The organism is Variovorax defluvii (assembly GCF_039541515.1).
Taxonomy (GTDB): domain Bacteria; phylum Pseudomonadota; class Gammaproteobacteria; order Burkholderiales; family Burkholderiaceae_C; genus Variovorax; species Variovorax defluvii.
Genome location: NZ_BAABGJ010000028.1, coordinates 1 through 56810, shown reverse-complemented (window position 1 = coordinate 56810; position 56810 = coordinate 1). Strand labels below are relative to the sequence as shown.

Genomic DNA, 56810 nt, shown 5'->3' with positions numbered 1-56810 from the left:
GGCTCAACGCATCCAAGCCCAAACCGCCGGACCCAGCTTGAAAATCCAGCTCACCGAGAACGACGAGCCCGAGAACCGCTCGGCCCGCCTGAACTTCGATGCGCCGTTCGCCATCGCACGCATCACGTTCTGGAACAGTGGCGACTACGACGCCGAGGTCAGCGCCCGTGAAACGGGGCGAGTGACCTACTCGGGCTTCGGACTCATCGACGAAGGGCGAGATCTCTCGCATCTCTTTGCGCCAGTATTCAGGGCGCTCCGTGTCGATCCGCCATAACGGCCAGCCCGGTGCGAGGCCGCGTCAGCGCCTCAACCCATGACCCCCGAAGCCTCCTGATCCGCATCAGGCACCACGACTCAGGCCGACACCCCCGCCATATCCGGCATCCCCCGCTGCGACGCATGCCACACCAGGTACCGTGCCTCCGCCACCTCGATCGCCTTGAACAGCAGCACCCCCAGCAGGCAAAGCAGCGCCAGCGCCACGAACACCGTCGAGGTGTCGAAGCTGCCCTGCGCCACCAGGATCACGTGCCCGAGCCCGGCCTCGCCCGCGACGAACTCGCCCACGATGGTGCCGACCAATGCGAAGGAAATGCCGACCTTCATCCCCGCGAAGAGGCTGGGCAGCGCATTCGGAAAGCGGATCTTCCACAGCGTCTTGGCCCGTGAGGCGTGATTGACGCGCGCCATGTCGAGCATGTCCGGATCGGTCGAACGAAGCCCCAGCACGGTGTCGATCAGGATCGGGAAGATCGCGATCAGCATCGCGATGGCCACCTTCGGCATCACGCCCGTGCCCATCCAGATGACGAACAGTGGCGCCAGCGCCACCTTCGGCACCGCGTTCAGCGCCACCAGCAGCGAGTAGAGCGTGCGGTCCAGGAAGCGCGAATACACGATGCCGATGGCCGCCGCCACGCCCAGCACCAGCGCGAGCGCAAAGCCGTAGAGCGTGGTGCGCAGCGTGTCCAGGCTCTGCAGCAGCAGATAGCCGGGCTGCGACAGGAACTGCGCGAGGATCTTCGTCGGTGCCGGCAGCAGGAACTCGCGGATGCCGATCGCGCGCACGCAGGCTTCCCAGATCGCGAGGATCACCAGCAGGGTGAGCATGGCCTGGCGGCTGCGCTCGGTGCGGGTCCAGAGGGTCTTCATGAATTCAGCTTTCCGTCACGTCATTGCGTGACCAAGTGCGAATCAAAGTCTGCAGCTGGGTCGGGGAACACCGCGGAACCGGCTTTGCCGGGCCGCTGGTGTTGCCCCCGGAGAGGGGGGTGGCGGACCACACGAAGTGGGGGAGCCTGGGGGAGAGCTTCATGTGATTCCGATCTGACGGAAGGTGTCCCGGATGCGCGCGACGTACGCCGCGAACTCCGCCGTCTCGCGCACCTGCAAACCGCGCGGCCGCTCGATCTCGATCGGCACGATGTCCGCGACGCGCCCCGGCCCGCGCGCCATCATCACCACCCGGCTGCCGAGGAACACCGCCTCGGTGATCGAATGCGTGATGAAAACCACCGTCTTCTTCGTTGCGAGCCAGGTCCGCTGCAACTCGGCATTGAGCTCGTCGCGCGTGAAGGGGTCGAGCGCGCCGAAGGGCTCGTCCATCAGCAGCAGCTGCGGGTCGAGCAGCATCGCCCGGCAGATGGAGACGCGCTGGCGCATGCCGCCGGACAGCTCGCGCGGGTAACGGTCCAGAAAGGCCGACAGGCCGAACAGGCCCAGCAGCTCGCGCGCGCGGGCTTCGTGCTGGCGACGGTCCAGGTCGTGGAACTCGGCCGCGACCAGCACGTTGTCGAGGATGTTGCGCCATTCGAGCAGCAGGTCGCGCTGGAACACCACGCCCATGTCGTCGGGCGGCTCCGTGATCGCCTTGCCTTGCAGCGCCAGCCTGCCGCTGCTGATCGGCTCCAGCCCCGCGATGCAGCGCATCAGGGTGCTCTTGCCGCAGCCGCTGGGGCCGACGATGCAGACGAACTCGCCTTCGCGGATGTGCAGGTCGATGTCCTGCAGCGCGTGGATGGGCTTGCGCTCGGAGCGGTAGATCTTGTTGAGCTTGCCGATCTCGAGGAAAGCGGGCGGGACGGCGACGTCCCCGGTGGCGGCGGCCGGCACGTCAGACGGCAAGTAGCGCATTGGTGTAGTACTCCGAAGGCTTGTGGCCGGGCTTGATCTGGCCGGTCTGCTCCATCGACTGGATCGCCGCGGCCCAGTCGCTGTCGTACTGCATGCCGATCGGGCGGCCCTTGCCGGTGGGGCTTTCGAAGAAGCTGCGGTAGGCGGTGATCTGCCCGCGCATCACGTCGGGGTCGACCTTGGCGTTGGGCCGCTGGGCGACGATGGCGCTCACGGCTTCCTCGATGTGCCCGTCGTAGATGTAGCGCCAGGCCTGCACCTGAACCTGCACGAACTTCGCGAGCGCCTCGCGCTTGGCCTCCGCCAGCTTCGGCGTCACGGCCAGCCCGTAGCTCGGGAAGCTGATGCCGCTGTCGCCCAGCAGCAGGGCCGAGGCCTTGCGCGTCTTCATGACCATCGGCTGGCCGAAGGGCGCCTGCGACATGAAGCCGTCGGCGTTGCCCGAGGCGTAGGTGGAGATCATCGCGCTGGGCGCGACCATCACCAGGTTGATGCTGCTCTTGCTCATGCCGTTGGCCTTGAGGAAGGGCTCGATGAAGGGCGCCCACGGGCTGGTAGTGAAACAGACGATCTTCTTCCCGGCCAGGTCCTTGGGCGCCTTGATGCCCTGCGTCTCGTCCATCAACACGGCCAGGTCGCCGGTGCGCGCGAAGCCGGCGATGGAGACGAGGTCGAGGCCGTTCTCCTTGGCCACCGCCATGGTGCCGAGCGCGACCTGGCCGATGTCGGCCTGGCCCGCCGCGAGGAGTTGCAGCGTGTTGATGGTGCCGGTGCCGTCCTGGATCTCGACGTCCAGCCCCTGGGCCTTGAACAGCCCCTTCTGCTGGGCAAGGTGCATGGCGCCGTGCATGCCCCAGGGCGAGAAGTCCAGGCGCACGCGCAGTTTCTCCGCGCCTTGTGCATGGGCAGTCCGGCTGGCGAGGGAAAGGGCGGGCATCGCCAGCAGGGCGGCCAGGCCGGTGTTCAAGGTACGTCGCTTCATGGTGTTACTCCGTTGGGGTGGTTCGGGGTTTGTCGTCGATGCATCGTCAGTGCAGGGCGGCCCGGCGAAGGGCCTCGGTCGCGGCGACATCGGCGCGGCCGGTGTGCGCATCCACGACCACCCGGTAGTGCTCGCGAGCGTATGCGGCGCTGAGCTTGTGGTTCCAGACATCGCGCTCGATGTCTTCGATGGGCCGCGCGAGCGGGTCGCCGAAGCCACCGCCGCCGGGCTGGATGTGGGTCACCTGGTCATTCAATGCAATCTGCATGCCCACCTTGCTCGGCAACGATTCGACCGTGTCGCCGCGCGTGAGCAAGTTGACGGCCGGCTTGGCGGGCATGCCGCCTTCGAGGCCGTAGGGCTGGAACTTCATGCGGTCCGCGCGAAGCTGCAACAGCACGTTGTCGGCCAGCACGCGGTAGCTGCGGCGAATGCCGAGACCGCCGCGGAAGCGGCCGGCGCCGCAGGTGTCGGCCTCGAGCTCGTAGGCCTCGACGCGCACGGGGTGCTGGGCCTCCAGCGTTTCGACCGGCGTGTTCGACAGGTTCTGCGATGCGTTGGTGATGGCCTCGATGCCGTCGGCATGCGGCCGTGCGCCCCAGGCGCCGCAGATCATGTCCACGATGATGTAAGGCTTGCCATCGGGGTGCTGGCCGGAGAGGCACACGACCGTGTTACCGCCTTCGCCGGCCGCCGGGATGCGGTCGGGCACCACCTGCGCCAGCGCGCCCAGCATGGCGTCGAACACGCGGTAGCCGGTGAGGGCGCGCGCCGCCACGGCCGCCGGCTGGCGCGGGTTGAGCACCGTGCCCTCGGGCACCTCGATCTTCACGCAGCGGAACACGCCGGCATTGTTCGGCACGTCGCCCTTGAGCGCGCAGCGCACGCTGAGGTAGGTGCACGACTGCGTGTAGGAGCGCGTCGAGTTGATGGCCGCGCGCACCTGCGGCGAGGAGCCGGCGTAGTCGACGCTGACGTGGTCCTCGTGCACCGTGAGGGCCACGCGGATCGGGATCGCCTCGCCGGAGAGTCCGTCGTCGTCGATGAAGTCCTCGAAGGTGAAGGTGCCCTTGGGCCAGGTGCGGATCTCGGCGCGCGTGAGGCGCTCGGCGTAGTCGAGCAGTTCGGCCAGGTAGGCGCGTGCCGGTTCGCGCTGGTAGCGGTCGAACAGGCCGGTCAGTTCGCGCACGCCCACCTGGCAGGCGGCGTACTGCGCGCGCAGGTCGCCGAGCACGCGGTCGGGCACACGCACGTTCTGGGCGATCAGGCGCTCCAGGGTCTCGTTGACCTGGCCGGCTTCGTAGAGCTTCATCACCGGGATGCGCAGGCCTTCCTGGTAGATCTCGGTCGAGTCGCTCGCGTTCGAGCCCGGCACGCGGCCGCCCACGTCGGTGTGGTGGCAGATCACGACGCACCAGCCTTCGAGCTGCCCGCGGTAGAAGAAGGGCACGAACATGAAGATGTCGGGCAGGTGCATGCCGCCTTCGTAGGGGTCGTTGACGATCACCGCGTCGCCGGGCGCGAGGCGGTCGCCGTAGCGCGCCTGCACGGCCGCCATGGCTTCGGGAATGGCACCCAGGTGCAGGGCGATGGTTTTGGCCTGGGCGACCATCTGGCCATGGCGGTCGCAGATCGCGGCGGAGTAGTCCATCACGTCCTTGACGATCTCGGAGCGCGCCGTGCGCAGCACGGTGTAGGCGATCTCGTCGACGATGGCGTCCATCGCGTTCTTGATCACCGCGAAGGTGATCGGGTCGATCTGCTGCGTGCTCATTCGGGCTGCTCCTGGAGGTCGATGATGATGTTGCCCACGCGGTCGGCGCGCGCGCTGCAGCGCGGCGGGACCACGATGGTGGTGTCGTAGCTTTCGATGATCAGCGGCCCCTGCACCGGCTCCGCGGACAGCGCGGCGCGGGGCATGACGCGGGTCGGCACGGGCGCCTCGCCGGCGGCGAAGCTGACCGGCCGCGTGCCGGCCGTGCCCTGGAGCGCGGTGGCGTCGACGCGGCAGGCGCCGAAGTCCAGCCGCTGGCGGCTGCGGCCGCGGGCGGAGACGCGCAGGTTCACCAGCTCCAGTGGCTCGTCGCTGCTGTAGCCGAAGGTCTGGTGGTACAAGGCCTGGAAGTCGCGGGTCAGTTGCCCGATCGTCGCCGCATCGATCTGCGCGGAACGCAGCGGCACGGTGAGCTCGGAGCTCTGGCCCAGGTAGCGCAGGTCGGCGGCGAGCACTGCGCTCGCATCGTCGGGCCCGTAGCCTTCGGAGGCCAGCACGGTACAGCCCTTGTCGGTCAGCGCGTTGCCGATGGCGGCCAGCTCGGCGGGCGGGCAGTCGGCCAGCGGGCGCAGCACGGCCTTCACGAAGTTGTGCTCGGCGTCGGCCGAGAGCATGCCGGCCGAGCAGAACACGCCGGCCATGATGGGCGCGATGACGCGGCGGATGCCCAGAAGGCGTGCCACCGCCACGGCATGCAGCGGGCCGCCGCCGCCGAAGGCGATCATCGACATGTCGCGCGGATCTCGGCCGCGCTCCACCGTCACGGCGCGGATCGCGCGTGCCATGTTGACGTTCGCCACCTGTCGGATGCCGTGCGCGGCCGCCAGCAGGTCCAGGCCGAGCGGCTCGGCCACGTGGCGCAGGATGGCGGCTTTCGACAACCCGGGCTTCACCGCGAGGCTGCCGCCGGCGAGCGCCTCGGGGTTCAGGTAGCCGAGCACCATGTTCGCGTCGGTCACCGTCGGCCGCTCGTTGCCGTTGCCGTAGCAGGCCGGGCCGGGACTCGCGCCGGCGGATTCGGGGCCGACGCAGAGCAGGCCGCCGGCGTCGATCCATGCGATGGAGCCGCCGCCCGCGCCGACCTCGGCGATGTCGATCGCAGGCACCTTGAGCACGTAGCCGCCGCCCTTGACGAAGCGGCTGGGCGCGCTGATGCCGTCGCGGAACTCGTACTCGTTGGTGAGCGAAGGCTCGCCCTGGGTGATGATGGACGCCTTGGCGGTGGTGCCGCCCATGTCGAAGACGATCAGGTCGGCGTCTCCGCCGAGCGCGCCGATCCGCGCCGCCCCCGCCACGCCGCCGGCCGGGCCGGAGGCCACGGCGAAGACCGGCTTGTCGCTGGCCGAGCCGATGCCCATCATGCCGCCGTTGGAGGCCATCACCTGCAGCGAGGCATGCACGCCCATGCGCTCCAGGTCGGTCTTGAGGCGCGCGAGGTAGGTCCGCATGGCGGGCAGGATGTAGGCGTTGACCACCGTGGTGCTGGTGCGCTCGTACTCCTTGATCTCCGGCAGCACCTCGCACGAGACGCTGAGCAGCAGCTGCGGGAAGCGCTGCTCCAGCAGCGCCTTGGCGGCCAGCTCGTGCGCCGGATTGATGTAGCTGTTGAGAAAGCAGATGGCGATCGATTCGACGCCCTCGTCGACCAGCTGCTGCGCCTCGGCGAGCAGCTGCGCCTTGTCCAGCGGCGCGACCACGCGGCCCTGTGCGTCGATGCGCTCGCGCACGCCCCGCCGCCAGCGGCGCGTGGCCAGCGGCTCGGGCTTGGACCAGCCCAGGTCGAACATGGTGGGCGTGCGGATGCGGCCGATCTCCAGCACGTCGCGGAAGCCCTCGGTGGTCAGCACGCCGGTGCGCGCGCCTACCTTCTGCAGGATGGTGTTGGACGCCGTGGTGGTGCCGTGCACGATCTCGGTGATGTCGCCGGCGCGGATGCCGGCCTGCGCGATCAGCTTGCCCAGGCCGCTCGTGATGGCCTCGCCGAGGTCGTGCGGCGTGGTCGAGGTCTTGTTCACGAAGAGCCGCCCGTCGGGCATGGCCAACACGATGTCGGTGAAGGTGCCCCCGATGTCGCACCCCACCCGGACGCCCTGGGGCGCACTGTTTCCTGAGTTCATCACCACTCCGATTTCACGCAAGCCTTGCGGCTGGTTGATAATGCACCGAGCCATTCACTAACTAACTGGCTAGTACAACTTGAGGCGAAATATAGGAACCCTCGCGGCGCTTGTCAACGCCGCGTTTTTCCAGGGCGGCCGGCCCGGCCGGCCGGGACTGCGAGCAGACAGGAGATTCGAATGACGCTTGTAAACTCCGCCCGGCGGGCGACGCGCCCCCCAACGACTGGTGAACCCATGACAGAGAGTCCCCCGGCCGCGGCGGCCAGGCGCAGGCCGCGCAACGCGCAGGCCACGCGCGATCGCATCCTCCGCATCGCGAGCAAGGAGTTCGCGGCGCGTGGCTACGACGGCGCGCGCATCGATGCGATCGTGGCCCGCTGCAAGATCAGCAAGAACCTGGTCTACCACTACTTCGCGAGCAAGGAAGCCCTGTTCCTGGAGGTGATGGAGCGGGCCTACGGCGCCATGCGCGAGCGGCAGAACGAGCTGGCGCTCACGGGCGAGGACCCGGTGCACGACATGCGCGAGCTGGTGCTCAAGACCACGCAGCACTTCATCGACCAGCCCGACTTCCTGCTGCTGCTGTCGACCGAGAACCTGCACAAGGCGGTGCACATCCGCAAGTCGAAGCGCATCTCGGCGATGTTCAATCCGCTGCGCAACCTGCTGGCGGAGGTGCTGGAGAAGGGCAAGGAAAAGGGCGTGTTCCGGCAGGACGCGGACTGGGTCGATCTCTACGTCTCGATCTCGGGGCTCGGCTCGTACTTCGTCACCAACCGCTACACGCTCTCCTACGTGCTCGACGTCGACCTGGGCGCGCCGGAGCGCGTGGCGCGGCGGCCGGCCCTGGTGGCGGACATGGTGATCAGCTATCTCTGCGACACCGGCGGGGGCCGGGGCCAGCCGCACGACTGAAGCGCTGGCACCGCATGTACGTCGGCCACTTCGCCATCGGCCTGGCCCTCAAGGCGCGCCACCCGGAAGTCCCTGCCTTGCCGCTGGTGCTCGGTGCAGGCTTCCTGGACATCCTCAACGGCCTCTTCATCGTTCTGGGCTGGGACCGCGTGGCGCCGGATCTGCGCGCCGGGCCTTACCTGTTTTTCGATCTGCGCTTCATCGACTGGGACCACTCGCTGCTGGCCGCGCTCGTGTGGTCCGCGCTGTGGGGCGCGTTCTTCCTGCGCAGCAGGCGGGTCGCGGTGCTGGGCTTCGTCGCCGCCTTCTCTCACTTCATCGCGGACTGGCCTGTGCACAACGACGACCTGGCGCTGTACCCCTATGCCGAAGCCCACGTGGGCTACGGGCTGTGGGGCAAGCTGGGCACCGCGTCGTGGGTGCTGGAAGGCGTCCTGGCCGCGGCCCTGATGGCCTTCGCATGGACCGCCGCCGCCCGCCGCGGGGTCAGCCTGCTCTGGCCCGCGGTCGTGCTGGCCGTGCTGTTCGCGAGCCTGTCGCCCTGGCTCTCGCCGATGAAGTACGCCGCGGGGCTGGACGAACCGTGGGCGCATCGGCTGCACGGCACGCTGGTCTGCCTCGGCTTCCTCGTGCCCGGGGCCCTGCTCACCTGGCTCGTGGGCCGGCAGGAGCGCGGAGGGTGACCGGTCAGGGGCCGCGCAGCGGCGACCGAGCCTGTCCGGCTCGCAGCGGTGGCAGCGCTTGCACACGCCGATCGTCGACCGGCGCCGTCAGGATCAACTGGCGCATCTGGGCCGCGATGGTCGCGCCCAGCGCCTTCGCGCCCTCCGGCCCCGCGAACGACGCCTGGCCGAAGCTGATCCTCGCGACCACGTCGTGGTAGCGCGGCAGCGCCACCTGCAAGGCGGCGGCGAGCTTCTCCTTGTCGCGCGCGGTGCGGCGCAACAGTGTGAGCGGATGCCGCTGCGCATCGGCCGAAATGACATGGCTCACCAGCGCCGGCACGAAGCGCGTCTGCGGCGCCAGGCGCGCGAACAAGGTGTAGCTGCTCGACCAGTTCTGCAGCGACGCCACGGCCCGCTGCGGACCGAAGACCGCGGGATCGGGCTCGATGTCGCCCGCGGGAAAGGTGAGCAGCGCACCGCCTTCCTGCAGATGCCGTGCAGCGGCGCGCATCACGGCCATGCGCCCGCCCGGCTCGTCCGGCAGGAAGATGAGTTGCCGCGCGACGTGGGGCAGGGCGCGCAGGAAGGGGCGGTCCGAAGCGATCACCCGCAGGTCGGGACGGGCGGCGAGGCAGGAGAAGAGGGCGACCGTGTCGGTCATGCCCGGGTGGTTGGCCAGGATCATCACGGGGCCCTGGGTCGGCACCTGCTCCAGGCCCGCGCTGACGACGCCGGCCGTCATCCGGTCCACCAGCCACGCGCTGCCCTGCGCGAGGCCCTGCGCACCGACGCGGCTGTCGAACTCGTTCGCCGTCCGGGCGAAGCGGCGTGCGGCCGGCACGAACAGGCGGCGCAGCGGCGTGCGGCGCAGGCGCAGCAGGCCGATCGCGTCGAGCAGGTCGACCAGATTGACTTCGGTCAGTGTCTCGATCAGCGGTGACGGGGACGCTGTGGCGTTCATCTGCCGAATCCGCCGACGAAGGGGCGGGGCTGTTGCGACGGCATCCATTCTTCCAAAGAACGGCGCCCGACAGAAACCCGCCCCTTGATGTCGCGCGACCCGCGCATGACAAGGGGCTCGCCGCCAACTTTCGTTCGCGCGGAGAGCCCCCGCGGTCCCGGAGTGCCCGATGGGTGTTGCCGCGACCGTGAATTGATTGTGGGCCTGCGGCGCCGCCGTGCAAATCAGCCGAGTGTCATAGATCGAGTGGGAAGCGGCTGACCTCCGCTGCGGACCGGCGTCCTCATCGTTTCGGAATCGACAAGGGCGTGACCTCGACGGGGGCGAGCCCATCTTCCCGCGACAGGCCGATCTCCCGTGCCGTGGCGGGCGAGAGGTCGACGATGCGGCCCTTCACGAACGGGCCCCGATCCTGGATGGTGATCACCGCGCTGCGTCCGGTCTCCAGGTTGGTCACGCGGGCGGTGCTGCCCAGGGGCAGCGTCTTGTGGGCGGCGTTGTTGTCGCTGGGGTCCATGCGGGTGCCGTCCGCCATCTTGCGGCCGGCGAACTTGTCGGCATAGAAGGAGGCCGTGCCGACCTGTTTGCCGTGGGTCCGATCCTCATCGGTCTCGGCTTTGGCCGACGGCTTCGATTCCCGCTTCTCCGTCGGCGATGCTGACGGCTTTGCCGGCGCGGCGCTCGTCGGGCGCCCATCCGGTTGTGCGCCTCGCGCAGCCGGCTCATGCGCCGTGGGCGTGACGAGGGCGCAGCCCGAGAGCGCGCCTGCAATGCATAGCGAGAAGATCGTGAAGCGAGGGGAAGAGGGCAGCGCCAGCTTGCGGATCATGGTGGCTCCATGGAAAGGCAGGGGGGTGGGCTGCCGAGAAGCATCGCCTGAGCGGTGCATGCGGCATGTCGGACACCTGCGGCTCCGCGTGGCAGATCGCGCCGGCATCGCGTCGCCTGGGGCTTCGCACGCCCGGTCGGAGCCGCGCCGCCGCTCACTGCTGGGACAATGGTTCGATGCAAACTGCATCGCACTCGCTGTGGACCCCGTTGCGCCTGCCCGCGTTCCGGGGCCTGTGGACCGGCAGCGCCATCTACTTCACCGGCAATGCCATGCAGGTCATGGCGGCATCGTGGCTCATGGTGGAGCTCACCGGCTCGTCCTTCCTCGCGGCGCTGGTGCAGACCGCCGTGTTCCTGCCCATGTTCCTGCTGGCGCTGCCGGCCGGTGTGCTGGCCGACACCAACGACCGGCGACGGCTGATCCTGAAGTCGCTGGGCGTCCAGGCCGCGATCGTCCTCGTGCTGTCCCTGCTCGCGCTGGCGGGCTGGGCGGGGCCGGCCACCCTGCTGCTGTTCACCTTTGCCGCCGGCTGCTGCACCGCACTGCTGTCACCGGCGTGGAACACCAGCGTGGCGGATGCCGTGCCGCGCGAGGACATGCCCCAGGCCATCACGGCCATGTCGATCGCATGGAACAGTGCGCGTGCGCTGGGCCCGTCGATCGCCGGCTTCGTGTTCGCGTGGCTCGGCGCGGGCTGGGTCTTCGTGCTCGCGCTGGCGAGCGCGCTGGTGATGATGCAGACCGTGCGCCGCTGGCCACCCGCGCCGCATGCGCAGTCGCGGCTGCCCGCCGAGCGCCTCTGGAGCGGGACCATCGCAGGCCTTCGCTACGCCCGGCACTCGCCGGTGATCCTGGCCCAACTTCTGCGCACCGTGGCCTACAGCGGCACCGGCTCCGCGTTGTGGGCGCTGTTGCCGGCCATCGCGTCACAGCAGCTCCAGCTGGGCGCCACGGGTTTCGGCTTTCTCATGGGCTGCCTGGGCACCGGCGCGGTGGCGGCCGGCCTGGTGCTGGGCAGGCTGCGTGCGCGCCTGGGCCTGGAGCGCCTCGTCGCCCTGGGTTGCATGCTGTTCGCGGCCGTGATGCTCATCGCCGCCTTCGTGCGCGTGCCCACCGTGGTCTTCGCGGCGCTGGCCATCGGCGGCGCGGCGTGGATGGCGGTCATGGCCACCTTCAACACCGCGACGCAGTCCAGCGCGCCGCCGTGGGTGCGCTCGCGGGCCGTGGCACTCCACACGGTCAGCGCGCTGGGCTCCTTCGCGATCGGCTCGGCCTTCTGGGGTGCGGTGTCCGGCGTCACCGGGCTGGGCGTCGCGCTCAGCATCGCCGCACTCGCCATGGTGGGCGGCGTATTCCTCGCCCGCTGGCTGCCGCTGCGCATGGGCGCCGAGCCGGAGGTCACGCCGGTCGCACTGTGGGAGGATCTTTTCATCAAGGAGCAGCCGCTGCCGGACGACGGGCCGGTGTCGGTGGAGATCGGCTACCGCATCCGCCCCGGCGAAGCCGAGGCGTTCCTGAACGCGGTGATCCAGCTGCGTGCCTCGCGGCGCCGCGACGGTGCCACGCTGTGGCGCGTGTACCGCGATCTGGCGGACCCGTCGCGCTATGTGGAGCGGTTCATCGTGGCCTCCTGGGCCGACTACCTCCATCAGCGCGCCCGGGCCACGCTGGCGGACCAGGAGGTGGAGGCACGCGTACGGATGTTCCTGCGCGAAGGCGAGGGCGTGACGATGCAGCACTACATTGCCGAGCGATGAGGGCGGGCCTTCGAGCTGCCCCCGTTGCGCCTGGTCAGTGACCGCGACGACTTCGGGGTATTCATCGTTACCGCGGTCGCGCGCAGCGCCACAATCGCGCAATGGCTCTGCCCCGCAATCTGGAGACGTTGTCGGCTGTCCTGCGCGCCGACGGGCCGGTGGCGGCCCTTGCATACCTGAACGAAGGCGTGCCGCACCGCTACAGCGCGGTCTATCGCTTCGCAGGCCTGAAGCTTCAGAACGTCATTCTTCACGACAAGCTGGGTGACAGGCGGCCCCAGTACCTGGCGACGGTCCCGTTCGACCAGAGCTTCTGCCAGTACGTTCGCCGAGACAGCGCGTTCCGGACCGACGATTCGACGGCCGACCCGCGGCTGGAGGGCCACCCGTACCAGGGGGTGGTGGTCTCCTATCACAGTGTGCCGCTGGTGAGCGAGGCCGGTGTGCTGTGGGGCACGCTGAGCCATTTCGACATGGCACCGCTGCCGCTCGCCGACGACGAGTTCGAGCTTTTGCAGGGGGCGGCCAGGCTGCTGCCAGGCTATCTCGTGGAGCCCTGAACCCCCGGGGCGCTCAAGCCCCTTCGATGATCCGCAGATCCCTCTCGGCACCGTCGCCCAGCGCTGCCAGTGCGGCCTGGTAGGCGGGGCTGTCGTGCACGGCCAGGGCTTGCTCGACGCTGTCGAACTCGATCAGCACCGTGCGTTCGGCCAGGCCGTGCTCGTAAACCTTGGCGGGCAGGCCGCGCGCCAGGAAGCGGCCGCCGCCGCCGGTGATGGCCGGGCCGGCCAGTTGTGCGTAGGCCGCGAGTTTGTCGGCATCCTTGATGGCGCGGTACGCGCTGACCCAATAGGCTTTTGCCATGCGATTCTCCTTGTTGAGCGGGGCAATATAACTGCGGCTGCTCGTGGCCGCCTGCGCCCGACATGCGCGGCATCGCGCGACTGCAGCGGCCTTGCGCGCCTATCCCGTCGCATCCGACGCGACCGGCACCACCGACACGCCATGGCTCCCCAATGCCAGCCGCGTCTCGGCGCCGGGCGCCAGCGGCCGCGACAGATCGGGCGACACGGCGAACACCGGCCCCAGCGGCGTGTCGAAGGTGTACTCGAAGCAGTTGCCCAGATACGAGGCCTTGCGCACCACCGCCTCGATCCCGACGGCCGCGCCGATCTGCCAGGCCTCGGGTCGCACCGCGACCTTCACCACGCCGGAATACATCTCGTGCCGCGTGGACAAGGTCAAGGGGCCGAGCGACACCCGGCCGCCCGGTTCGACCATGGCCGGAAACACCATCGCCTCGCCCATGAAGCCCGCGACGAACTCGCTCTCGGGCGAACCGTACAGCGTCGCGGGGCTGCCGCGTTGCGCGATCACGCCATGGTCCATCACGATGATCTGGTCGCTGACGGCCAGCGCCTCGCTCTGGTCGTGCGTGACGTAGGCCACGGTCAGGCCCAGGCGCTGCTGCAGCGACCGGATCTCTTCGCGCATCTCGCGTCGCAGGCGCGCATCGAGGTTCGACAGCGGCTCATCGAAGAGCAGCACCGCCGGCTCGAGCACCAGCGCACGCGCGAGGGCCACGCGCTGCTGCTGCCCGCCGGACAGTTCGCTGGGCAGCCGCTCGTCGAAATCGACCAGGCCCACGCCGCGCAGTGCCTCCCGCGCCCGCGCCCGCGCGTCCGCCTTGTTCACGCCGCTCATGCGCAGCCCATAGGCGACGTTGGTGACGACGTCCATGTGCGGGAAGAGCGCGTAGCTCTGGAACATCATGCTCACGTTGCGCTCGCCGGGGCCCAGCGTGGTCACGTCGCGGCCGCCCATGAGGATGGTGCCGGAGGTGGGCGACTCCAGGCCCGCGATCATGCGCAGCGTGGTGGTCTTGCCGCAGCCGGAGGGGCCGAGGATCGTGGTCAGCGTCCCGGCCGGCACTTCGAAGCTGATGCCCTTGACCGCCAGCGGCGCGCTGGCGTCGCGGCCGTAGCGCTTGGTGACCGCGCGGAACTCGATGCCGTTGTTCATGTGCTCTCCGGGGATCAGGGTGCGGGCACGGCCACGGTCGGCGCAGCGGTCTTGCGCCGGCCGAGCCGCCGCTCGCCCACCAGCGCCTGGACCAGCGCGACCGCCATCGACATCAGCACCATCAGCACGGTGCAGTAGGCCAGCGCGATCCCGTAGTCGCCGTTGCCGACCCGGCCGATGATGTACGTGGTGGCCAGTTCGTTTTCCGCCGTGACCAGGAAGATCACCGCGCTCACCGTGGTCATCGCCCGCACGAAGCTGTAGACCAGTGCCGCCACCAGCGCCGGCTTGAGCAGCGGCAGCACCACGTGGCGCAGCGTCTGGAAGGTCGAGGCGCGCAGCATCAGGGAGGCCTCGTCGAGCGAGCGGTCGAGTTGCTTGAAAGCGGCGGTGCCCGCGCGCACGCCCACCGGCAGGTTGCGGAACATGAAGCACAGCACGATGATCAGCCCGGTCCCGGTCAGCTCCAGCGGCGGCACGTTGAAGGCGAGGATGTAGCTGACCCCGAGCACGGTGCCGGGAATGGCAAAGGCCAGCAGCGCGGCGAACTCGAAGGCCCCCTGGCCGCGGAACGCGTTGCGCGCCAGCAGCCACGCGATCAGCAGGCCCAGGGCGGCGGTGATCGGTGCCGAGATGCCCGCCAGCTTCAGCGTGGTGAAGAGCGAGTTCCAGGCCGTGCCCGCCCACACCAGGCCGAACTCGCTCCACTCCAGCGAGAAGGCCGTGCGGAAATGCGCAAGCGTCGGCGTGTAGTCGCGCCCCCAGGTCTGCACGAAGCCGCCGGCGAAGGCGAAGAGATACACCACCAGCGTGAACGCGATCCAGGGCAGCACCACCGCGTAGATGGTGCGCCGCACGCCATCCGGCAGCGCCATCGGGATGCCCGCGTCTCCCTTGCCGCTCACCGTGGTGAAGTTGCTGCGGCCCAGCACGCCGCGCTGGATGGCGAACACCGCGAGCGCGAAGAGCGTCAGCACCCAGGCCAGCGAGGCCGCGCGCCCCTGGTCGTACTGCGCGCCGACGATCGCGAAGAAGATGTCCGTGGACAGCACCGAGTACTGGCCGCCGACCACCACCGGGTTGCCGAAGTCCGCGATGCTTTCGATGAAGCCGACCAGGAAGGCGTTGGCCAGCCCCGGTTTGAGCAGCGGCAGCGTGACGGTGAAGAAGGCGCGCCGCCGGTCCGCGCGCAGCATCAGTGCGGCTTCTTCCAGGCTCGGCGCCACGCCCTGGACGACGCCGCGCATGATCATGAAGGCGATCGGCGTGAAGGCGAACAGCTGCGCCACCAGGATGCCGGGCAGGCCGTAGAACCACCGCGTCGGCTCGATCCCGAAGACGTTCTCGAGCAGCTGGTTGACCACGCCGGCGCGGCCGAACAGCAGGATCAGGCCGAGGCCGACGACGAAGGGCGGGGTGATGATCGGCAGCAGCGCCAGCACGCGCATCGGCGCCTGCCAGCGGCGTCCGCTGCGCTCCGCCATCAGCGCCATCGAGGTGCCGAGGAAGGTCGTGCCCGCGGCGGTGAGCAGTGCCAGCACCAGCGTGTTCCACGCGACCCCGCAACGCACGCCGCCGGCCAGGCAGCCGAGCCCCCAGACGCGCTCGGTCGCGATGCGCGCGACGAAGGCGGACAGCGAGGCGCGCCCGTCTTCGTCCAGGAAAGCCCCGCCCAGCGCCTTGCTGACGGGGTAGGCGATGAATACCGCCAGCAGCACAGCGCAGCCCAGCACTGCCGCCGACACGAACAGATCGCCCTTGAAGTAGCCCTGCCGCGCGATGCCGAAGGCGGCCAGCATCAGCAGCATCGTGAGCACCACAGAGGCACCGGCGCCCATGCCGAACTGATTGACCGGCAGCTCGCCGAACATCGTGTTGAAGCTGCCGACGCTCCAGCCGCGCGCGCCGATCAGCAGGCCCGCGCCCACGAGCAGCACCAGCCCCACGCCGCCGCCGAGTGCCAGCACGTGGCCTTGTGCCCGGCCGGGCGGCAACAGCGCGCCGAGGGCGCAGACGATCAGGCCGGCGGCACCGGCGAACAACCACGGCCGGCCCTGATAAGCCGCCTGCCATATGCCGTTGGCCGCCTCTGCCGGTCCGAACACCTGCGGGAGCACCTCGTACCAGGCGGTGTCCTGCACCGCGTACCAGGGAAGCAGCAGGTAGGCGAGGCACCCCGCCAGGATGCAGGCCCACACGGGGGCCGAGGCCGTTCGCGATCTCGCCGTGGCACGCACTCAGCGAGGCAGCGAGTTGACGTCCTTTTCCCAGCGCGCGATCAAGCGCCTGCGCTCGGCGCTGGCGCCGTACTTCGCGTAGTCGTAGTCGATGAACTTGATCTTCTTGAAATCGGGGATGCGTGGATCGAGCTTGGCGTTCACGTTGCTCGGCAACTGGAACTGCTTGTTGGCGGCGCCGAGTTCCTGCGCGGAAGGCGTCAACGCCCACTCGTAGAACTTCTTCGCGGCATCGAGGTTGCGCGCGCCCTTGATGATGCTCATCGAACCGATCTCGGCGCCGGTGCCGTCGGCGGGCGTGATGGTCTCGACCGGGAAGCCCTGCATCTTCTCGCCCGGCCCGTCGTGCACGAAGCTGATGGAGACGGCCGTCTCGCCGCGCGCGACGGCCTTGATCGGGCCGGTGCCGGAGCGCGTGTACTGGCCCACATTCCTGTGCAGCGCCTTGAGGTAGTCGAAGGCCTTGTCCTCGCCCATCAGCTGCACGAGCGTGGCGATCATCGTGTAGGCCGTGCCGCTGGAGGCCGGGTTGGCCACCTGGATGTCGCCCTTGTACTCGGGCTTGAGCAGATCGGCCCAGGTCTTGGGCACGGGCAGCTTCTTCTTGGCCAGCAGCTCGGGGTTGTAGCCGAAGCCGAGCGGACCCGAGTAGATGCCTACCGTCTTGTAGCCCGACTGTCTGGCCTGTTGCTGGGCCCAGGCGTGGAGCTGCGGCAGCGCCGCGGACTTGTACTCGAGCGTGAGGCCCTGCTCGGCGGCCTGCAGGTGCGGATCGCCGGTACCGCCGAACCAGACGTCGGTCTTGGGGTTGTCCTTCTCGGCGATGAGCTGCGCGAGCGCCTCGCCCGAGCCCTTGAGCGCCATGTTGATCTTCACGCCCGTCGTGCGGGCGTAGACCGTGGAGATGACGTTGCACCATTCCGCCTGGACGGAGCAGATCACGTTGACGGTCTGCGCGCAAGCGCCACCGGCGAAGGTGGCAAGGCAGAGTGCGGCGGCGGCCGAGCGCTGGAGTTGTTTCATCTTCTGGACATCCGGGTCACCCAGAGCGAGGCGGCGGCCTCGGCTGTGTCGATGCGGTGACGGTTTCGTGCAGCTTAGCGAGCGGGGCGGGAAGGAGGATCGGTGAAAACCATCGACGCCGGCGCCCCTCGGGTTCTGAGGGGTTGGGCAGCGCCGCCGGGCGTGCATCCGGCGGCGGTTGCGCTTTGTCAAGAGAACCCGAGGCGTCTAACGGTGTATTCGGCGCCGAAAAGGCTTCGACGGAGGCGTCCGACACGCCTGTAGGAGGGATTCCTACGTCTGTAGGACGTTGCCTACGTACACCTTTCGGGCTACCGTTAATGAAGTTTCATTAATTATGAAATGAAACCATGTCTGCGAAACGATTAATCCTATTTGCCTCGTCAACCCATTTCGACGATTGAGACGCTCCGCGCTGTGACTTTCTGCATGATTTGCGAGATTCATTGCAAAGCACGAATTTTTTGGCTCCGGGACAATGGCGACCATTCAAGAAACGATGGACGCAATAGACGACACATGAAAACTCTTGTCGCAGTGAGCAACGGCGACCCAGACCACTGAGAAGAGTACGCAAGTACTCAGCGGACCGATGAGACCCCGGTTCGACCTCTGCCGATCGGCAGGCCGTGCGGCCCCGCACGGTGCCTGCCCGCCAGCGCGGCGATAGCGCTTCCTTTTCGACGATTTCGTTCAAGTGATTTTTTGCGCCCGGCAGGGCGCGGGAATTTCTTTTTTTCTTTTTTTCGATCTGACTGGAGTTTGGTGTGAATTCACTCGACAAATGCGCACTTCTGCTGGCCGTCACGGCAGGCGCGCTCGCCGGTTGCGGCGGCGGCGGCAGCGGCGCCGGCGGTTTTCCGTTCTCTCAGGGCGCGGATGCGTCCTCCCCCGCGGCCGCTTCCGCCGCCAAGTCCGATGCGGTGACGACCGATGGCACGGTCGTGATGGTGGCCGATCAGGCCGTCGGCACCTCCTCGTCGATCGACACCGCCGCGACCCGCAAGACGGCGGCAGTAGCCAAGCCCGATGCGAGCTGGATCAAAGTGGCCGTGGAAGGCCAGAGCTTCAAGCTCTCGGCTCCGACGTCCGTGCAGTACGGCGCGAACGCCGGCTGGGTGACCAAGGAACTGTCCGGCACCGTGGTGTGCAACAACGCCACCTTCGGGCGCGATCCGGCCGAATACGTGGTCAAGGCCTGCTACACGCCGTCGGCGCCGCCGCCGCCGCCGCCCGCACCCGCTGCCGGCACCTTGCTCGCGCGGGAAGACGCCTCCTTCACCGTGCCCGCGCCGACCTTGGTGAAGTACGGTGCCGACTCGCGCTGGTTCACGCGCACCGTGACCGGGACCGCCACCTGCTCCAATGCCTTCTTCGGCGGCGACCCGGCATTCATGACCGTGAAGACCTGTGTCTCCGCCGGTGCCGCCCCGGCACCTGCTCCGGCGCCAGCGCCGGCACCGGCACCGGCACCGGCACCGGCCCCGGTAACCGCGCCCAGCGCCCCCGCTCCGGCCCCTGCCCCTGCACCTGCACCTGCACCTGCTCCGGCGCCATCCCCTGTCAGCGGCGACGTGGTCGACACCAGCGGCGCCGTCGTGCCCGGTGCCTACGAAAGCATCGCCTACAAATATGGGCAGGCCGAAGGCATCGCCTACCGCTTCGGCCCGGCGGCGACCAAGACCGGCGTGGAAACGCTGCCCCTGCGCAATGACGTGGGCGCGATCAACCACGGCCCGGGCAACGACCTGTACTACCAGCACGGCGCGGAAAACAACTCGGCGGCCAATCTCTACGTGAGCATCCACGGCGCGGCCATCGGGACGCCGGCCAGCGGCAGCTCGCTGTCGAGCGCCTTGGGCTGGTTCCAGTCGCAGGCCACCGATCGCGTGACCTTCATGCAGCGCCCGCAGCTGCTGTGGCAGGACAAGCGCCTGCTGCCCAGCGCCGTCGACGACTACTACCGCGCTGGCGTGCTGTCGCCCAACGACCCGGCCGACCTGCCGATCGTGGAAGACCGCGGCGAGAACGCGGCGGACAGCCCCTCGACCCGCCTGTCGCTGGTCGCCACGCAAGGCAGCCCGACCAAGCCGGCCACCCTCTTCACGGTGGGGACGTACACCGCGCAGAACCGCGCCAGCGTCAAGCTTGCCCTGGGCAAGGTGCCCACCGCGATCTCGGTGACCGGCGGCGGCGAGTTCGCCTTCGTGACGGTGTGGGACACCGTCAACCGCAAGGGCCAGGTCGCGGTCGTCTCGCTGGGCGGCAGCTGCGAGCGCTGCACGCTCGACGGCGCCAAGTACGACTGGTGGCACGACTGGATGGACATGGTCCACCCCGGCTTCTTCAACCAGGGCAACTACATCTTCATGAAAGTGCTGGGCTACGTCGACCTGCCGGCCAACATGAAGGCGCCGACCTCGATCAAGGTGACGACCGGCATGCATCCCTATGCGGCTGTCGTCTACGCCCCCAACGGCGCCCTGTCGGGCATGGCGAAAGAGGCCTCACCCATGGCCAACAACCGCGCCAGGCTGCTGCCGGGTGGCGAGTACTACGAGAAGTACGCCAAGGGCGGCATCGCGGTGATCGCGTCCAAGTCGGAGAAGACCGTGGCCTTCATGGACCTCGGCCCGCTCTTCAAGTACACGAACGACATGTACCTCGGCAGCGCCGCGAGCAACCTCGAGACGCAGAAGGTCGGCCTCGCGGCCAACCAGTGGCCCTACCTGCTGGCGGACCGCCCGCAGGCCGCGCCGACGATCATCAAGACCGTCACGCTCGCCGACAAGCCCACCAGCGTGCTGACGACCTCGACCTACAGCTACTGGAGCAAGGACGATCGCAAGCGCATGGCGCCGCCCAACGACATGTACTGGGAGTCGGACGCGCACTACGCCCGCGCCTGGGTGGCGACGGAGGGCGGCAAGCTGCACATCTTCTCGCTGGGTGGCTACGTGCAGGGCCCCAAGCCGGCCGCCGGCACGCCGGCGGAGATCGCCGAAGTGGGCGCCGTGACGGGCCTGGGCAACAACATCACGCACCTGGCGGCGGCCAAGGACTATGTGGACCAGGCCGATCCGATCAACACGATGCTGATCTTCACCGACCGCGCCAACCGCAAGTGGGGCTGGGTCAAGTTCGCCGCCAACGGCAACAGCGGCACCATCCTGCGCACGATGGAGGATTCGCGCGTCGACCCGATCATGGTGACCATGTCCGACAACTACTCGACCAAGGGCAACATCGTCAGCGTGGCCAACTACAGCGGCCAGAGCATCGACAACTACCGCTTCGGCGACCTGGTGTACCCGGACCGGAACTTCTGCTGGGCGCCCGGCGTGTGCCCCACGATGACCCTGCGCGGCGAGTACGCCGGCAAGCTGGCGCTGCCCTTCAAGCCCTTCGCGGTGCACTCGTCGAACGTGCCTTGAGCGGCTGAACGTTTGCGCGGATGAGTGTCGATGGCCCCAGCTTCGGCTGGGGCCATTCTTGTTTGGGCGATGCGAATTCGGCACGTCCACGATACGCAGGCACCTTGATGCAGATCGTGGAATTCGCGGCCCCGATGGCTAGACTGGAATCGCGTCTCACCCATTCCTGGAGGTTCCATGGACAACACGACGATGACCGCGCAATGGCATGCCGAGCATGTGGGCTTCTCTCGGCTTCTGGATCTGCTCGAGGACCAGCTCGCCCGCTTTCGCGAAGGGGAAAGCCCGGATCTGCCGCTGATGCTCGAGATCGTCTCGTACCTGCGGGAATACGGAGACAGCTTCCACCATCCGCGCGAGGATGCCGCGTTCGAATGCCTGGTGGCACGCGACCCGACGCTGCGCCTGCCGATCAACAGGTTGCTGCAGGAGCACCGGGTCATCGCTTTCGCCGGCGATGAACTGGCGGCACGATTGAATCAGGTCATCGGCGATGCCGTGGTCCTGCGCGCGACCGTGGAGGCAGCGGCAGCGCTCTACCTTGCCTACTACCGCAATCATCTGTCGACCGAGGAAAGGCTGATCCTGCCGCGCGCGGCGGTGCTGCTGACGGAACAGGACCGGGAGACCGTTGCCCGGGCCGCCCCGGCAGGCCCGGATCCCCTGTTCGGCGCCGCGCCGACTGCGACCTACCGCAGGCTGCGCGAACTGATGGCCGCACGGCCGGAGGATGGCGCCCACAGAGACTGATACATCGGCGGGGTTCCGGTGCTTGATCTGGATCAAGCGAACGCTCGATGCGGGGCGGACAATGCGGCGGCCGCAAGCCACATGTTTCGCAATGAACAGACCCCGGCAATGGACCCTTGGCGCCAAGCTGGCCTTGGTCGCCACGCCGTTCCTGCTCGCCACGCTGTGCGCCATCGCCACCCTGGTCTACATGTCCTGGCAGATCGAGGGCGGCGCCGCCGCCGTCAACGAAGCCGGGCGCATGCGCATGCAGGCCTATCGGATGGTCCTGTCGGCGCGCGCGGCCGATTCGCAGGCACTGTCGCGGCAGGTGGCGGAGTTCGAGCGCAGTCTGCAACTGCTGCGCGGCGGCGATGCCGAACGGCCGCTGTTCGTGCCCTGGGACGACACCGTGCGCGAACGCTTCGCCCGGGTCGAGCGCAGCTGGGTCGACTTCCACGCACAGCTGCTCGATTCGCCGTCACCTCGCAGCGCCGGCACGGACGGCCTGGGCACCGGTGCCGGCGCGTTCACGGCGGCGATCGACGCGCTGGTCTCCGGCATCGAGGCCCGGCTGTCGCGGTGGACGGCACTGATGCACCTGCTGCAGGTCGCGATGATCGGCGTGTCGCTGATCGGCGCGGCGGTGCTGGTGCACACCGGCTACCGCTTCGTGCTGGAACCGCTGGGCCTGCTGGAGCGCGCGATTCATCGCCTCCAGGGCGGCGATCTCGGCGCCCGCGTCGCGCACACCAGCACGGACGAGTTCGCCACCCTGGCGGGCGGCTTCAACGACATGGCCGGACAACTGCAGTCCATGTACCGCGACCTCGAGAGCCGGGTGCGGTGCAAGACGGCTCAGCTGGAGGAAGAGCGCGGCCGGCTGGAATGCCTGTACGAGGTCACGACGCTGGCGGCCCAGGCCTCGACGCTGGATGAACTGGCGCGCGGGTTCACTCGCAGCATCGCCGGCATCGCACATGCCGATGGCGTCGCCCTGCGCTGGTCGGACGAGGGGAACCGCCGGTACCTGATGCTGGCCTCGCAGGGCCTGCCGCAGGCGATGACCGACGCCGAACAGTGCATCGCGGCCGGCGACTGCCATTGCGGCGCGGTGCACAAGCCGGCGCGCGCGCGCGTGATACCGATCCGCGACATGCAGGCCATGCGCATGCAGCATTGCGCGCAGGCCGGTTTCGAAACCGTGGTCTCGGTGCCCATCCGGCTGCATGAGCGGCTGATGGGGGAGGTCGACCTGTTCTTCCATGCCCGGGTCACCATCTCCGAGGCCGAGCGCTCCCTGCTGGAGTCGCTCACCGTCCATCTCGCCGGCGCCATGGAGAACCTCCGGCTCAATTCACTCGGCCTGGAGGCCGCGATTTCCCAGGAGCGCGGCCTGCTCGCGCGCGAGCTGCACGACTCGATCGCGCAGTCGCTCGCGTTCCTGAAGATCCAGGTCCAGCTGATGCGGGATGCGCTCGCGGCCGGCGACGACACGCAGGTCCGGCACGTGCTCGGGGAGATCGACATCGGCGTGCGCGAGAGCTACGGCGACGTGCGCGAGCTGCTGATGCATTTCCGCACCCGCGCCAGCAGCGAGGACATCGAGCCGGCGCTGCTCACGACGCTGCGCAAGTTCGAGCACCACAGCGGCCTGAAGGCCAGCCTCCGAATGGCCGGCCAGGGACTGCCGCTGCTTCCGGACACCCAGATCCAGGTGCTGCACATCGTGCAGGAGGCGCTGTCGAACGTCCGCAAGCACGCCCGGGCCAGCCGGGTGTGGCTGGACGTGCAGCAGACGCCGCAGTGGAGACTCGAGGTACGCGACGACGGTCTCGGCCTTCCTGAAGGCGATGGCGCAGCCGATGAGACGCACGTGGGTTTGCGCATCATGGCCGAGCGTGCGGAACGTCTGGGCGCGCAGCTCGAAGTGCTGTCTTCGCCCGGGCGGGGCACCTCGGTCGTCCTGACCCTGCCGATGCCGCCCGGCACCGGCAGTCACGACCGCGAGGGTCTCGTGCAACCGCAGCTTCGCGCAGCCTGAGCGATCTGAGCGACCCTATGAACCCGCTTCCGGCGAAGATCCGCATCCTGGTGGTGGACGACCACACGCTGTTCCGCCGCGGACTGACGGCACTGCTGCACCGCGATCCGGCCTTCGAGGTCGTCGGTGACGCCGGCGACGCCGGTGAAGCCCAGCGCCGGGCCGAGGAACTTCAGCCCGACCTGATCCTGCTGGACAACCACCTGCCGGGCGTCACCGGCGTCGATGCCCTGCCGGCGTTGCGCGAGGCCGTGCCGGCGGCGCGGGTGCTCATGCTGACCGTCAGCGAAGACGAACACGACCTCGCGGGCGCGCTGCGCGCGGGCGCCAGCGGCTACCTGCTCAAGACGATCGAGGGCGACGCGCTGGCCGCGGCCATCCGCAGGGCCATGCGCGGCGAAAGCATCGTGGCCGAAGAGATGACCGGCAAGCTGGTGGCGGCCTACCGCGATGCCGCGTCGCCGCAGGTCGCGCCGGCGGCACCGGCATCGCCGCTGGCCGCGCTGTCGCCGCGCGAGCAGGACATCCTGCGCGGCATCGCCGGCGGCCAGGGCAACAAGGAGATCGCCCGCTCGCTGGGCATTGCCGAGACCACCGTCAAGATCCATGTCCAGCACATCCTGCGCAAGCTCGATGTGAGTTCCCGCGTGCAGGCCGCCGTGATCGCGGTCGAGCATGGACTGGCCTGATCTGCCGGTGCCCCGCGCCGCCGTCTCCTGCCGATAGTTCTTTTGGAGGATGCCGGCACCCGGCCGCATCGTCCTCTTGCGCGCCCGCTTCGCTACCACCGAAGGATGCCGGACAGCGCCGGCGCTCCCTAGAGTCGAAGCATGAGCAAGGAGCGGACATGGCCATGAGCAAGACAAGCCAGGCACTGGCGGTGCTGATGGTCAGCACGCTGGCATTCACCGTGTGCTTCATGGTCTGGATGATGTTCGGCGTGATCGGCATCCCGATCAAGAAGGCGCTGGACCTCAACGCCACCGAGTTCGGCCTGCTCACTGCCACGCCGGTGCTCACCGGGTCGCTGATCCGCGTGCCCCTGGGCATCTGGACCGACAAATACGGCGGCCGCATCGTGATGGCGCTGTTGATGGCGCTCACCGTGCCGGCCATCTGGCTGATGAGCTACGCGACCGCGTACTGGCATTTCCTGGTCATCGGTCTCTTCGTCGGACTGGCCGGCGGCTCGTTCTCGGTGGGCACGCCCTACGTGGCGCGCTGGTACCCGAAGAACCGCCAGGGCTTCGCGATGGGCGTCTACGGCGCGGGCAACTCGGGCGCGGCGGTCAACAAGTTCATCGCGCCGGCGCTGGTCGTCGCCTTCGGGTGGACCCTCGTGCCCAAGGTGTATGCCGCCGTCATGCTCGGCACCCTGCTGCTGTTCTGGGCCTTCAGTGCCAGCGACCCGGCGCACCGCGTGCCGAGCCACACGCGCTTCACGGACCAGTTGCGCGCACTGAAGGAGCCGAAGGTCGTCAAGTACTGCCAGTACTACAGCATCGTGTTCGGCGGCTACGTGGCGCTGAGCCTGTGGATGGTGCAGTACTACATCGGCGAGTACGGCCTGGACATCCGCACGGCGGCGCTGCTGGCCGCCTGCTTCTCCCTGCCCGGCGGCGTGCTGCGCGCCGTGGGCGGCTGGCTGAGCGACAGGTACGGCGCGCACGCGGTCACCTGGTGGGTGATGTGGGTGAGCTGGATCTGCCTGTTTCTCCTGAGCTACCCGCAGACCGACTTCACCATCCTCACCCTCGCCGGCCCGAAGACCTTCCACATCGGCCTGAACGTCTACGCCTTCACCGGGCTGATGTTCCTGCTCGGCATCGCGTTCGCCTTCGGCAAGGCCTCGGTCTTCAAGTACATCGCGGACGACTACCCGGACAACATCGGCACCATCAGCGGCATCGTCGGCCTGGCCGGCGGGCTGGGCGGCTTCGTGCTGCCGATCATGTTCGGCGCGCTGGTCGACCTCACCGGCATCCGCTCCAGCGCCTTCATGCTGATGTACGGCGTGGTCTGGGTCTCGCTCATCTGGATGTACTGGACCGAGGTGCGCGGCATCGAGGTGATGGGCCGGCGCGCCCATGCGTTCAGCCTCGGCGGAAGCACTGCTTCTCCCTCCCTGCAGGAGCCCTCATGAACCCCACCATCGACACCCCCTCGCCGATGCCGCCCGCGAGCGGGGCCGACATCGCCGACTGGCGCCCCGAAGACGAGGCCTTCTGGGCCGCCACCGGGCGCCGCATCGCCTACCGCAACCTTTGGATCTCGGTGCCCGCTCTGCTGTGCGGCTTCGCGATCTGGGGCATGTGGGGAATCATCACGGTCCAGATGCTGAACCTGGGCTTTCCGTTCAGCCAGGCCGAGCTGTTCTCGCTGACTGCGATCTCGGGGCTCGCCGGCGCGACCATGCGCATCCCGGCGTCCTTCCTGATCCGCCTGGCCGGCGGCCGCAACACCATCTTCCTGACCACCGCCATGCTGCTGGCGCCGGCCATCGGCACCGGCATCGTGCTGCAGCACAAGGACTGGCCGCTGTGGGCCTTCCAGTTGATGGCGCTGTGGTCCGGGGTCGGCGGCGGCAACTTCGCCAGCTCCATGTCCAACATCAGCACCTTCTTTCCCAAGCGGCTGCAGGGCACGGCCCTGGGGCTGAATGCGGGGCTCGGCAACTTCGGCGTGACCAGCATGCAGATCGTCGTCCCGCTGGTGATGACGGTCGGGCTGTTCGGCGCATTCGGCGGCGAGCCGATGACCCTGGTCAAGGACAGCGGCTGGATCTTCGGAAAGATCCCGGCCGGCACCCCCACCTGGGTCCAGAACGCGGGCTTCGCCTGGCTGCTGTCGCTGGTGCCGTTGTCGGCCTTGTGCTGGTTCGGCATGAACAACCTGAAGACCGTCTCGCCGGACACCGGCGGCGCGATCGTTGCCTTCCTGAAGATCATCTGGCTCTACACGCTGTCCTTCGTGCCGGCCGGCGTCGGCCTGTACCTGTACCTGCCGGCGCCCACCGGGCTGGGGGTGCTGAACATGTGGCTCGCGATGCCGTTGATCATCGTCAGCACGCTGTTCGTGCTCAAGCTCACCGCCTTCGGCCCGATGAAGGAGAGCATCGCCAGACAGTTCGGCATCTTCCGCAACCGCCACACCTGGGCGCTGACGCTGCTGTACATCGTCACCTTCGGCTCCTTCATCGGGTTCTCGATGGCGCTGCCGCTGGCCATCACCGTGATCTTCGGCGTGAGCCACGTGCCGGATGCGTCCGGCGTGATGCAGCACGCGCTGAAGAACCCCAACGCGCCATCGGCCTTGACCTACGCGTGGATCGGGCCCTTCATCGGCGCGGCGGTGCGGCCGGTGGGCGGCTGGATCTCGGACAAAATCGGCGGCTCCATCGTCACCCAGATCATCTCGGCCGTGATGGTGGTCGCTTCCACCGCGGTGGGCTACGTGATGCTGCTGGCCTACCGTTCGCCGACGCCCGAGCAGTACTTCCTGCTCTTCATGGCGCTGTTCGTGGTCCTCTTCACCGCCAGCGGCATCGGCAACGGCTCGACCTTCCGCACCATCGGCGTGATCTTCGACCGGCAGCAGGCCGGCCCCGTGCTCGGCTGGACCTCCGCCGTCGCGGCCTACGGCGCCTTCGTCGCGCCGGTGGTGATCGGCGCCCAGATCCGCGCCGCCACGCCCGAACTCGCCATGTACGGCTTCGCCGTGTTCTATGCGCTGTGCCTCGTCCTCAACTGGTGGTTCTACCTGCGTGCCGGCGCGTACGTGAAGAACCCCTGAGCCACGCAACTTCCGGAGCCGATTCCATGAGTCATTTTCTCGACCGCCTCAGCTACTTCAGCCAACCGCGCGAGACCTTCTCCGGCGGGCACGGCCTCGTCACGGGCGAAGACCGGACCTGGGAGGACGCCTACCGCAACCGCTGGGCGCACGACAAGGTGGTGCGCTCGACCCACGGCGTCAACTGCACCGGCTCGTGCTCGTGGAAGATCTACGTCAAGGGCGGCATCGTCACCTGGGAGACCCAGCAGACCGACTACCCGCGCACGCGCTGGGACATGCCCAACCACGAGCCGCGCGGCTGCGCGCGCGGTGCCAGCTACAGCTGGTACCTGTACAGCGCGAACCGCGTCAAATACCCGATGGTGCGCGGTCGCCTGCTCAGGCACTGGCGCGAGGCGCGCCTCGCGCACGACCCGGTGGACGCCTGGGCCTCGATCGTCGAGGACGAGGGCAGGCGCCGCGACTACCAGCAGGTGCGCGGCCTCGGCGGCTTCGTGCGCTCGAGCTGGGACGAGGTCAACGAGATCGTCGCCGCGGCCAACGTCTACACGATCCGCAAGCACGGTCCGGACCGGATCATCGGCTTCTCGCCCATCCCGGCCATGTCGATGATCAGCTACGCCGCCGGCAGCCGCTACCTCAGCCTGATCGGCGGCGTGTGCATGAGCTTCTACGACTGGTACTGCGACCTGCCGCCGGCCAGCCCGCAGATCTGGGGCGAGCAGACCGACGTGCCGGAGTCGGCCGACTGGTACAACGCCAGCTACATCATTGCCTGGGGCTCCAACGTGCCGCAGACCCGCACGCCGGACGCGCACTTCTTCACCGAGGTGCGCTACAAGGGTGCGAAGACGGTGGCCGTGACGCCGGACTATTCCGAGGTCGCCAAGCTGGCCGACCTCTGGATGCATCCGAAGCAGGGCACCGACGCGGCCGTGGCCATGGCGATGGGCCACGTGATCCTGAAGGAGTTCTACTTCCCCGATGACGGGCGCGAACGCAGCGCCTACTTCGACGACTACCTGCGCCGCTACACCGACATGCCGATGCTGGTGATGCTCAAGGAGCACCCGTTGCCCAGCGGCGAGGTCGTCCTGGTTCCGGACCGCTATGTGCGCGCGTCGGACTTCAACGGCAAGCTCGGCCAGGCCAACAACCCCGAATGGAAGACGGTCGCTTTCGACGAGCAGGGAAAGGTCGTGCTCCCCCACGGGGCGATCGGCTTTCGCTGGGGGCCCGATGGCCGGGCCGACGTCGGCCAGTGGAACCTGGAGGCCAGGGAGGCGCGCCACGGGCACGAGGTGAAGCTCAGGCTCTCGGTGCTGGAGGGCGATGCGCCGGGCGCCGAGACCGCCCGCGTCGCCTTTCCGTACTTCGGCGGCGTCGCCGGCGGGCAGGCGCCAGGCCACGAGCAGGCCGAGGTGCTGGTGCGCACCGTGCCGGTTCGGCGCATCGCGCTCGGCAAGGCCGGAGAGCCGCGCGAAGCGCTGGTGGCCACCGTGTTCGATCTGCAGGTGGCGAACTACGGCGTGGCGCGCGGCCTGGACGGCGAGGAGGGCGCCCCTGCGCCCGGCGGTGTCGCCCGCGCCGCCTGCAGCTTCGACGACGACACGCCCTACACGCCGGCCTGGCAGGAGCGCATCACCGGCACCCCGCGCGAGCAGGTGATCACGGTCGCACGCGAGTTCGCCGAGAACGCGCACAAGACGCAGGGCCGCTCGATGGTGATCATCGGCGCCGCGATGAACCACTGGTACCACAGCGACATGAACTACCGGGGCGTCATCAACCTGCTGATGCTGTGCGGCTGCATCGGCAAGAGCGGCGGCGGCTGGTCGCACTACGTCGGCCAGGAGAAGCTGCGCCCCCAGACGGGATGGACCGCGCTGGCTTTCGCGCTCGACTGGATCCGGCCGCCGCGCCAGATGAACAGCACCAGCTTCTTCTACGCACACACCGACCAGTGGCGCTACGAGAAGCTGGATCTCCAGGAAGTGCTCTCGCCGCTGGCCGACAAGAAGGCGTACGCGGGCAGCATGATCGACTACAACGTGCGCGCCGAGCGCATGGGCTGGCTGCCGAGCGCGCCGCAGCTGCAGACCAACCCGCTGCAGGTGGTGCGCGACGCCCAGGCCGCCGGCGTCGATCCGAAGGACTATGCCGCCCGGGCGCTGAAGGACGGCACGCTCAGGATGAGCTGCACCGACCCCGACCACCCGGACAACTGGCCGCGCAACATGTTCGTCTGGCGCTCCAACCTCCTGGGTTCCAGCGGCAAGGGGCACGAGTACTTCCTCAAGCACCTGCTGGGCACCGGCAACGGCGTGCAGGGCAGGGACCTCGGCGCCGAGGAAGCCAGGCCCCGGGAGGTCGTGTGGCACGACAAGGCGCCCGAGGGCAAGCTGGACCTGCTGGTCACGCTCGACTTCCGCATGAGCACCACCTGCCTGTACAGCGACATCGTGCTGCCGACGGCCACCTGGTACGAGAAGAACGACCTCAACACCAGCGACATGCATCCCTTCATCCACCCGCTGTCCACGGCCGTGGACCCGGCGTGGCAGTCGCGCAGCGACTGGGACATCTACAAGGGCTTCGCGAGGAAGTTCAGCGAGGTCTGCGTCGGCCACCTCGGCGTGGAGCGCGAGCTGGTGCTGACGCCGCTGATGCACGACAGCCCCGCCGAGCTGGCCCAGCCTTTCGAGGTGCGCGACTGGAAGCGCGGGGAATGCGAGCTGCTGCCGGGCAAGACCGCGCCGAACCTGCAGGTGGTGGAGCGCGACTACCCCAACCTGTACAAGCGCTTCACCGCCCTCGGGCCGCTGATGGGCAAGGCCGGCAACGGCGGCAAGGGCATCGGCTGGAACACGCAGGTCGAGGTGAAGCAGTTGGGCGAGCTCTCCGGCGTCGTCACCGATCCCGGCGTGACCTGCGGCATGCCGCGCATCGAGAGCGACATCGACGCGGCCGAGGTGGTGCTGATGCTGGCGCCCGAGACCAACGGCCACGTGGCGGTGAAGGCCTGGGAGGCGCTGGGCCGGCAGACCGGGCGCGACCACCGGCACCTGGCGATCCACCGCGAGGACGAGAAGATCCGCTTCCGCGACATCCAGGCGCAGCCGCGCAAGATCATCAGCTCGCCGACCTGGAGCGGCATCGAGAGCGAGACGGTCTCCTACAACGCGGGCTACACCAATGTGCACGAGCTGATTCCGTGGCGCACGCTGACCGGGCGGCAGCAGTTCTACCTCGACCACCCGTGGATGATCGCCTTCGGCGAGGGCTTCGCCAGCTACCGGCCCCCGGTGGACCTGAAGACCACCGCCGGCATCCAGGGCGTCAAGCCGAACGGCAACCCCGAGATCGCGCTGAACTTCATCACGCCGCACCAGAAGTGGGGCATCCACTCCACCTATACCGACAATCTGCTGATGCTCACGCTCAGCCGCGGCGGGCCCTGCGTGTGGCTCAGCGAGGAGGACGCGAAGCGCGCCGGCATCGTCGACAACGACTGGATCGAGCTGTTCAACCTCAACGGCGCGATCGCGGCGCGCGCCGTGGTGAGCCAGCGCGTCAGGCCGGGCATGGTCATGATGTACCACGCGCAGGAGAAGATCGTGAACACGCCGGGCTCCGAGATCACCGGCGCGCGCGGCGGCATCCACAACAGCGTGACGCGCATCGTGCTCAAGCCCACCCACATGATCGGCGGCTACGCCCAGCTCAGCTACGGCTTCAACTACTACGGGACGATCGGCACCAACCGCGACGAGTTCGTGGTCGTGCGCAAGATGAACCGGGTCGACTGGCTCGACACGCCGGTCGCCGATGAACGCATTCGCCCCGTGCAGGCCCAAGGAGAAGTCGCATGAAGATCCGCGCCCAGATCGCGATGGTGCTCAACCTCGACAAGTGCATCGGCTGCCACACCTGTTCCGTGACCTGCAAGAACGTCTGGACCAGCCGCCCCGGCATGGAATACGCCTGGTTCAACAACGTCGAGACCAAGCCAGGCATCGGCTACCCGAAGGAGTGGGAGAACCAGGACAAGTGGAACGGCGGCTGGGTGCGCAAGGCCAACGGGACGATCGAGCCCCGGCAGGGCGCCAGGTGGAAGCTGCTGATGCGCATCTTCGCCAATCCGAACCTGCCCGAGATCGACGACTACTACGAGCCCTTCACCTTCGACTACGGCCACCTGCAGTCGGCGCCCGAGATGAAGGCCGCCCCCACGGCGCGCCCGCGCAGCCTGATCACCGGCCAGCAGATGGACAAGATCGTCTGGGGCCCGAACTGGGAGGAGATCCTGGGCGGCGAGTTCTCCAGGCGCAGCAAGGACAGCAACCTCGACGGCTTCGAGCAGATGCAGAAGGACATGCTCGGCCAGTTCGAGAACACCTTCATGATGTACCTGCCGCGCCTGTGCGAGCACTGCCTCAACCCGGCCTGCGTCGCGTCGTGCCCGTCCGGCTCGATCTACAAGCGCGAGGAAGACGGCATCGTCCTGATCGACCAGGACAAGTGCCGCGGCTGGCGCATGTGCGTGAGCGGCTGCCCCTACAAGAAGATCTACTACAACTGGAAGAGCGGCAAGGCCGAGAAGTGCATCTTCTGCTACCCGCGCATCGAGGCCGGACAGCCGACCGTGTGCAGCGAGACCTGCGTCGGCCGCATCCGCTACCTGGGCGTGCTGCTCTACGACGCCGACCGCATCGAGGAGGCCGCGAGCGTGGAGCACGACCGCGACCTGTACCGGGCCCAGCTCGGCATCTTTCTCGACCCGGACGATCCGGCGGTGATCGCGCAGGCGCGGCTCGACGGCGTTCCCGACAAGTGGATGGACGCGGCGCGCCACAGCCCGGTCTACAAGATGGCGGTGCAGTGGAAGGTGGCCCTGCCGCTGCACCCCGAGTACCGCACCCTGCCCATGGTGTGGTACGTGCCGCCGCTGTCGCCCATCAGCGCCGCCGCCAATGCGGGGCACGTGGGCAGCAACGGGCAGATTCCCGATGTCGGCCAGTTGCGCATTCCGGTCAACTACCTGGCCAACCTGCTGACCGCCGGCGACACCGTGCCCGTCGTGAGCGCGCTCGAGCGCATGCTGGCCATGCGCGCCTACCAGCGCGACAAGCACGTGGACGGGCGCATCAACCACGACGTGCTGGCGCAGGTGGGCCTCAGCCAGGCGCAGGTCGAGGAGATGTACCAGGTCATGGCGATCGCCAACTACGAGGACCGCTTCGTCATTCCCTCGACCCATCGCGAGTACGCGGAGAACACCTTCAACGTGCGCGGCGGTTGCGGCTTCAGCTTCGGCAACGGCTGTTCGGAGGGCAACAGCGAGCTCAGCCTGTTCGGCAGCGAGAAAAAGCGCACCATTCCCATCCGGGCGGAGGTCTGAGCATGTTCGCCCTCAACGCCCCGCGTCCCATGAAGACAAGCCTGCGCGTGCTCGCGGCCGCGCTCGGCTACCCCGATCGGCAACTGCGCGACGCCCTGCCGGAAATGCGAGCGCTGCTGCAGGACGAGCGCGCCCTGTCGCCGTCGCGCCTGGCCGAGCTCGATGCGCTGTTGGACAGGCTCGGCCGTGCCGAGCCCCTGGAGGCGGAAGCCGACTACGTCGAGCTCTTCGACCGGGGGCGCGGCACCGCCCTGCACCTGTTCGAGCACGTGCACGGCGACTCGCGCGAACGCGGCCCGGCGATGATCGACCTGGCCCAGACCTACGCGCGGGCCGGCCTGATGCTGAAGGAGGGCGAACTGCCCGACTACCTTCCGGCCGTTCTGGAGTTCGCCTCCACGCAGCCGGCGCGCGAGGCGCGCGCCTTCCTGGGCGAGATGGCGCACATCCTGAACGCCATCTTCGGCGCCTTGCGGCATCGTGGAAGCTCATACGCCAGCGTCTTCGGCGCGCTGCTCGAATTGGCCGGCGGCCAGGCAGAGCCGGTCGCGCCGCCGGCCGAGGAGGGGCTCGACGAGAGCTGGGCCGAGCCGCCGGTGTTCGACGGCTGCTCGTCCAGGGGCCAGGCGCGGCCGGGCCAGCCGCAGCCCATCCGCATCGTGCGCAGGAGCAAGGTGACACAAGGAGCATCGTCATGAACGGCGTCTACGGCTTTCTGTTCCAGGTCTATCCCTATGTCTGTTTCATGGTGTTCGTGGTCGGCAGCCTGATCCGCTTCGACCAGGGCCAGTACAGCTGGAAGAGCGACTCTTCCCAGATGCTGCGCGCGCGCACCCTGCGCTGGGGCAGCAACCTCTTCCACTTCGGCATCCTCTTCCTGTTCTTCGGCCACCTGGTCGGGCTGTTCACGCCGCACAGTGTCTACGGCATTTTCATGAGCGCGGCCACCAAGCAGTTGCTGGCCGTCGTGGCCGGCGGTGTCGCGGGGGCGCTCTGCTTCGTCGGCCTGTCCCTGCTGCTGTACCGGCGCGTGTTCGATCCGCGCATCCGCCTCACGAGCCATCCCACGGACATCGCGGTGCTGGTGGTGTTGTGGGTTCAGCTCGTGGTCGGCCTGACCACCTTGCCCTTCTCGCTGCAGCATGCCGACGGCAGCGTGATGCTCATCCTGGCGGACTGGGCCCAGCGCATCGTCACGTTGCGCCCCGTGGATGCCACCGCGCTGGCCGCCTTGCCGTGGCCCTACCAGTTCCACATCGTGCTCGGCGTGACGATCTTCCTGCTGCTGCCCTTCAGTCGCCTGGTGCATGTGTGGAGCGGCTTCGCAACGGTGCGCTTCCTGTTCCGTCCGCACCAGGTGGTGCGCAGCCGCCGGCTGAACGTGCCGGCCGGCCACAACCAGCCGCGCGAGCCCGGGGCCGTGTGATCCCGGCGGGAGAAGCCTCATGACCCTCGAACCCTTCGACGCAGGCCCCACGGCGCAGCCGGTCGCGTCGTGCGTCGCGCGCGTCAATGGCGTCGCCCTCCACGCCGAGGCGCAGACCCTGTCGGCGCAGGAGTTGCGCCAGCGCGCCTGCTCCGAGCTGCTGCGGCAGGCGGCCATCCAGGCGGGCCTGCTGGACGCCAAGGACGCCGCGCCCGAGGACGGCGTGCTCAGCGAGGCCGCCTCGCAGGCCATCGATGCCTGGCTGGGGCGCGAACTGGAGCTGCCCGAGCCTTCGGAGCAAGCCTGCCGGCGCCACCACGCCGCGCACGCTGCGCGCTACTGCACGGGACAGCGCGCCCGGCTTCGGCACGTCCTGTTCGGGGTGACGCCGGGCGTGGACGTGGTGGCACTGCGCCAGCGCGCGGAGGCCTGCCTGCTCGATGTGCGCTGCCACGATGGCACGGCCCAGGGCGGCGCAGGCGACCGCTTCGAACGGGCGGCCCGCGACCTCTCCAACTGCCCGAGCGGTGCGGATGGCGGTGCGCTGGGCTGGCTCACCCCCGCCGACTGTGCGCCCGAATTCGCCCGGGAGATCTTCGGCCATGTGGAGGTGGGCGTGCTGCCGCGGCTGGTGCACAGCCGCTTCGGCCTGCACGTGGTGGAGGTGCTGGCGCGCGAAGGCGGCGAGCCCCAGCCCTTCGAGTCGGTGCGTGGCGCGGTCGCGGTGGCGCTGCGGCAGCAGGCCTACGTCACGGCGCTGCGGCAGTGCCTGCAAGTGCTGGCCGGCCGGGCCCGGCTCGAGGGCGTGGACCTGGATGCAGCGCAGACGCCGCTGGTCCGGTAGCCGCGGGACGGCGAACTCAAGATCCTTCGCCGCCAGCCGGATGCCCGGGCGGGGGCGGCGGCGAGCCCGTCGGAAGCGCCGCGCTTGCCAGGGCTTCGAGCATCGTGCCGAAGTTGCCCGAGTGCCGCAGCGCACCGACGATCCTGGCGAACAGCGGCTTGTAGGCCTCGTCGGCCTGGTGGCCCGTGAGCGGATCGCGATTCAGCAGGAAGGCGGCATCCAGCTCGGCCCAATCGTCGTCGCTCAACACGCTTTGGGCCAGCGGGAGGATCTCGGTCTCCTCGACGTGCATGTGGTCGAGGTAGAACTCGGCGTACTTCTTCATCAAGGTCTCGAAGTCTGCGCGGCGGGCTTCGCACTGGCGGGTTCCGCTCATCGTCCGGAACCCCAGCAGCGCGTGTTCGAGCTCGCGGATCGCCTGCTCGCCATGGGCATGGTCGCGGTCGAGGCGGTCGAGCACTGCGTCGGTGTGCGCATCGTGCCCGCGCAGCTTCGGGAAGAGCAGGCGGCTTTCCTTGGGATGGTGCAGCTTTTCCGGGAACTCGTCGACGTAGAACAGCATGGCCTGCAGCGCGTCGAAGTCGGGCAGTGTGTTTCGCCGCCGATGCTCGCGCAGCAGCAGGACGATCGACCGCAGCATGGCCGACAAGGCCCGGTGCTCGTGGCAGATGATGCTCAGGCTCGGGTGCGTCAGGGTGGGTCGCGGCGTGCTCATCCCACATCTCCTTCGGGCTGCCGGCGTCATGCCCGCCATGCAAGCCTAAGGCGGGGGCGGCGCCGCGTCTTTGATCTGTCGCAAGCCGCAGATTCATGAACCTGTCCGGTCCTGATCCTGGCGCTGCCTGCGCAATTGCGCGGGCGTCCCGGTCCAGCCCTGCGCGGCCTGAGCTTCAGCGTCGGCCGCGGCGAGGTGGCGAGCCTGCTCGGCCGCAACGGCTCGGGCCGCTCCGCGCTCAAGGCGATCACGGGCCTGGTGCCGCCGCACGCGGGCGGCGTCTCGCTCGACGGTCGCGCGCTGGCCGGCCGCGAGCTTCCGTCAGGATCGGCCGATTTGTGTTCCGGATGTGCCATTCTTCACTGCGCCGGAGGCCCCAACGGGCGCAAACTCAGCGCATGTTCAGGGTTCTCTTCCTCCTTCTCTGCGTTCTCATGCCGATCGGCCTGGTCTACGCCTTCGGCGCGTGGTCCCTCGTCGCGCTGTTCGCGATCGCGGCGGCGACGCTTCTCTTCTCCACCCGAAAGGGTCGGGGCGCAGAGGCGACGCAGGGGGGGTACCTGACCGGCTACCACACCACCACGACAGCGACTTTCTAGGCCCCGCTGCGGCGGCGCCGGCAGCGCGCGGATCGGTCGCATCCCTCGTTCGAAGGGTTCGAGATCTTGGGGAAGGTCGTTACGACGGGCAGCTCGATCTGGTCTCGATCGTGGACAGCCGGCTCGACATCGAGCGTCTGGCCTTGAAGACCCTCGATGAGAGACCGCAGGCATCGACAAGCTTGTTCCGGCGGCGTTTCCTGGAGGAACTGCAGCGGCTGCAGGACGCTGGCAAGCTGAAGTTCTTCGGCCTCTTGCTGCTGCGCGATCGCAGGATGCAGGGCCACGAGCCCGCTGCTCCCTGCAATGCGATGCAGCGATTGCGCTGTCTGCGAAGAGCCGGCTGGAGCCGGCTTTTCTCTGGAAGCGGGCCGTCAGTAGCGACCGCCGCCGAAGCCTCCGTTGCCATAGCCGACGAGTTCTCGACCCTTTGCCCTGAACCCCTCTGCACCGAACCCACCCGGGGCGCGGCCTGATTCACGAGGGCGGGCCAGGCTCACGACGATCGAGCGTCCATCGACGGACACGCCGTTCAGCGCATGGATGGCAGCCTGGGCGCTTTCCGCAGAAGCCATTTCGACGAAACCGAAGCCCTTGGAGCGGCCTGTTTCACGGTCCATCATCACCTTGGCGCTCGAAACGCTTCCGAACTCGGCGAAGTTGCTTTCCAGGGAGGAATCGGTGACGGAATAGGGCAGGTTGCCCACGTAGAGTTTGTTTTCCATGATGGTCTCCATTGAGGAAGGGGCCGCGCAGCAACATGCCGTGCGGTGCACAACGCCAGAGAACATCGAGAAGGATTCAGACAGCGACGCGGCGGGTTGCAAGTCCGCCGGAGGAGAAATTAAATACCTTGACCAGCGACGATCTGTTGAACGTCCAGCGGCCGGGAGCTTAGCACGTGACGCACCTTCGGGTCACGCAAGGTCGTGCCTGGCAACCTCCGAGCCCTTGTTTCCGACTCCTGCCAATGGAGAAATGCGGGGCCTGCTGTCAACTTGCAGGCGCTTGTCCATCCCTCTCGAAAGCGGCTGCCAGCGCAGCGCGCGGCAACTGTCCCTGCAGTCCGATCGCCAGGACGGCTGTTGCGTGTCCAGGGGCCGCGAGCTTTCTCAGCGTGCCGTGCCGGCCCGCGAACTGGATCTCGGACCACTCCGCATCGCCGGTGCGCAGCAGCCCTTTCAGCCGCAGCAGCCCCGCCGGCGCATCGCGCAGCCAGGCGCGCAGCGCACCTGCGTCGAAGACCCGTTCGGGCCGGCAGGACCACGTGTCGAACTGCGCTCCGTGGTCATGGCCGTGCCCCTGGTGTGCATGGCCCTCGTGCGTACACCCCGGCTCGTCACGTGCGCTTCGCGCACCGGCCAGCGACAGGCCGTCGAGCAACACCATCGGCAGCTCCGCCTGCGCGGTTTCGAAGCGCGGTGTCTTCCCCGCCGTCGCGGAAACCCACTCGCGCACCCGCGCCAGTTCCTCCGCCTCGACCCGATCGATCTTGTTGACCACCACCAGATCCGCCGCCTCGAGCTGCCGCTCCAGCGTATCGGTCAACAGCGGATCGCGCACCTGCGCCATCACCGCCCCCGCATCCACCAGCACGATCACGCCTTCCAGCGCCAGCTCCGGCGCCGCCATGCCCAGCTGCGCGATGCGCCACGGATCGGAGACGCCACTGGCCTCGATCACCACGGCATCGAATGGCGTCGGTGCCTCCAGCACCTGGATCAGCGCCCGCGAGAGGTCGTCCCCGATCTGGCAGCACACGCAGCCGTTGGTCAGGGCGATGGTGTCGCCGCTCGCGCCTTCGATCAACGCCGCGTCGATGTTGAGCGCGCCGAAGTCGTTGACCAGCACGGCCATGCGCCGGCCCTGGGCCGCGCGCAGCCAGCGGTTGAGCAAGGTGGTCTTGCCCGCGCCCAGGAAGCCGCCGATGACGGTGAGCGGAATCCTTGCCGACGGCCTCGTCGTCATGGCGTGCCTCAGCCGCGCCCGGCCTCGAACACGCGCCCCGAGAGCACGGTGCCCCACACGCGCACATCGTTGAGCTTCATCGGCTCGATCGCCAGCGGATCGTCTTCCAGCACGCAGAAGTCCGCGCGCTTGCCGCATTCGATGCTGCCGATCTCGTGGTCCAGCTTCAGCGTCCAGGCCGCGCCGAGGGTGATGGCGCGCAGGGCCTGCGGCACGCCGATGCGTTCGTCGGCGCCGAGCAGCCGTCCCTTGGGCGTGAGGCGGTTGACCGCGCACCAGGCGGTGAAGAAGGGCCCCAGCGGCGTGACGGGCGCATCGGAGTGGATGGCCAGCGGCACGCCGGCCGCGAGCGCGCTGCCGCAGGCATCGAGCCGGTTCGCGCGGTCCGGCCCCATGGTCATCTCGTAGTGCTGGTCGCCCCAGTACCAGATGTGGTTGGCGAAGAGGTTGGCGCACAGGCCCAGCGTCGCCATGCGGCGGAACAGGGGCGCGTCGATCATCTGCCCGTGTTGCAGCGTGTGTCGATGATCGGGCCGCGGGGCGCGCGTCAGCACGCGCTCGATGGCGTCGATGGCCGCCTCGCTGGCCTCGTCCCCGTTGGTGTGCGTGTGGATGGTGAGCCCCGCGCGGTGGTAGGCCTCGAAGTCGGCCTCGTATTGCGCCGGCGCCGTGACCCAGATGCCGTTGGGTGCGCCGTTGAAATGCCCCGGCCAGCGCAGCCGCGCCGAAAAGCCCTGGATCGATCCGTCGAGCATCATCTTGACGAGCCCGTAGCGCAGCCGGTCGGTGTTGCGCGCCATCAGGCCCCGCACGTGCTCCGCGCCCTGCGGCGCACCGTGCGTGCCGTGGAAGGCCTGGAAGGCGGGGAGGATGCGCACGCGGCAGTCTTCCTCGCCGGTCACGGCTTCGAGCACGCCGCAGTCCTCGGCCGTGAGCTTGTTGACCAGGTCCGTGGCCGTGGTCACGCCCTGCATGCAGGCCAGGCGGCCGAAGGAGCGCACGCCGTCCGCGGTCATGGGCGCGAGCAGGCCGGCGTTGCCGATCTTGCGCAGCACCAGGAACATCGCGGCAGGCTCCTGCAGCTCGCCGGTGGGCTCGCCGGCATCGGGGCCACCTTCCGCGAACTTGACCACGCCCTCGACCTCGTTGTCGCGGGTGATCCCGGCCAGCCGGAGCATCGCGGTGTTGACGTTCATCAGGTGGCCGTTGGCATGGCCGATGACGATGGGGCGCGTGGCGCTGGCGCGGTCCACGTGTGCCACGGTCATGCGCTCGCCGCCGAAGTAGATGGGGTCGAAGCCCCAGGCGACGAGGGGCTCGCTCTGGGGCTTGCCTTGCTCGTCCATGGTGCGCGCGACCTCGGCCAGGCGCTCGACCACGGCGTTCATGGAGCGCAGGCCGCGCCACACCTTTCCCTCGGGGTCGCGGCGGTCGAACCAGCCGAGATACGTCCAGTCCCACATGCTGCCTTCCTTCAGGTGGCAGTGGCCTTCGACCAGGCCGGGCATCAGCACCTTGTCGGCGAAGCGCTCGTCGAGCGTGTGCTCGCCCCAGGCCTCGATCTCTTCCAGCGTGCCGACCGCCAGCACGCGCCCCTCGCGCACGGCCACGTGGGTGGCCTCGGGCTGCATGGGGTTCATGGTGATGATCTTGCGGGCGGCGTAGACGGTGATGGCGGTCATTGGATGTCGGATCGAAGGAGCGAAAGAGCAAGGACGGAATGGTGCGCCGGTTTCAGGCTGGTTTCAGGCCGGTTGCAGGCGCAGGGGCGGGCGGGGCTGGCCCTCGAAGACGTCGACGCGGCGGCAGCGCACCCAGTGATCCGGCGCGACCTCGCGCAGCGGCGGCAGCTCGGCCTTGCAGGCTGGCTCGGCCACCGGGCAGCGGCCCGCGAAGCGGCAACCGGGCGGTGGGTCGATGGGGCTGGGCGGGTCGCCCGTGAGCTTGATGCGGTTCGCCGCGCGGCGGCGCCCGCCGGCCACGGTCGGGACCGCTGACATCAGCGCGACGCTGTACGGGTGCAGCGGCCGCGCGAAAAAGCTGCGGCGCGGCGCCCGCTCGACGATCTGGCCCAGGTACATCACGGCGACGTCGTCGCACAGGTGCTCGACCACCGCCATGTCGTGCGAGATGAAGAGGTAGGTCAGCCCGCGCTCGCGCTGCAGCCGGGCCAGCAGGTTGAGGATCTGGGCGCGGATGGCGATGTCCAGTGCGGAGACGGGCTCGTCGCACACCACCAGCTCGGGGTTCGTGGCGAGGGCCCGCGCGATGTTGATGCGCTGGCGCTGGCCGCCGGAGAACTGGTGCGGAAACAGCTGCTGCTGCTCCGGCCGCAGGCCCACCGCCTCGAAGAGCTCGGCCACGCGGGCCTCGCGCTCGGCGGGCGTGCCGATCTTCATCAGCTCCAGCGGCGCGCGCACGGCCGCACCGGCGCGTTCGCGCGGGTTGAGAGAGGAGAAGGGGTCCTGGAAGATGATCTGCATGCGCGACCGCGCCCGGCGCAGCGCCTCGCCTTCGAGCGCGCCGAGGTCGGTGTCGCCCAGCCGCACGTGGCCGCCGGTGATGGGGGCGAGGCGCATCACGGACAGCGCCGTGGTGGTCTTGCCCGAACCCGATTCGCCCACCACCGCCAGCGTGGTGCCGCGGCGCACCTGGAAGGAGACGCCGTCCACCGCCTTCACCACCTCGGCCTTGCGGCCCCAGCCGGCCTTGCCGCGCGGGAAGTGGACCTTCAGGTCGTTGACGGTCAGCAGCGTGTCTGTCTCTCGTGCACTCATGCGGCCTCCTTCAGCGTGTGCGCGCGGTCCGCATGCAGCCAGCAGGCCGCGCCATGGTGCACGCCCGGGTGCAGCGGGATCGCGGGCGCGTTCAGGTCGAACATCGGCGGCACCTCCGTCGCGCAGCGCGCCATGGCCTGCGGGCAGCGCTCGCGGAAGGCGCAGCCGCTGCCCAGTTCCCAGATGGAAGGCACGACGCCGGCGATCTCCGGCAGCTCCTCGCGGTCCTCGCCCAGGCTGCTGCTGCCCAGCTCGGGCAGGCAGTCGATCAGGCCGCGGGTGTAGGGGTGGCCGGGGTTGCCCAGCACCTGCTCGGTGCTGCCTTGCTCGATCACGCGGCCGGCGTACATGACCATCACCCGGTCGGCCATCTCGGCCACCGCGCCCATGTCGTGGGTGATGAGCAGGATGGCGGTGCCCTTCTCGCGCTGCAGCTCGCGCAGCAGGTCGAAGATCTGGGCCTGCACCGTCACGTCCAGCGCGGTGGTGGGCTCGTCGGCGATCAGGATGTCGGGCCGGCAGGCCAGGGCCATCGCGATCATCACGCGCTGGCGCATGCCGCCGGAGAGCTGGTGCGGGTACTCGTCGACGCGCCGCTCCGGCGCGGGGATGCCGACCTGCTTGAGCATCTCGATGGCCCGCAGACGCGCGGCGTGAATGTTCAGGCCGGCGTGCAGCTGCAGCGACTCGGCGATCTGGTCGCCGACGGTGAACACCGGGTTCAGCGAAGTCATCGGCTCCTGGAAGATCATCGAGATCCGATTGCCGCGCACCTCGCGCATGCGGGCCTCGCTGGCCTGCACCAGGTCCTCGTCCTGGAACATCACGCGCCCGCCGCTGATGCGGCCGGGCGGGCAGGGGATCAGGCGCAGCAGCGCCAGGGCGGTCATGCTCTTGCCGCAGCCCGACTCGCCGACCACGCACAGCGTTTCGCCGGGCGAGAGCTCGAAGTCCACGCCGTTGAGCACCAGGGCCTGGCCCCGGCGGGTCTTGAACTCGACGTGCAGGTCCTGGACCTTCAGCAGGGGATGTTGGACGTTCGGCATGTTCAGCGCTCCCGCAGCTTGGGGTTGAGCGCGTCGTTGAGCCCGTCGCCGATCAGGCTGACCGCGAGCACCGTGACGAAGATGGCCGCGCCCGGAAAGGCCACCGCCCACCAGCAGGACAGCACGTACTGCCGGCTCGATCCGATCATCAGGCCCCAGCTCATCTGGTTGGGGTCGCCCAGGCCGAGGAAGGACAGGCCCGCCTCGAAAAGGATCGCCGCGCCGATCGCCAGCGTGGCCGACACCACCAGGGGCGGCAGCGCATTGGGCAGGATCACCTTCCAGATGATGCGGGCGTCGCCGGCGCCGATGGCGCGCTCGGCGCGCACGAATTCCAGGCCGCGGTACTTCATGAACTCGGCGCGGGTCAGGCGCGCGGTCGATGTCCAGCTCACGATGCCGATGGCCAGCGTCACCGTCACCAGCGAGGGCGAGAACAGCGTCACCACCACCATGGCGAACAGCAGCGCGGGCAGCACCTGGAAGAACTCGGTCAGCCGCATCAGCGCAGCATCGACCTTGCCGCCGTAGTAGCCGGCGAAGGCGCCCAGCGTGATGCCGATGGCCACCGAGAGCAGCGCCGCCACCGCGCCCACCAGCAGCGTGGCGCGGCCGCCGTAGATCAGCGTGGTGAGCACGTCGCGGCCGAGATAGTCGCTGCCCAGCCAGGCATCCTCGCTGAAGGGCGGGGTGAGCGGGGCGGCGCGGATCTCGAAGGGGTCGGCCGGGTAGACCCAGGGCCCGGCGATCGCGACCAGCAGAATCAGCAGCAGCATCACCATGCCGGCGATGGCGGAGGGGTTGCGCATGAACATGCGCAGGGCTTCGGCGCCCGGGTGCTCGACCCGCGGCACCGGTCGGGCGGCGGGCATCGCCGCGGCGGGGAGGGTGGCGGTCTTGCTCATGATGTCTTGATGCGCGGATCGATGAAGCGGTAGCACAGGTCGGTGAGCTGGTTCATCACCACCACCACGACGGAGGAGAACAGCAGCACGCCGAGGATGGTCGGGTAGTCGCGGCGCAGCACCGAGTCGAAGGCGAGGCGGCCGAGGCCGGGCCAGTTGAACACCGTCTCCACCAGGATCGCGCCGGCCAGCACGTTGCCGAATTGCAGGCCCAGCACCGTCACCACCGGCAGCAGCGCGTTGCGCAGCGCGTGTTTGTAGAGCACCACGCGGTCGGCGAGGCCCTTGGCGCGCGCGGTGCGGATGAAGTCCGAGCCCAGCACGTCGAGCATGGAGGAGCGCGAGAGCCGGCTGTACTGCGCCAGGTAGACCAGGCCCAGCGTCACGGTGGGCAGCACCAGGTGGTGGGCCACGTCGAGCACGTCGGCGAAGCCGCCGCCGGTGGAGTCGATGCTGCGCATGCCCGCCACCGGCAGGATGGGGAAGATCGACGCGAACAGGATCACCAGCATGATCCCCACCCAGAACACCGGCGCCGCGAAGCCCACCATCGACAGCACGGTGATGAACTGCGAGAGCAGGCCGTTGGGCTTGCGCGATGAGAGCACGCCCAGCGCCGTGCCCACCAGGAAGGCCAGCAACACCGCGCTGAGCACCAGCAGCAGCGTGGCCGGCACGCGCTCCAGGATCATCGAGGTCACCGGCAGGTTGAAGAAGTAGCTGTAGCCCAGGTCGCCCTGCAGCACCTTGCCGAGGTAGACGCCCAGTTGCACGGGCAGCGGCCGGTCCAGCCCGTACTGCGTGCGCAGCTGCGCCATGAGCTCGGGCGACATGCCGCCGCTGGCGCCGGCGATGGTTTCCACCGGGTCGCCGGGCGCGGCGTGCACCAGCACGAAGTTGAGTACCACCACCGCCAGCACCAGGGCCAGGCCCTGCAGCAGGCGGGATGCGATGTAGCGCGGCATGCCGTGCCCCCTTTGTGTGTGGATGTTTGCGGCTTACTTGAAGAAGACCTCGTCGAGCGGCGACATCGGGCCCCAGATGGTGGTCGGCACGTTCGCCAGCTTCTTGCTCGCCACCGTGTGATAGGGCACCTGGTTGATGAAGACGATCGGCAGCTCGTCGGTGACGATCTTCTCGAAGGTGGCGTAGTAGGCCTTGCGCTTGGTCGGGTCGATGATGCCGCCCGCGGTGTCGAGCAACTCGTCCACCTTCGGGTTGCTGTAGCTCTGGGTGTTGGTCCACACCACCGGCTTGATGTTGGCCGACAGGTAGGTGCGGTGCACGCCGATGATCGGATCGCCCCAGTTGAAGACCAGGTCCATCGACATGTCGAAGTCGTGCGAGGCCATGCGCTTGGCCCAGGCCGGGAAGTCGGCCGAGGCGCGCACGTCGACGGTGATGCCGATCTTCTTGAGCTGGCCGCGGATGTACTCGGCCACGGTCTTCTGCTGGTCGTCGGCGCCGGGCAGGTAGTCGATGGTGAGCTTGAAGCGCTCGCCGCCGGCGCCGGCCTTGTAGCCGGCGGCGTCGAGCATTTCGGCGGCCTTCTTCAGGTCCACCGGGTAGCGCACCAGGTCGGTCACGGCGAAGGGGCTGCTGGCGACGATCGGGCCGTCGGCCGGCGTGGCGAAGCCGCCCATCAAGGCCTTGGTGATGAAGTTCTTGTCGATGGCGGTGGCGATGGCCTTGCGCACCTGCAGGTCGGACAGCGGCTTCTTCGTGAGGTTGAAGGCCAGCCAGTTCAGCGCGCCGATGCCCTCGTAGCCCTTGGGCGTGAGCGCGACCTGCGGGTTGCTGGCCAGGCGCTTGAGGTCGGTGGGCACGCTGGCGAAGGGCAGCATCTGCACGTCGCCGCGCTCCAGGCCGAGCATCAGGCTGGCCATGTCGGGGGTGATGTTGACGATGACCTTGTCGAGGTAGGGCTTGCCCGGGAGAAAGAACTTGTCGTTGCGCTCCATCACGATGCGCTGCGCGGCCTTGAACTCCACCAGCTTGAAGGGGCCGGAGCCCACCACGTCGGTGCTGTTGCGCGGGTGGTTCTTCAGGTCCTGGCCGTCGCCGTAGATGTGCTTGGGCAGGATGGGGCACAGGGCCGGCGACATCGCCAGCACGATCGCCGGGTGCGGCGTGTTCATGCGGATGATGGCGGTGTGCGGGTCGGGTGTGTCCACCTTCTCGACCGGGCCCATCATGGTGGTGAAGGGATGGTTGGCCTTGATCGCCATGATCGAGAAGGCGACGTCGGCCGAGGTGACGGGCTTGCCGTCGTGGAACACGGCGTTCTTGCGCAGGTTGAGCGTGAGCGACTTGCCGTCCTCCGCGAGCTTCCACGATTCGGCCAGGTAGGGCTGCGGGTTCCACTTGTCGTCGAAGCGCAGCGGGCTGGCGAAGAGCTGGGTCGAGGGCAGGGCGGTCGCGATGCCCGACTGCACCGCGCCGTTGAGGTGGCGCGGGGTCTGGGTGTTGCCGATCACCAGCGTGCCGCCGCGCTTGGGAGCTTCGTCGGCGATGGCGGGCAGCGCGGCCAGCGGGCCGGCGGCGAGCAAGGCGGAAGCCACCAGGGCGGCGCGGCGGGTGAACGGGAAGGGGGACATGCGGGACCTCGTGATGTTCGACGGGGGAGAAGGGTGGGCCGCTGGAGCCCGAGGTCGAAGATAGGCAAAGGCCGCCCGGCAGCGAAGAGCCACGGGGTGGCGATCTGCAGGGCCAGAATGTGCGGGTTTGTCCGGGGGTGCACCGCAGAGGGGCGCCGACCCGCGGCAGCGCACTGCGGGAGGGTGTGATCTGCAGGGACAATGGCGCGGCCCGGTCAGGCGACCTTCCGGAATGACCGTATTCACAAACACGGCTGCGTCAGCAAGATGCTGCCGGGCGGGCCGGGCTATCCCGCTCCACGGCCATCCTGATCGAAAAAGGCGACCCGGGCCGCACGCTCGCGCAGATGTTGCGCTACCTGCACGCCATCGCCCCTGGGCGGAGCCTGCTGGAGCTGATCCAGGAGAACGACCCGTCGCTCGAAGCGCTGTCGGCGCGCGAAGAGACGAAGCGGGTGCGTCCTCTGTCGGATGCCGAACTCAAGAAGCTCGACTTCTGACATGGCTCGACGCGAACTCTAGGCTTTCAGCCACCTCGAGGACGACTTCGTGCCCGCCGGCCGTCTGCCCGACGTGGTGCCCCGTCCCGGTGTGGCGCGCGACCGTTTCCTTCATCTCGGCGTCGGCCTGCAGGGAAAGCTGGCCACCCTCGACAACGCAATGTCGGCGTTCTCGGCTTTCATGCCCCAGCGTGCCGGCGCACTGCGCATCGTGCACCGCGTCTGGAGCGAGGTACGCCAGTGGAAGACGCACTTCGAGGCATGGGCCGCGGCGGGCCGCGTCGTCGACACGTTGGCGCCGGCCTTCCGACGCCTGGACGACATCTGCAGCCCAGCACTTCAAGCAGAGATCCGGCGCAGCGGCGAGCCGTGAACGCGCTACTTCTCGTCCCTGAACCAATACCACTTGTAGAGCACCCGCTGCCCCATGCGCCGGAACGGCGCGAACAGCGGCGACTCCACCAACCCCAGCACGTTGGGGAAGGGCAGCGGCGAGTGGTAGATCGGCAGTTCGAAAACCTCGCGCCCCGAATCCTTGCCGGCCACGCGCTCCGCCAGCCGCTTGCCGGCCCAGGTCGAGAAGGAGACGCCGTTGCCGCCGTAGCCCACGGCGTACCAGATCTTCTTGTCCGCTTCGGGCTGGGTGATGCGGGGCATCATGTCGTGGCTCACGTCCACCCAGCCCCACCAGGAGTAGTCGATCTGGATGCCCGCCAGCGGCGGGAACTTGCGTGCGATCGCGTCGGTGAGCAGCTTCAGGTGCACCGCGCCCTCGGCGTCGGCGCCGCTGACCGAGCTGCGGCTGCCCAGTTGCAGCCGGTTGCCCTTGAGCAGGCGGTAGTAGAAGCGCAGGGTGCGGGTGTCGGTCAGGAAGGTGAGGGACTTGAAGTTGGTGGCCTTCAGCTCGGCATCGGTGAGCGGGCGCGTGACCACCGAGTTCGACAGGATCGGCATGATCCTGTTCTTGAGCATCGGGTTGAGCGCCTGCCCGGTGTAGCCGCCGGTGCACACCGCCACGCGGCGCGCCCGCACGGTGCCGCCGGGCGTTCGAAGGTGGTGCACGCCGTCGATGGTCTGCCAGCCCTGCACCGGACTGGAGGTGTGGATCTTCGCGCCCAGCGCACGCGCCTTGCGCATCAGGCCGAAGCTGAACTTCAGCGGATGGATGCCCACGCCTTCCGATTCGAACAGCGCGCCCACGGTCTCGCGCTCGTCGCAGTAGTCGCGCCGCACTGCCTCCGCGCTGAGCATGCGCGTGTCGTAGCCGAACTGCTCTCGCATCAGGCGCGCCTCGGCCTCCAGGCCCGGAAGCTTCTCGGGGCGGTGCGCCAGGTAGAGGTGGCCGCCGTCGTAGGCGTCGCAGTCGATCTCGGTGGTGAGCTGGCGGAAGTTCTCGAAGCCGGTGCGGATCTCCTTGTCGAGGCGCTTGGCCGTGTCCAGGCCCCAGCGCTCGATCCACTGCGAGCGCTTGAGGCGCCCGCTCGCGTTCTGGCCCTGCCCGCCGCTGCGGCTGGAGCAGCCCCAGGCGGCCTGGTTGGCTTCCAGCACGGTGGCCTGGATGCCGTGCTCCTGCGCGAGGTAGAGGGCCGTGGAAAGGCCGGTGGCGCCGGAGCCGATGATGGCCACGTCCACGTCCATGTCGCGCAGCACCGGGCCGTCGTCCTCCGGCGGCGTGCCGGCGCTCGCCACCCACCAGGTGGGCGCGTAGGCGCGGCCGGCGCCGGGGTCGGGCGCCAGCAGCGGGTCGTAGCGCGGGTCGTAGGGTTTGCGCGCCGGCGCGGAGGGGCCGGCGGCGGTGAACTGCGCGGTGCCTGCGGTACTCGTGGTCATGGCGTTGTCCGGAGGCCGGCGGCTACTTGGCCGCGGGCAAATTGGGGCGGGCCTTGCGGAACACGTTCTTGAGGGCGATCTTCCCGTCCCTGAAGCTGAAGACATCGATGCCGTCGCTCTCGATGCGGCTGCCGTCGGCGGCGGTGCCGGTGAAGGTCCACTGCGAGGTGCCGAAGTCGCCCGAGACGAAATGCCGGCCGTTGACCCACTGCGCGTCGGGCACGGCCTCCCAGGCGGCAGCGAAGGCCTTGCGCACCGCGGCGGTGCCGCTGTGGCGGGTGCCGCAGGCTTCGTTGCCGGCGGCGGTCTGGAACACACAGTCCTCGTGCATGAAGCCCATGAGGGCATCGATGTCGTGGCGGTTCCAGGCGTCGCTGAAGGCCTCCAGGGTGGCGACGGTCACGGGGGCGGGCGATGCGGGTGCGGTCACGCGGATACTCCTGTCCTTTTGCGATGGCCACAGCGTAGAGAGCCAACGCAAGCCGCGGTAGGGCCAGTTGCGGGGATTCGACCGAGCCAGTCGCCGGTCCACCGAAACTTTGAGATGGATGTGGACAGCACCAGCCAGATTCGATGTTCCAGCGGACCAGGCCAAGGCCCTTGGCATCCATGTGGCTTCTCTCTTGCTTGGCGGTGGAGGAACCTAAACTTCGCCAATTCAAGCCAGCTTGAGGTCAGGTGCAATGAGTGTGATGGACATCAGCAAGGTGGCGCAGCAGGCCGGCGTTCCGGCGTCGACCCTGCGCTTCTACGAGGAGAAGGGGCTCATCGCCTCCGTCGGGCGGCGCGGCCTGCGGCGCCTGTTCGACGCCGCCGTGCTGGAGCGCCTGTCGCTGATCGCGATCGGCCGGGCCGCCGGCTTCTCGCTCGAGGAGATCGGGCTGATGTTCTCGCCGGACGGCCAGCCCCGCATCGACCGCCAGCGGCTCGACGCCAAGGCCGACGAACTGGACGCGACGATCCGCCGCCTGCAGGCCATGCGTGACGGGCTGCGCCATGCGGCCGCCTGTCCTGCACCGACACATATGGAATGCGCCAGCTTCCGGCGCCTGCTGAAGGCGGCGGCCTCGGGTGCCGTCCGCGCGCCCAAGGCCCGCGTGGTGGCGTCTGCGAAGATCCAGGGCTAGTCCACGCCATGCCTCCTCCACGATCCATCCAGTGGGCGCAGCTCTTCGCGCTGCCCGAGCAACCCGGCCTGCCGCTGCAGGGCCGCCTGCGTGCGGCGGTGGTGCAGGCCATCCTCGAGGACCGGCTGAGCCCGGGTGCGCCGCTGCCCTCGTCGCGCGAGCTGGCGACGCTGCTGGGCCTGAGCCGCAACACGGTGACTTCTGCCTACCTCCAGTTGATGGACGAGGGCTTTCTGGAGGCCCGCCCGCGCAGCGGCGTCTTCGTGGCGCAGAACGCGCGGCCGCTGTCGGCCGAGCCGGCGGAGCCGCTGGTGGGGCGCAGCGGCCAGTCGGGCCAGCCGCCGGAGTGGTCGGCGCGGGTGCGGCGTTCGCTGATCGACCGGCCGACGCTCGCCAAGCCCGACCGCTGGCGCGACTACCCCTATCCCTTCGTCTACGGCACCTACGATCCGCAGCTGTTTCCCACCGAGGACTTCCGCGAGTGCTGCGCCCGCAGCCTGGCGCGCTCGCAGCTGCCGGCCTGGACGCCCGACTTCGAGACCGACGACGTGCCCGAGTTGATCGAGCAGATACGCACGCGCCTGCTGCCCAAGCGCGGTGTGTTCGCACTGAAGGAGGAGATCCTGGTCACGCTCGGCGCGCAGCATGCCTACTACCTGCTGGCGGAAGCCCTGTTCGACGAGAACACCCGCGTCGGCCTGGAGGAGCCGGGCCATCCGCACGCCCGCAACAGCTTCGCGCTCCGCAACCCGAAGTGGGTGGAGATCGGCGTGGACGACGACGGCCTGGTGGTCGATGCGCTGCCCGCGGCCGACTACCTGTTCTGCACGCCCTCGCACCAGAGCCCGACCACCGCGACGCTGAGCCTGGAGCGGCGCCAGTGGCTGTTGCGCAAGGCCGAGCTGCAGGACTTCGTGATCATCGAGGACGACTACGAGGCCGAGAACCTGTACGAAGGCACGCCGATGCCGGCGCTCAAGAGCCTGGACAAGACGGGCCGGGTGATCTACGTGGGCTCGGTGTCCAAGAGCCTGTCGCCGGCACTGCGGCTGGGCTTCATCGTGGCGCCGCGCGCATTGATCAAGGAGCTGCGCGCGATCCGGCACGCGATGCTGCGGCATCCCAGCGCCTTCCTGCAGCAGGCCTATGCGCTTTTTCTTTCGCTGGGGCACCACGAGTCGCATGCGCGCCGGGTCAACCACGCGATGCAGGAGCGGCTGGCGCTGGCGGCGCAGGCCCTGCGCGACCACCTGCCGGATTTCGAGTTCAGGCTGCCATCGGGCGGCGCGTCGATCTGGGTGCAGGCGCCCTCATGGGTGGACGCGGGCGAGCTGGCGCTGATGGCACGGCAGCATGGCGTGCTGATCGAGGCGGGCGACGTGTTCTTCGGCAAGCCGCCTTATCCGTGTCCCTTCTTCCGGCTGCGCCTGTCGTCCATCCCCTCGGCCCAGATCGCGGCGGGCATCCGCGCCCTCGGCGTGGCGGTGAAGGACCTGGCGCAGGCGCGGGGTGAATCGGTGAGCGGCGGGGTGCCGGAGCACTGAGCCGGGTCGTCAGAAGTGCTTGGCGGTGAAGACGGCCGCTGCCTTCGTCCGCTCCACCAGGGCCTGGCTGCGGACCTGCACCATCTCGCACACCGGCCGCAGAAAGTCGCGCTCCTCGTCCGTGTAGGGCTGCTCGTCCAGCACGGATTTCGCTGTCGACATCGCCTGTGCAAGCCTCGTGGCCTCCCGCTGCAGCAGGGACTTGGGGATTCCGCACTGATGTGCGAAGTACGCGAGGTTGAAAGGCGTGAGCTCATCCCAGGTGAACGCATCGCCGACGGCCATGGCGTAAGTGTGGTCCAGTTCCGGGTATTGCTCGACGCTCACCAGGTCGTACCACGGCGACGGCGCCATCCACTCGCCCTGCACGAAGAATGAGAAGTTCTTTCCGTGGGCGTCGGCATTGCCGATGACCACTTGGAAGAGAACCCAGCGCAGCATCTCCAGCTTCGCCCTGGCAGGCTGCCGCACCCATCTCACGGTGGCGAAGAGCTTGGGCAGCGTCATGCCGTCGCGGTACTTGGCCAGTTCGCCGGTGTGGCCGAGGTTGCGTTCGTACTTCGCTTCTACCGGCATGTCGCAGGCCTGGCAGGCGTCGATGATGTGCAGCTTGTGAACTTCATCCGCAGCGGATTGCCGGTCGAAGCGCTGCACGACCAATACAGGCGTCGGCAATCGCATGATGGACACGTGGGCCACGGCGTCCGTGCAGCGTGCCGCCAGGCGCATGCAGTAGTGCTCGTTGACCACCAGGTGCGGTGTGCGGTTCGTCCTTGGCTGCGGCTTCAGGATGTAGGTGGAGGCGAGCGGTGGCTCGGCCAGCCGCATCGTCGCCTCCGGGTCCAGGCCCGGGTCGCGGGCGGCGAAGACGGCCAGTTTGTCCTGGTAGCCGGCAATGGACATGCGCAGCTTGCCGTCCCAGACCGCCAGCCCACCTTCCGACGCGTCGAGGATCCGCGCATTGAGTTCGGTTCGCGTCAGCTCCCGGCATTGCGCGCGTGCGGCCGGCGGCTGATCGATGGGCCGGAATTCGAGCGCGCCTGTGGTCTCCCCCCCCATGCTGCGCAACAGCGCGAAAGCGTTATTGGGGGCGACGTGCAACTGCTCGATGGCTGCGCGCAGCGGTGCTCCCTCGGGAAACAGGTTGACGACGAAGCGCCGTATGGCACCCGAGCCGTAGCCACCTTCCGGTGCCTGCCACGGAAAGGCGGGCGAGAGCTGAAAGAGACCCCTTCTTCGCCAGGCATCGTCGTACGTGAAGGTCCATGTGTCCTGCTGCGGTGCGAACGCAATCTCGCCGACCCGCTGGTCGTTGCCGTGGCTGACCAGCAGGTGGTGCACGACGTCGTCAGACGCGCTCACCGCGGTGCTCTCCCAGGTTTCGGAGGATGTCCGTCAGCTCGTGCTTCGGACCCACCAGCATGGCAAGGCCCAGGCCGTCGAGCACGGCAAGGAGCTTGTCCAGGCGCACGGCGCCGACGCCGTTCTCCAGCCGCGAAAGGGTATCGACCGAGATTCCGAAAAGGCCTGCGGCATCATCAATGCGAAGGTGCTGGTCCTTGCGCACGCTCTTCAGGCGCGGGCCGAGCGCCGTGGCGTCCTTGACGAGCAACGGCATCTCTTCAGCAGGGCGAGAGGCTGTCGGGCCTTTCGCTTCGGGAGGCGTCTCGGGCATGGCGGAATTCCAGTTCTTCGGATGCGCGCGGCCTGCTGGCGCATCGCGTTTCTGAAAATCCGAAATTCTAGGGCTCAGAGCGCCTCGGCGCCTGTTTTTTCTGAAATTCCGAAATAAGTGGCAACTCCGCCTGGCACATAAGCAAATTTCTGAAATTCCGAAACCGCGCCCACCTCCGACCGGGGCTCAGCGCCCCACGCCACGAACCCGGAGCGCAGCCGTGTGCTCCAGTTCCCCCTTGCGCCCGATCAGCCAAGCACACAAGGCCGACACCACGCCCGCGAACAGCACGTACATGCAGATCTGCCAGGGCTGCCCGCCGCCCGACTTGAGCAGCGCGGTGGCGACGATCGGCGTGATGCCCGAGGCGAAGATGCCCGAGAACTGGTAGACGAAGGAGATGCCCGTGTAGCGCACCTTCGCGTCGAACAGGTCGCAGAACAGCGCGGCCTCCGGCCCGTACACCGAGGCATAGAAGATGCCGAAGGGCACGATGATCGCCAGCCACACCAGCAGCACGTTGCCGCCGCTGTGCGTCATCAGCCAGAAGCCCGGGAAGGCGGCGATCGCCGTGATCAGCGAGCCCCACATGTAGACCTTGGGCCGCCCGAGCCGGTCGGACATGCGGCCGAAGAAGGGGATGGTGAAGATCATCACCACCGCCGCCGCCATCACGCCCAGCAGGGCCTCGGTGCGATTGATCTTGAGCGTGCTCGTCAGGTAGTTGATCGAGAACACGCCGAAGATGTTGAAGAACACGCCGTCGATGTAGCGCGCCCCCATGCCCTTGAGCACATTGCCGGGGTAGCGCTTGAGCATGTCCATGAAGGGGATGCGCAGCTCGGCGTTGCGGGCCTTCACCGCCGCGAACTCCGGCGTCTCCTGCACGTGCAGGCGGATGTACATGCCCACCGCCACCATCACGCCGGAGAGCAGGAAGGCGATGCGCCAGCCCCAGGCCAGGAATTGCTCGTCCGTCAGCAGGAAGGACAGCAGCGCCACCACGCCCGAGGCCAGGCACAGCCCGATCGCCAGTCCGATCTGCGGCAGCGAGGCGTAGAAGCCGCGCTTCTCCTTCGGCGCGTATTCGTAGGCCATCAGCACCGCGCCGCCCCATTCGCCCCCCAGTCCGATGCCCTGCGCCACGCGCAGCAGCAGCAGCAGGATGGGCGCGGCGATGCCGATCTGCGCATAGGTCGGCACCAGCCCGATCAGGAAGGTGGCCACGCCCATGATCATGAGCGTCAGGATCAGCATGCTCTTGCGGCCGATCTTGTCGCCGAAGTGGCCGAAGATCACGCCGCCCAGCGGCCGCGTCACGAAGCCGACGGCGAAGGTGGTGTACGCCAGCAGCGTCGACACCACCGGGTCGCTGCCCGGGAAGTAGAGCTTGTTGAACACGATGCCGGCCACCACGCCGTACAGGAAGAAGTCGTACCACTCGATGCTCGCGCCCACGAGTGCCGACGTCACTACCCGCCGGATCGCCTTCTCGTCGCTTGTTGCTGCACTCATCTCTTGTCTCCAATGAAGCGTTGTTGTGGATGCCCCGTGAGGGGCGACGGACTGCAGGGAAATCAGGCGGCCAGGGCAGCGGGCGCCGCGGCAGCGGTCGCGTCCTCGCGGATCATGTCGACGGCCTTCTCGGCCATCATCACGGCCGGTGCGTTGGTGTTGCCCGAGACCAGCGTGGGCATGGCCGAGCAGTCGATGACGCGCAGCCCGCCGATGCCGTGCACGCGCAGGCGCGTGTCGACCACGGCCAGCGGGTCGCTGCCCATGCGGCAGGTGCCGCTGGGATGGAAGATGGTGGCCCCGTTGTTGCGGCAGAACTCGAGCAGGTCCTCGTCGCTGGTGGCATCGGGCCCGGGCTTGATTTCGCGCTTGACGTAGGGCCGCATCGCCGGTGCGGCCGCGATGGCGCGCGCCGCCTTCACGCCGGCCACGGTGGTCGCGCGGTCGAGTTCGGTGGCGAGGTAGTTGGGCTGCATCGAGGGCGGCTCGGCCGGATCGCGCGAGCGGATGCGCACGTGGCCGCGCGACTCCGGACGCAGCTGGCACACCGAGAAGGTGAAGCCCGACCAGGGATGCACCTTGCCGCCGGCCATGTCGGCCGACAGCGTGGCCACGTGGAACTGGATGTCGGGCGTGCTCGCGACCGGGCGGCCGCCGGCGTCGCGCAGCGCGCGCATGAAGCAGCCGCCCTGGTTGATGCCCACCGCCAGCGGGCCGCTGCGGTGCATCAGCCATTCCAGGCCCAGCTTGGCCTGGCCGACCCAGGAGTTGAGCTGGTCGTTGGTGGTGATGGGCTGCGTGCATTCGTAGCTCAGGCGGATCTGCAGGTGGTCCTGCAGGTTCTCGCCCACGCCGGCCAGGTCGTGCACCACCGGGATGCCGAACTGCTGCAGCAGCGCGCGCGGGCCGATGCCCGAGAGCTGCAGCAGCTGCGGCGACTGCAGCGCGCCCGCGGCCAGCAGCACCTCGGCGCGGCAGCGCGCGGCCTTTTCCACGCCGCCCTGCCGATAGCGCACGCCGACGGCCCGCCGGCCGTCGAGCACCAGGCTGCTGGCCAGCGCTTCGGTCTCGATGCGCAGGTTGGGGCGCTGGCGTGCGGGCGCGAGGTAGGCCTTGGCCGTGCTGCAGCGCCAGCCGCGATGCGTGGTGAGCTGGTAGTAGCCGGCGCCTTCCTGCGTGGCGCCGTTGAAGTCCTCCGTGCGCGGCACGCCGATCTGCTGCGCGCCGGCGATGAAGGCTTCGATCAGCTCGTGCTTCGCACCGATGTCCGAGACCTTCAGCGGCCCCTTGCCGCCATGAAAGGCGTCGGCGCCGCGTTCGTTGCCCTCGGATCGGATGAAGTAGGGCAGCACCTCCTCGTAGCCCCAGCCGGGGTTGCCGAGTGCGGCCCAGTGGTCGTAGTCCTCGCGCTGGCCGCGGATGTAGATCAGGCCGTTGATCGAACTCGATCCGCCCAGCGTCTTGCCGCGCGGCCAGTAGATGCGGCGCCCGTTCATGTTCGGGTCCGGGTCGGTCTCGAAGCGCCAGTTGTAGGTGGGGCTCCACATCGTCTTGCCGTAGCCGATAGGCAGGTGGATCCACAGAGATCTGTCCTCGGGGCCGGCCTCCAGCAACAGCACCCGCGTCGACGGGTCTTCGCTCAGCCGCCCGGCCAGCACGCAGCCGGCCGAACCGGCGCCCACGACGATGTAATCGAACTCTTCTTCAGCAGGCATTCAGGGCTTCCGCAATAAGACAATCGCTTCGGTCACCGATGCTAGGTGAATGATTTTCGGAACGCAATGTTCCACTTTAACTGTTTGATAGAGGTTTTCACCTATGACGCGTCCTGCGCGCAAAGCGGCTGCCGTCCCTGCCATTGCCGCGGCTGAGAAGAAGGGAGCCGTGCCGGCCGAAGCGCTGGCCGAGGAGCAGAGCACCGGTTCCTCGGCCGAGCGCAGCCTGCGCGTGCTGTCGCTGCTGGCGAACGAGGGCCGTGCGCTGTCGCTGGCCGACCTGGCCGCGCGGCTGTCGCTGCCCAAGGGGACGGCGCACCGCATCTGCACCCAACTGCTGGCCTCCGGCTTTCTGGCGCGCGACGTGGATGAGCGCATGTTCAGCGTCGGGCCGGCGCTGCGGCGGCTGGCCTTCGACACGCTGAACCACGGGGTGGTGCGAGGACAGCGCCACGAGGTGCTGGCGGAACTGGTGCGGCAGGTGGGGGAGACCTGCAACTTCACCACGCTGGATGGGGTGCAGGTGCTGTATCTCGATCGCGTCGAGGCGCAATGGCCGTTGCGGTTGACGCTGGACGTGGGGTCACATGTGCCGTTGCATTGCACGGCGAGCGGCAAGCTGTTCCTGGCGCGGATGGGGAAGAAGGAACGCGATGCGGTGATCGATCGGATCACGTTGACGCGCATGACGAGACACACCATCACCGATGCAGACGCGCTGCGGGCAGAGTGCGATGCGATCGCCGAGCAGGGCTACTCCTGCGACCGGGAGGAGTTCATGGCGGGGCTGGTGGCGGTGGCGGTGCCGGTGCTCGATGAAGCCGGCCGGCAGCGCGCGGCGATCGCGGTGCACGCGCCGACGGCGCGGATGACGATCGAGGAGGCGGTGGAGCGGATTGGGGCGCTGAGGGATGCGGCGAAGAGGATGCGGGGGTTGCTGTAGCGTTGCGGATGGTCTTGCTTTTTGGCCTGCTCCCGCTGGGAGAAAGTGAGGGCTCTGCCTTGCTATCTCTTTCTCTGGGAGAGGTTGGAGGGGAGGGCTCTGGGCCCTTGTTTTGGGTTGGACTTGGCGTGCGGGCCCTTGTTTTTGCCTTCTTGGGTGTTTGGCGCAGGAGCCGGGAATTCGCCCCGGCGGGCGAGTTACTTTCTTTGTCTCGCCAAAGAAAGTAACCAAAGAAAGGCGACCCCACTGTGCGCGTC

General features: G+C 68.5%; 49 protein-coding genes and 1 pseudogene (1 of these 50 running past the window's edge). 23 read left to right on the top strand and 27 right to left on the bottom strand.

Translation table 11 applies throughout. The features are described 5' to 3' along the window. A protein-coding gene (locus ABEA07_RS15280; protein WP_345538878.1) for an immunity protein TriTu family protein crosses the window boundary here: on the top strand, positions 1-277 show its 3' portion. Its footprint begins 23 nt before the window's first position; only the last 277 of its 300 coding nucleotides appear in the window; the start codon falls outside the window, past its left edge; it ends in the stop codon at positions 275-277. A gap of 80 nt (positions 278-357) precedes the next feature. Here the strand turns inward: ABEA07_RS15280 and ABEA07_RS15275 are convergent, their stop codons facing one another. The 5 genes from ABEA07_RS15275 to ABEA07_RS15255 form a co-directional block, all read right to left on the bottom strand. Further along, positions 358-1155, bottom strand: coding sequence for an ABC transporter permease (locus ABEA07_RS15275; RefSeq protein ID WP_345538877.1), 798 nt, complete (start codon positions 1153-1155; stop codon positions 358-360). Positions 1156-1314: 159 nt separating this feature from the next. Then, positions 1315-2136, bottom strand: a complete 822-nt coding sequence (locus tag ABEA07_RS15270; protein WP_345538875.1) for an ABC transporter ATP-binding protein — start codon at positions 2134-2136, stop codon at positions 1315-1317. Next, positions 2117-3118, bottom strand: coding sequence for an ABC transporter substrate-binding protein (locus tag ABEA07_RS15265; RefSeq protein WP_345538874.1), 1002 nt, complete (start codon positions 3116-3118; stop codon positions 2117-2119). Before ABEA07_RS15265 ends, ABEA07_RS15270 begins: the two co-directional genes overlap by 20 nt. A gap of 46 nt (positions 3119-3164) precedes the next feature. Beyond that, positions 3165-4892, bottom strand: a complete 1728-nt coding sequence (locus tag ABEA07_RS15260; protein ID WP_345538873.1) for a hydantoinase B/oxoprolinase family protein — start codon at positions 4890-4892, stop codon at positions 3165-3167. Beyond that, positions 4889-7009, bottom strand: coding sequence for a hydantoinase/oxoprolinase family protein (locus tag ABEA07_RS15255; RefSeq protein WP_345538872.1), 2121 nt, complete (start codon positions 7007-7009; stop codon positions 4889-4891). The genes ABEA07_RS15260 and ABEA07_RS15255 overlap by 4 nt, the downstream gene beginning before the upstream one ends. A 237-nt stretch (positions 7010-7246) precedes the next feature. On the opposite strand from ABEA07_RS15255, the gene ABEA07_RS15250 reads away from it, so the two are divergent. Then, positions 7247-7927 (top strand): TetR family transcriptional regulator, encoded by a 681-nt coding sequence (locus tag ABEA07_RS15250; protein WP_345538871.1) that lies wholly within the window; start codon positions 7247-7249, stop codon positions 7925-7927. Positions 7928-7941: 14 nt separating this feature from the next. Further along, positions 7942-8610 carry a hypothetical protein gene (locus ABEA07_RS15245; RefSeq protein WP_345538870.1) on the top strand — a complete coding sequence of 223 codons (669 nt, stop codon included), beginning with the start codon at positions 7942-7944 and terminating at the stop codon, positions 8608-8610. 4 nt (positions 8611-8614) lie between these two features. Here the strand turns inward: ABEA07_RS15245 and ABEA07_RS15240 are convergent, their stop codons facing one another. Both ABEA07_RS15240 and ABEA07_RS15235 read right to left on the bottom strand, forming a co-directional pair. Further along, on the bottom strand, positions 8615-9553 hold the full coding sequence (locus tag ABEA07_RS15240) for a 1-acyl-sn-glycerol-3-phosphate acyltransferase (protein ID WP_345538869.1): 939 nt from the start codon (positions 9551-9553) through the stop codon (positions 8615-8617). 283 nt (positions 9554-9836) lie between these two features. Continuing rightward, the gene (locus ABEA07_RS15235; protein ID WP_345538867.1) at positions 9837-10382 is read right to left on the bottom strand and encodes a septal ring lytic transglycosylase RlpA family protein; all 546 of its coding nucleotides are present in this window, start codon (positions 10380-10382) and stop codon (positions 9837-9839) included. A gap of 176 nt (positions 10383-10558) precedes the next feature. Between ABEA07_RS15235 and ABEA07_RS15230 the strand changes: the two genes are divergently transcribed. After that, entirely contained in the window at positions 10559-12142 is a 1584-nt protein-coding gene (locus ABEA07_RS15230) for an MFS transporter (RefSeq protein WP_345538866.1), read from the top strand. A 101-nt stretch (positions 12143-12243) separates the two neighbouring features. Beyond that, the gene (locus ABEA07_RS15225; protein ID WP_345538865.1) at positions 12244-12702 is read left to right on the top strand and encodes a GAF domain-containing protein; all 459 of its coding nucleotides are present in this window, start codon (positions 12244-12246) and stop codon (positions 12700-12702) included. Positions 12703-12715: 13 nt separating this feature from the next. On the opposite strand, the gene ABEA07_RS15220 is transcribed toward ABEA07_RS15225, so the two are convergent. The 4 genes from ABEA07_RS15220 to ABEA07_RS15205 all read right to left on the bottom strand — a co-directional run bounded on the left by ABEA07_RS15220 (position 12716) and on the right by ABEA07_RS15205 (position 17424). Then, positions 12716-13006: a DUF1330 domain-containing protein gene (locus tag ABEA07_RS15220; protein ID WP_345538863.1), complete on the bottom strand. Its 291-nt coding sequence runs from the start codon at positions 13004-13006 to the stop codon at positions 12716-12718. 99 nt (positions 13007-13105) lie between these two features. Next, positions 13106-14164, bottom strand: coding sequence for an ABC transporter ATP-binding protein (locus ABEA07_RS15215; RefSeq protein WP_345538862.1), 1059 nt, complete (start codon positions 14162-14164; stop codon positions 13106-13108). Between the two features lie 14 nt (positions 14165-14178). Then, on the bottom strand, positions 14179-16362 hold the full coding sequence (locus tag ABEA07_RS15210; protein ID WP_345538861.1) for an ABC transporter permease: 2184 nt from the start codon (positions 16360-16362) through the stop codon (positions 14179-14181). 39 nt (positions 16363-16401) lie between these two features. Continuing rightward, positions 16402-17424, bottom strand: coding sequence for an ABC transporter substrate-binding protein (locus tag ABEA07_RS15205; RefSeq protein ID WP_345538860.1), 1023 nt, complete (start codon positions 17422-17424; stop codon positions 16402-16404). Between the two features lie 767 nt (positions 17425-18191). Here ABEA07_RS15205 and ABEA07_RS15200 point away from each other — a divergent pair. From ABEA07_RS15200 to ABEA07_RS15150, 11 genes are all read left to right on the top strand, one after another. After that, positions 18192-20858, top strand: a complete 2667-nt coding sequence (locus ABEA07_RS15200; RefSeq protein WP_345538859.1) for a hypothetical protein — start codon at positions 18192-18194, stop codon at positions 20856-20858. A gap of 177 nt (positions 20859-21035) precedes the next feature. Then, on the top strand, positions 21036-21608 hold the full coding sequence (locus ABEA07_RS15195; protein ID WP_345538857.1) for a hemerythrin domain-containing protein: 573 nt from the start codon (positions 21036-21038) through the stop codon (positions 21606-21608). Positions 21609-21699: 91 nt separating this feature from the next. After that, a complete protein-coding gene (locus ABEA07_RS15190) occupies positions 21700-23631 on the top strand; it encodes a type IV pili methyl-accepting chemotaxis transducer N-terminal domain-containing protein (protein WP_345538856.1) in 1932 nt (643 codons plus the stop codon). 17 nt (positions 23632-23648) lie between these two features. Next, positions 23649-24320, top strand: coding sequence for a response regulator (locus tag ABEA07_RS15185; RefSeq protein WP_345538855.1), 672 nt, complete (start codon positions 23649-23651; stop codon positions 24318-24320). A 164-nt stretch (positions 24321-24484) separates the two neighbouring features. Continuing rightward, positions 24485-25774 carry an MFS transporter gene (locus tag ABEA07_RS15180; RefSeq protein ID WP_425584139.1) on the top strand — a complete coding sequence of 430 codons (1290 nt, stop codon included), beginning with the start codon at positions 24485-24487 and terminating at the stop codon, positions 25772-25774. Beyond that, on the top strand, positions 25771-27423 hold the full coding sequence (locus ABEA07_RS15175; protein ID WP_345538853.1) for an MFS transporter: 1653 nt from the start codon (positions 25771-25773) through the stop codon (positions 27421-27423). The genes ABEA07_RS15180 and ABEA07_RS15175 overlap by 4 nt, the downstream gene beginning before the upstream one ends. Positions 27424-27449: 26 nt before the next feature. Then, the gene (locus ABEA07_RS15170; RefSeq protein WP_345538852.1) at positions 27450-31298 is read left to right on the top strand and encodes a nitrate reductase subunit alpha; all 3849 of its coding nucleotides are present in this window, start codon (positions 27450-27452) and stop codon (positions 31296-31298) included. Then, complete coding sequence (gene narH, locus ABEA07_RS15165; protein ID WP_345538851.1) at positions 31295-32827, top strand: nitrate reductase subunit beta; 1533 nt, start codon at positions 31295-31297, stop codon at positions 32825-32827. The genes ABEA07_RS15170 and narH overlap by 4 nt, the downstream gene beginning before the upstream one ends. Positions 32828-32829: 2 nt before the next feature. After that, complete coding sequence (gene narJ, locus ABEA07_RS15160; protein ID WP_345538850.1) at positions 32830-33525, top strand: nitrate reductase molybdenum cofactor assembly chaperone; 696 nt, start codon at positions 32830-32832, stop codon at positions 33523-33525. Further along, positions 33522-34253 (top strand): respiratory nitrate reductase subunit gamma, encoded by a 732-nt coding sequence (gene narI / locus ABEA07_RS15155; protein WP_345538849.1) that lies wholly within the window; start codon positions 33522-33524, stop codon positions 34251-34253. The genes narJ and narI overlap by 4 nt, the downstream gene beginning before the upstream one ends. Before the next feature lie 19 nt (positions 34254-34272). After that, the gene (locus ABEA07_RS15150; RefSeq protein ID WP_345538847.1) at positions 34273-35097 is read left to right on the top strand and encodes a peptidylprolyl isomerase; all 825 of its coding nucleotides are present in this window, start codon (positions 34273-34275) and stop codon (positions 35095-35097) included. A gap of 16 nt (positions 35098-35113) precedes the next feature. Here the strand turns inward: ABEA07_RS15150 and ABEA07_RS15145 are convergent, their stop codons facing one another. Further along, the gene (locus ABEA07_RS15145) at positions 35114-35812 is read right to left on the bottom strand and encodes a hemerythrin domain-containing protein (protein ID WP_345538846.1); all 699 of its coding nucleotides are present in this window, start codon (positions 35810-35812) and stop codon (positions 35114-35116) included. A 135-nt stretch (positions 35813-35947) separates the two neighbouring features. On the opposite strand from ABEA07_RS15145, the pseudogene ABEA07_RS15140 reads away from it, so the two are divergent. Continuing rightward, a pseudogene (locus ABEA07_RS15140) lies at positions 35948-36115 on the top strand (ATP-binding cassette domain-containing protein); the annotation flags it as partial. A 95-nt stretch (positions 36116-36210) separates the two neighbouring features. After that, complete coding sequence (locus ABEA07_RS15135) at positions 36211-36411, top strand: hypothetical protein (protein ID WP_345538889.1); 201 nt, start codon at positions 36211-36213, stop codon at positions 36409-36411. On the opposite strand, the gene ABEA07_RS15130 is transcribed toward ABEA07_RS15135, so the two are convergent. The 9 genes from ABEA07_RS15130 to ABEA07_RS15090 all read right to left on the bottom strand — a co-directional run bounded on the left by ABEA07_RS15130 (position 36408) and on the right by ABEA07_RS15090 (position 45704). After that, positions 36408-36698 (bottom strand): hypothetical protein, encoded by a 291-nt coding sequence (locus ABEA07_RS15130; protein WP_345538845.1) that lies wholly within the window; start codon positions 36696-36698, stop codon positions 36408-36410. The two genes, ABEA07_RS15135 and ABEA07_RS15130, sit on opposite strands and share 4 nt — an antisense overlap. Positions 36699-36785: 87 nt before the next feature. After that, a complete protein-coding gene (locus ABEA07_RS15125; RefSeq protein WP_345538844.1) occupies positions 36786-37136 on the bottom strand; it encodes an RNA-binding regulator in 351 nt (116 codons plus the stop codon). Positions 37137-37404: 268 nt separating this feature from the next. Next, positions 37405-38379 carry a CobW family GTP-binding protein gene (locus ABEA07_RS15120; RefSeq protein WP_345538842.1) on the bottom strand — a complete coding sequence of 325 codons (975 nt, stop codon included), beginning with the start codon at positions 38377-38379 and terminating at the stop codon, positions 37405-37407. A gap of 8 nt (positions 38380-38387) precedes the next feature. Beyond that, positions 38388-40061, bottom strand: coding sequence for an amidohydrolase (locus ABEA07_RS15115; RefSeq protein ID WP_345538841.1), 1674 nt, complete (start codon positions 40059-40061; stop codon positions 38388-38390). Between the two features lie 63 nt (positions 40062-40124). After that, positions 40125-41156, bottom strand: coding sequence for an ABC transporter ATP-binding protein (locus tag ABEA07_RS15110; protein ID WP_345538839.1), 1032 nt, complete (start codon positions 41154-41156; stop codon positions 40125-40127). Further along, the gene (locus ABEA07_RS15105; protein WP_345538837.1) at positions 41153-42202 is read right to left on the bottom strand and encodes an ABC transporter ATP-binding protein; all 1050 of its coding nucleotides are present in this window, start codon (positions 42200-42202) and stop codon (positions 41153-41155) included. Before ABEA07_RS15105 ends, ABEA07_RS15110 begins: the two co-directional genes overlap by 4 nt. 2 nt (positions 42203-42204) lie before the next feature. Next, entirely contained in the window at positions 42205-43107 is a 903-nt protein-coding gene (locus ABEA07_RS15100) for an ABC transporter permease (protein ID WP_425584138.1), read from the bottom strand. Next, the gene (locus tag ABEA07_RS15095; RefSeq protein WP_345538836.1) at positions 43104-44072 is read right to left on the bottom strand and encodes an ABC transporter permease; all 969 of its coding nucleotides are present in this window, start codon (positions 44070-44072) and stop codon (positions 43104-43106) included. The genes ABEA07_RS15100 and ABEA07_RS15095 overlap by 4 nt, the downstream gene beginning before the upstream one ends. Positions 44073-44105: 33 nt before the next feature. After that, positions 44106-45704, bottom strand: coding sequence for an ABC transporter substrate-binding protein (locus tag ABEA07_RS15090; RefSeq protein WP_345538834.1), 1599 nt, complete (start codon positions 45702-45704; stop codon positions 44106-44108). 347 nt (positions 45705-46051) lie between these two features. On the opposite strand from ABEA07_RS15090, the gene ABEA07_RS15085 reads away from it, so the two are divergent. After that, entirely contained in the window at positions 46052-46204 is a 153-nt protein-coding gene (locus tag ABEA07_RS15085) for a hypothetical protein (RefSeq protein WP_345538833.1), read from the top strand. Between the two features lie 49 nt (positions 46205-46253). Then, entirely contained in the window at positions 46254-46577 is a 324-nt protein-coding gene (locus tag ABEA07_RS15080) for a hypothetical protein (protein ID WP_345538832.1), read from the top strand. 5 nt (positions 46578-46582) lie between these two features. Here ABEA07_RS15080 and ABEA07_RS15075 read toward each other — a convergent pair whose 3' ends face one another. Together ABEA07_RS15075 and ABEA07_RS15070 are read right to left on the bottom strand one after the other, a co-directional pair. Then, positions 46583-48034 carry an NAD(P)/FAD-dependent oxidoreductase gene (locus ABEA07_RS15075; protein WP_345538831.1) on the bottom strand — a complete coding sequence of 484 codons (1452 nt, stop codon included), beginning with the start codon at positions 48032-48034 and terminating at the stop codon, positions 46583-46585. Between the two features lie 22 nt (positions 48035-48056). Continuing rightward, a complete protein-coding gene (locus ABEA07_RS15070) occupies positions 48057-48464 on the bottom strand; it encodes a nuclear transport factor 2 family protein (protein WP_345538830.1) in 408 nt (135 codons plus the stop codon). 253 nt (positions 48465-48717) lie between these two features. Here ABEA07_RS15070 and ABEA07_RS15065 point away from each other — a divergent pair, with 253 nt between their 5' ends. Together ABEA07_RS15065 and pdxR are read left to right on the top strand one after the other, a co-directional pair. Further along, a complete protein-coding gene (locus tag ABEA07_RS15065) occupies positions 48718-49161 on the top strand; it encodes a helix-turn-helix domain-containing protein (protein WP_345538828.1) in 444 nt (147 codons plus the stop codon). 8 nt (positions 49162-49169) lie between these two features. Beyond that, positions 49170-50705 (top strand): MocR-like pyridoxine biosynthesis transcription factor PdxR, encoded by a 1536-nt coding sequence (gene pdxR / locus ABEA07_RS15060; RefSeq protein WP_345538827.1) that lies wholly within the window; start codon positions 49170-49172, stop codon positions 50703-50705. Between the two features lie 9 nt (positions 50706-50714). On the opposite strand, the gene ABEA07_RS15055 is transcribed toward pdxR, so the two are convergent. From ABEA07_RS15055 to ABEA07_RS15040, 4 genes are all read right to left on the bottom strand, one after another. After that, positions 50715-52067, bottom strand: a complete 1353-nt coding sequence (locus ABEA07_RS15055; RefSeq protein ID WP_345538825.1) for a HipA domain-containing protein — start codon at positions 52065-52067, stop codon at positions 50715-50717. Then, complete coding sequence (locus tag ABEA07_RS15050) at positions 52054-52380, bottom strand: helix-turn-helix domain-containing protein (protein ID WP_425584137.1); 327 nt, start codon at positions 52378-52380, stop codon at positions 52054-52056. The genes ABEA07_RS15055 and ABEA07_RS15050 overlap by 14 nt, the downstream gene beginning before the upstream one ends. Positions 52381-52566: 186 nt before the next feature. Beyond that, a complete protein-coding gene (locus ABEA07_RS15045) occupies positions 52567-53895 on the bottom strand; it encodes an MFS transporter (protein ID WP_345538823.1) in 1329 nt (442 codons plus the stop codon). 62 nt (positions 53896-53957) lie between these two features. Further along, a complete protein-coding gene (locus tag ABEA07_RS15040) occupies positions 53958-55610 on the bottom strand; it encodes a GMC family oxidoreductase (RefSeq protein WP_345538821.1) in 1653 nt (550 codons plus the stop codon). A 169-nt stretch (positions 55611-55779) separates the two neighbouring features. Here ABEA07_RS15040 and ABEA07_RS15035 point away from each other — a divergent pair, with 169 nt between their 5' ends. Continuing rightward, positions 55780-56553 carry an IclR family transcriptional regulator gene (locus tag ABEA07_RS15035; protein ID WP_345538819.1) on the top strand — a complete coding sequence of 258 codons (774 nt, stop codon included), beginning with the start codon at positions 55780-55782 and terminating at the stop codon, positions 56551-56553. The last annotated feature ends 257 nt before the right edge of the window (positions 56554-56810 follow it).

Excerpts from the sequence above, each read along its gene's own strand:
- ABEA07_RS15260 (WP_345538873.1), bottom strand. The coding sequence starts at position 4,892 with ATGAGCACGCAGCAGATCGACCCGATCACCTTCGCGGTGATCAAGAAC.
- ABEA07_RS15245 (WP_345538870.1), top strand. The coding sequence starts at position 7,942 with ATGTACGTCGGCCACTTCGCCATCGGCCTGGCCCTCAAGGCGCGCCAC.
- ABEA07_RS15230 (WP_345538866.1), top strand. The coding sequence starts at position 10,559 with ATGCAAACTGCATCGCACTCGCTGTGGACCCCGTTGCGCCTGCCCGCG.
- ABEA07_RS15185 (WP_345538855.1), top strand. The coding sequence starts at position 23,649 with ATGAACCCGCTTCCGGCGAAGATCCGCATCCTGGTGGTGGACGACCAC.
- narH (WP_345538851.1), top strand. The coding sequence starts at position 31,295 with ATGAAGATCCGCGCCCAGATCGCGATGGTGCTCAACCTCGACAAGTGC.
- ABEA07_RS15195 (WP_345538857.1), top strand. The coding sequence starts at position 21,036 with ATGGACAACACGACGATGACCGCGCAATGGCATGCCGAGCATGTGGGC.
- ABEA07_RS15125 (WP_345538844.1), bottom strand. The coding sequence starts at position 37,136 with ATGGAAAACAAACTCTACGTGGGCAACCTGCCCTATTCCGTCACCGAT.
- narJ (WP_345538850.1), top strand. The coding sequence starts at position 32,830 with ATGTTCGCCCTCAACGCCCCGCGTCCCATGAAGACAAGCCTGCGCGTG.
- ABEA07_RS15250 (WP_345538871.1), top strand. The coding sequence starts at position 7,247 with ATGACAGAGAGTCCCCCGGCCGCGGCGGCCAGGCGCAGGCCGCGCAAC.
- ABEA07_RS15180 (WP_425584139.1), top strand. The coding sequence starts at position 24,485 with ATGAGCAAGACAAGCCAGGCACTGGCGGTGCTGATGGTCAGCACGCTG.
- ABEA07_RS15275 (WP_345538877.1), bottom strand. The coding sequence starts at position 1,155 with ATGAAGACCCTCTGGACCCGCACCGAGCGCAGCCGCCAGGCCATGCTC.
- ABEA07_RS15045 (WP_345538823.1), bottom strand. The coding sequence starts at position 53,895 with ATGAGTGCAGCAACAAGCGACGAGAAGGCGATCCGGCGGGTAGTGACG.
- ABEA07_RS15240 (WP_345538869.1), bottom strand. The coding sequence starts at position 9,553 with ATGAACGCCACAGCGTCCCCGTCACCGCTGATCGAGACACTGACCGAA.
- ABEA07_RS15235 (WP_345538867.1), bottom strand. The coding sequence starts at position 10,382 with ATGATCCGCAAGCTGGCGCTGCCCTCTTCCCCTCGCTTCACGATCTTC.
- ABEA07_RS15105 (WP_345538837.1), bottom strand. The coding sequence starts at position 42,202 with ATGCCGAACGTCCAACATCCCCTGCTGAAGGTCCAGGACCTGCACGTC.
- ABEA07_RS15090 (WP_345538834.1), bottom strand. The coding sequence starts at position 45,704 with ATGTCCCCCTTCCCGTTCACCCGCCGCGCCGCCCTGGTGGCTTCCGCC.
- ABEA07_RS15110 (WP_345538839.1), bottom strand. The coding sequence starts at position 41,156 with ATGAGTGCACGAGAGACAGACACGCTGCTGACCGTCAACGACCTGAAG.
- ABEA07_RS15065 (WP_345538828.1), top strand. The coding sequence starts at position 48,718 with ATGAGTGTGATGGACATCAGCAAGGTGGCGCAGCAGGCCGGCGTTCCG.
- ABEA07_RS15085 (WP_345538833.1), top strand. The coding sequence starts at position 46,052 with ATGTTGCGCTACCTGCACGCCATCGCCCCTGGGCGGAGCCTGCTGGAG.
- narI (WP_345538849.1), top strand. The coding sequence starts at position 33,522 with ATGAACGGCGTCTACGGCTTTCTGTTCCAGGTCTATCCCTATGTCTGT.
- ABEA07_RS15255 (WP_345538872.1), bottom strand. The coding sequence starts at position 7,009 with ATGAACTCAGGAAACAGTGCGCCCCAGGGCGTCCGGGTGGGGTGCGAC.
- ABEA07_RS15175 (WP_345538853.1), top strand. The coding sequence starts at position 25,771 with ATGAACCCCACCATCGACACCCCCTCGCCGATGCCGCCCGCGAGCGGG.
- ABEA07_RS15205 (WP_345538860.1), bottom strand. The coding sequence starts at position 17,424 with ATGAAACAACTCCAGCGCTCGGCCGCCGCCGCACTCTGCCTTGCCACC.
- ABEA07_RS15135 (WP_345538889.1), top strand. The coding sequence starts at position 36,211 with ATGTTCAGGGTTCTCTTCCTCCTTCTCTGCGTTCTCATGCCGATCGGC.
- ABEA07_RS15265 (WP_345538874.1), bottom strand. The coding sequence starts at position 3,118 with ATGAAGCGACGTACCTTGAACACCGGCCTGGCCGCCCTGCTGGCGATG.
- ABEA07_RS15220 (WP_345538863.1), bottom strand. The coding sequence starts at position 13,006 with ATGGCAAAAGCCTATTGGGTCAGCGCGTACCGCGCCATCAAGGATGCC.
- ABEA07_RS15270 (WP_345538875.1), bottom strand. The coding sequence starts at position 2,136 with ATGCGCTACTTGCCGTCTGACGTGCCGGCCGCCGCCACCGGGGACGTC.
- ABEA07_RS15050 (WP_425584137.1), bottom strand. The coding sequence starts at position 52,380 with ATGCCCGAGACGCCTCCCGAAGCGAAAGGCCCGACAGCCTCTCGCCCT.
- ABEA07_RS15145 (WP_345538846.1), bottom strand. The coding sequence starts at position 35,812 with ATGAGCACGCCGCGACCCACCCTGACGCACCCGAGCCTGAGCATCATC.
- ABEA07_RS15190 (WP_345538856.1), top strand. The coding sequence starts at position 21,700 with ATGAACAGACCCCGGCAATGGACCCTTGGCGCCAAGCTGGCCTTGGTC.
- ABEA07_RS15120 (WP_345538842.1), bottom strand. The coding sequence starts at position 38,379 with ATGACGACGAGGCCGTCGGCAAGGATTCCGCTCACCGTCATCGGCGGC.
- ABEA07_RS15040 (WP_345538821.1), bottom strand. The coding sequence starts at position 55,610 with ATGCCTGCTGAAGAAGAGTTCGATTACATCGTCGTGGGCGCCGGTTCG.
- ABEA07_RS15115 (WP_345538841.1), bottom strand. The coding sequence starts at position 40,061 with ATGACCGCCATCACCGTCTACGCCGCCCGCAAGATCATCACCATGAAC.
- ABEA07_RS15150 (WP_345538847.1), top strand. The coding sequence starts at position 34,273 with ATGACCCTCGAACCCTTCGACGCAGGCCCCACGGCGCAGCCGGTCGCG.
- ABEA07_RS15170 (WP_345538852.1), top strand. The coding sequence starts at position 27,450 with ATGAGTCATTTTCTCGACCGCCTCAGCTACTTCAGCCAACCGCGCGAG.
- ABEA07_RS15100 (WP_425584138.1), bottom strand. The coding sequence starts at position 43,107 with ATGAGCAAGACCGCCACCCTCCCCGCCGCGGCGATGCCCGCCGCCCGA.
- ABEA07_RS15225 (WP_345538865.1), top strand. The coding sequence starts at position 12,244 with ATGGCTCTGCCCCGCAATCTGGAGACGTTGTCGGCTGTCCTGCGCGCC.
- ABEA07_RS15075 (WP_345538831.1), bottom strand. The coding sequence starts at position 48,034 with ATGACCACGAGTACCGCAGGCACCGCGCAGTTCACCGCCGCCGGCCCC.
- pdxR (WP_345538827.1), top strand. The coding sequence starts at position 49,170 with ATGCCTCCTCCACGATCCATCCAGTGGGCGCAGCTCTTCGCGCTGCCC.
- ABEA07_RS15095 (WP_345538836.1), bottom strand. The coding sequence starts at position 44,072 with ATGCCGCGCTACATCGCATCCCGCCTGCTGCAGGGCCTGGCCCTGGTG.
- ABEA07_RS15215 (WP_345538862.1), bottom strand. The coding sequence starts at position 14,164 with ATGAACAACGGCATCGAGTTCCGCGCGGTCACCAAGCGCTACGGCCGC.